Annotated in this window: 37 protein-coding genes, 1 tRNA gene and 1 pseudogene; 18 read left to right on the forward strand and 21 right to left on the reverse strand. The window is 56.5% G+C overall.

Annotated elements, in window-relative coordinates; genetic code table 11:
* A pseudogene (locus VEV40_RS09775) lies at positions 1–938 on the reverse strand (hypothetical protein); the annotation flags it as partial.
* Between the two features lie 552 nt (positions 939–1,490).
* Between VEV40_RS09775 and VEV40_RS09780 the strand changes: the two are divergent.
* The 5 genes from VEV40_RS09780 to VEV40_RS09800 all read left to right on the forward strand — a co-directional run bounded on the left by VEV40_RS09780 (position 1,491) and on the right by VEV40_RS09800 (position 15,576).
* Positions 1,491–7,805 carry a HAMP domain-containing protein gene (locus VEV40_RS09780; protein ID WP_324831981.1) on the forward strand — a complete coding sequence of 2,105 codons (6,315 nt, stop codon included), beginning with the start codon at positions 1,491–1,493 and terminating at the stop codon, positions 7,803–7,805.
* Between the two features lie 84 nt (positions 7,806–7,889).
* The gene (locus VEV40_RS09785) at positions 7,890–9,419 is read left to right on the forward strand and encodes an ATP-binding protein (RefSeq protein ID WP_324831982.1); all 1,530 of its coding nucleotides are present in this window, start codon (positions 7,890–7,892) and stop codon (positions 9,417–9,419) included.
* A 386-nt stretch (positions 9,420–9,805) separates the two neighbouring features.
* Positions 9,806–12,490, forward strand: coding sequence for a DUF5107 domain-containing protein (locus VEV40_RS09790; RefSeq protein ID WP_324831984.1), 2,685 nt, complete (start codon positions 9,806–9,808; stop codon positions 12,488–12,490).
* 60 nt (positions 12,491–12,550) lie between these two features.
* On the forward strand, positions 12,551–14,257 hold the full coding sequence (locus VEV40_RS09795; RefSeq protein ID WP_324831986.1) for an MFS transporter: 1,707 nt from the start codon (positions 12,551–12,553) through the stop codon (positions 14,255–14,257).
* A 29-nt stretch (positions 14,258–14,286) separates the two neighbouring features.
* Positions 14,287–15,576: a M20 family metallopeptidase gene (locus VEV40_RS09800; RefSeq protein WP_324831987.1), complete on the forward strand. Its 1,290-nt coding sequence runs from the start codon at positions 14,287–14,289 to the stop codon at positions 15,574–15,576.
* 5 nt (positions 15,577–15,581) lie between these two features.
* On the opposite strand, the gene VEV40_RS09805 is transcribed toward VEV40_RS09800, so the two are convergent.
* Positions 15,582–17,780 carry a glycosyl hydrolase family 95 catalytic domain-containing protein gene (locus tag VEV40_RS09805; protein ID WP_324831988.1) on the reverse strand — a complete coding sequence of 733 codons (2,199 nt, stop codon included), beginning with the start codon at positions 17,778–17,780 and terminating at the stop codon, positions 15,582–15,584.
* A gap of 284 nt (positions 17,781–18,064) precedes the next feature.
* A complete protein-coding gene (locus tag VEV40_RS09810; protein WP_324831989.1) occupies positions 18,065–20,608 on the reverse strand; it encodes a GH92 family glycosyl hydrolase in 2,544 nt (847 codons plus the stop codon).
* Between the two features lie 138 nt (positions 20,609–20,746).
* On the opposite strand from VEV40_RS09810, the gene tal reads away from it, so the two are divergent.
* Together tal and VEV40_RS09820 are read left to right on the forward strand one after the other, a co-directional pair.
* On the forward strand, positions 20,747–21,832 hold the full coding sequence (tal, locus tag VEV40_RS09815; RefSeq protein WP_324831991.1) for a transaldolase: 1,086 nt from the start codon (positions 20,747–20,749) through the stop codon (positions 21,830–21,832).
* A gap of 334 nt (positions 21,833–22,166) precedes the next feature.
* Positions 22,167–22,370, forward strand: a complete 204-nt coding sequence (locus VEV40_RS09820; RefSeq protein ID WP_324831993.1) for a hypothetical protein — start codon at positions 22,167–22,169, stop codon at positions 22,368–22,370.
* A 573-nt stretch (positions 22,371–22,943) separates the two neighbouring features.
* Here VEV40_RS09820 and VEV40_RS09825 read toward each other — a convergent pair.
* The 3 genes from VEV40_RS09825 to VEV40_RS09835 form a co-directional block, all read right to left on the reverse strand.
* A complete protein-coding gene (locus VEV40_RS09825; RefSeq protein WP_324831994.1) occupies positions 22,944–23,663 on the reverse strand; it encodes a DUF4386 domain-containing protein in 720 nt (239 codons plus the stop codon).
* Positions 23,664–23,681: 18 nt separating this feature from the next.
* The gene (locus tag VEV40_RS09830) at positions 23,682–24,656 is read right to left on the reverse strand and encodes an NAD(P)-dependent alcohol dehydrogenase (RefSeq protein ID WP_324831995.1); all 975 of its coding nucleotides are present in this window, start codon (positions 24,654–24,656) and stop codon (positions 23,682–23,684) included.
* Positions 24,657–25,075: 419 nt separating this feature from the next.
* Positions 25,076–25,151 (reverse strand) — tRNA-Ala (locus tag VEV40_RS09835).
* 145 nt (positions 25,152–25,296) lie between these two features.
* Here VEV40_RS09835 and VEV40_RS09840 point away from each other — a divergent pair.
* Complete coding sequence (locus VEV40_RS09840) at positions 25,297–25,998, forward strand: hypothetical protein (protein WP_324831996.1); 702 nt, start codon at positions 25,297–25,299, stop codon at positions 25,996–25,998.
* Between the two features lie 260 nt (positions 25,999–26,258).
* Positions 26,259–26,357: a DUF2945 domain-containing protein gene (locus tag VEV40_RS20710; protein ID WP_414637837.1), complete on the forward strand. Its 99-nt coding sequence runs from the start codon at positions 26,259–26,261 to the stop codon at positions 26,355–26,357.
* Here VEV40_RS20710 and VEV40_RS09845 read toward each other — a convergent pair.
* Positions 26,339–26,464, reverse strand: coding sequence for a DUF2945 domain-containing protein (locus tag VEV40_RS09845; RefSeq protein ID WP_324831997.1), 126 nt, complete (start codon positions 26,462–26,464; stop codon positions 26,339–26,341). The two genes, VEV40_RS20710 and VEV40_RS09845, sit on opposite strands and share 19 nt — an antisense overlap.
* Before the next feature lie 89 nt (positions 26,465–26,553).
* Here VEV40_RS09845 and VEV40_RS09850 point away from each other — a divergent pair, with 89 nt between their 5' ends.
* Positions 26,554–26,922: a VOC family protein gene (locus VEV40_RS09850; RefSeq protein ID WP_324831998.1), complete on the forward strand. Its 369-nt coding sequence runs from the start codon at positions 26,554–26,556 to the stop codon at positions 26,920–26,922.
* A gap of 21 nt (positions 26,923–26,943) precedes the next feature.
* Here the strand turns inward: VEV40_RS09850 and VEV40_RS09855 are convergent, their stop codons facing one another.
* Together VEV40_RS09855 and VEV40_RS09860 are read right to left on the reverse strand one after the other, a co-directional pair.
* Positions 26,944–27,348 (reverse strand): DUF1801 domain-containing protein, encoded by a 405-nt coding sequence (locus tag VEV40_RS09855; protein WP_324831999.1) that lies wholly within the window; start codon positions 27,346–27,348, stop codon positions 26,944–26,946.
* Positions 27,349–27,456: 108 nt separating this feature from the next.
* The gene (locus VEV40_RS09860) at positions 27,457–29,931 is read right to left on the reverse strand and encodes an ABC transporter permease (RefSeq protein WP_324832000.1); all 2,475 of its coding nucleotides are present in this window, start codon (positions 29,929–29,931) and stop codon (positions 27,457–27,459) included.
* A 303-nt stretch (positions 29,932–30,234) separates the two neighbouring features.
* Between VEV40_RS09860 and VEV40_RS09865 the strand changes: the two genes are divergently transcribed.
* A complete protein-coding gene (locus VEV40_RS09865; RefSeq protein ID WP_324832001.1) occupies positions 30,235–30,585 on the forward strand; it encodes a hypothetical protein in 351 nt (116 codons plus the stop codon).
* A 528-nt stretch (positions 30,586–31,113) separates the two neighbouring features.
* On the opposite strand, the gene VEV40_RS09870 is transcribed toward VEV40_RS09865, so the two are convergent.
* The 3 genes from VEV40_RS09870 to VEV40_RS09880 all read right to left on the reverse strand — a co-directional run bounded on the left by VEV40_RS09870 (position 31,114) and on the right by VEV40_RS09880 (position 34,152).
* Positions 31,114–32,049: an OmpA family protein gene (locus tag VEV40_RS09870; RefSeq protein WP_324832002.1), complete on the reverse strand. Its 936-nt coding sequence runs from the start codon at positions 32,047–32,049 to the stop codon at positions 31,114–31,116.
* Between the two features lie 306 nt (positions 32,050–32,355).
* A complete protein-coding gene (locus VEV40_RS09875; protein ID WP_324832003.1) occupies positions 32,356–32,889 on the reverse strand; it encodes a DUF2393 family protein in 534 nt (177 codons plus the stop codon).
* Positions 32,890–32,901: 12 nt separating this feature from the next.
* On the reverse strand, positions 32,902–34,152 hold the full coding sequence (locus VEV40_RS09880; protein WP_324832004.1) for an MFS transporter: 1,251 nt from the start codon (positions 34,150–34,152) through the stop codon (positions 32,902–32,904).
* 277 nt (positions 34,153–34,429) lie between these two features.
* Here VEV40_RS09880 and VEV40_RS09885 point away from each other — a divergent pair, with 277 nt between their 5' ends.
* The gene (locus VEV40_RS09885) at positions 34,430–34,570 is read left to right on the forward strand and encodes a hypothetical protein (protein ID WP_324832006.1); all 141 of its coding nucleotides are present in this window, start codon (positions 34,430–34,432) and stop codon (positions 34,568–34,570) included.
* Here the strand turns inward: VEV40_RS09885 and VEV40_RS09890 are convergent.
* Entirely contained in the window at positions 34,567–35,322 is a 756-nt protein-coding gene (locus VEV40_RS09890; protein ID WP_324832007.1) for an ATP-binding protein, read from the reverse strand. The two genes, VEV40_RS09885 and VEV40_RS09890, sit on opposite strands and share 4 nt — an antisense overlap.
* Positions 35,323–35,471: 149 nt before the next feature.
* On the opposite strand from VEV40_RS09890, the gene VEV40_RS09895 reads away from it, so the two are divergent.
* A complete protein-coding gene (locus VEV40_RS09895; protein WP_324832008.1) occupies positions 35,472–36,095 on the forward strand; it encodes a hypothetical protein in 624 nt (207 codons plus the stop codon).
* Positions 36,096–36,161: 66 nt separating this feature from the next.
* Here the strand turns inward: VEV40_RS09895 and VEV40_RS09900 are convergent, their stop codons facing one another.
* From VEV40_RS09900 to VEV40_RS09915, 4 genes are all read right to left on the reverse strand, one after another.
* Entirely contained in the window at positions 36,162–37,253 is a 1,092-nt protein-coding gene (locus VEV40_RS09900) for a hypothetical protein (protein ID WP_324832009.1), read from the reverse strand.
* Positions 37,254–37,381: 128 nt separating this feature from the next.
* Positions 37,382–38,614 carry a PP2C family protein-serine/threonine phosphatase gene (locus VEV40_RS09905; RefSeq protein WP_324832010.1) on the reverse strand — a complete coding sequence of 411 codons (1,233 nt, stop codon included), beginning with the start codon at positions 38,612–38,614 and terminating at the stop codon, positions 37,382–37,384.
* Between the two features lie 7 nt (positions 38,615–38,621).
* Positions 38,622–39,686, reverse strand: coding sequence for an alpha/beta hydrolase fold domain-containing protein (locus VEV40_RS09910; protein ID WP_324832011.1), 1,065 nt, complete (start codon positions 39,684–39,686; stop codon positions 38,622–38,624).
* A gap of 47 nt (positions 39,687–39,733) precedes the next feature.
* Complete coding sequence (locus tag VEV40_RS09915) at positions 39,734–40,240, reverse strand: monooxygenase family protein (protein WP_324832013.1); 507 nt, start codon at positions 40,238–40,240, stop codon at positions 39,734–39,736.
* Between the two features lie 111 nt (positions 40,241–40,351).
* On the opposite strand from VEV40_RS09915, the gene rpmE reads away from it, so the two are divergent.
* Together rpmE and dusB are read left to right on the forward strand one after the other, a co-directional pair.
* The gene (gene rpmE / locus VEV40_RS09920; protein WP_186743763.1) at positions 40,352–40,573 is read left to right on the forward strand and encodes a 50S ribosomal protein L31; all 222 of its coding nucleotides are present in this window, start codon (positions 40,352–40,354) and stop codon (positions 40,571–40,573) included.
* A gap of 73 nt (positions 40,574–40,646) precedes the next feature.
* Entirely contained in the window at positions 40,647–41,753 is a 1,107-nt protein-coding gene (gene dusB / locus VEV40_RS09925) for a tRNA dihydrouridine synthase DusB (RefSeq protein WP_324832015.1), read from the forward strand.
* A gap of 109 nt (positions 41,754–41,862) precedes the next feature.
* Here the strand turns inward: dusB and VEV40_RS09930 are convergent, their stop codons facing one another.
* A complete protein-coding gene (locus VEV40_RS09930; protein WP_324832017.1) occupies positions 41,863–43,473 on the reverse strand; it encodes a hypothetical protein in 1,611 nt (536 codons plus the stop codon).
* A 47-nt stretch (positions 43,474–43,520) separates the two neighbouring features.
* Positions 43,521–44,048 (reverse strand): YfiT family bacillithiol transferase, encoded by a 528-nt coding sequence (locus tag VEV40_RS09935; RefSeq protein WP_324832018.1) that lies wholly within the window; start codon positions 44,046–44,048, stop codon positions 43,521–43,523.
* A gap of 314 nt (positions 44,049–44,362) precedes the next feature.
* Between VEV40_RS09935 and tldD the strand changes: the two genes are divergently transcribed.
* Genes tldD through VEV40_RS09950 form a run of 3 tightly spaced genes read left to right on the forward strand, consistent with a single transcriptional unit; the run spans position 44,363 to position 48,434 of the window.
* Entirely contained in the window at positions 44,363–45,805 is a 1,443-nt protein-coding gene (tldD, locus tag VEV40_RS09940; RefSeq protein ID WP_324832019.1) for a metalloprotease TldD, read from the forward strand.
* 12 nt (positions 45,806–45,817) lie between these two features.
* The gene (locus VEV40_RS09945) at positions 45,818–47,188 is read left to right on the forward strand and encodes a TldD/PmbA family protein (RefSeq protein ID WP_414637838.1); all 1,371 of its coding nucleotides are present in this window, start codon (positions 45,818–45,820) and stop codon (positions 47,186–47,188) included.
* Between the two features lie 7 nt (positions 47,189–47,195).
* Positions 47,196–48,434: an excinuclease ABC subunit C gene (locus tag VEV40_RS09950; RefSeq protein ID WP_324832021.1), complete on the forward strand. Its 1,239-nt coding sequence runs from the start codon at positions 47,196–47,198 to the stop codon at positions 48,432–48,434.
* A 47-nt stretch (positions 48,435–48,481) separates the two neighbouring features.
* On the opposite strand, the gene VEV40_RS09955 is transcribed toward VEV40_RS09950, so the two are convergent.
* Positions 48,482–51,082, reverse strand: coding sequence for a M1 family metallopeptidase (locus VEV40_RS09955; RefSeq protein WP_324832022.1), 2,601 nt, complete (start codon positions 51,080–51,082; stop codon positions 48,482–48,484).
* An 88-nt stretch (positions 51,083–51,170) separates the two neighbouring features.
* On the reverse strand, positions 51,171–52,208 hold a 1,038-nt coding region (locus tag VEV40_RS09960), incomplete at its 5' end, for a CopD family protein (protein ID WP_324832023.1).

Here is a 52,208-nt window from a genome sequence, read left to right on the forward strand (position 1 = left end):
TGCAGACTGCATCCCCAGACCGCTGGATCCTCATAGGTGCGGCCCTGGTTGTCTGCCTGGAACCACGCGGCAATTTTGCCGAGTTGGTCGAGATTCGGTCCGCCGCGTACATTGCCGCCTGAATTGGCAAAGAAGAAGCTGACGCGCTTCTTCTCTTTGGCAATCGCGTCATATTTCCGCCACAACTCCAGGACCCGATCAGTAAAAACACGCCAGTAGGCCGGCGTTCCCGATGCCGGAAGCTTGCTGCAAATAGAGCAGTAGCAGACGGGTAGGCTCCCCAGCGGCGGCCAGCCATTCGTATAGAAACAATCGACGTCGTAGAGAGAATTCACCTCGCGCATAATGGCGGGAACGTACTCGTCCATGTACGTCGTAAACATACAGGTCTTAAACAAACGTGGATCTTCGCCGCTGTGCTGTACCGATCCATCCTGGTGACGCATGGCCCACTCCGGATGAGCTTCGAGCGCATCTCCCCAATTGAGATCGGGACTCATGCGCGCCACCACACGCATGCCGCGTTTCTTTGCCGCCGTCACGCATTCACCGAAAAGATCGCGGCCATTCAGGAATTTTCCGTGCCGATGAAACCTTACCTTGGAGGGATAAAACGCAAGAATTCCGGTGACGCTGACAAAAACAATGTCTGCCTGAGCAGAGTGCCAGTAATCGGCCCACTCATCCACGTTCATCACCGCCGGGTCGTACTCTGTCATGTTGGTCTGACCCACGCGTCGAACCCTTTGCTGCCACGGTAAAGCCGCCTGATCCACTGGAGGCAGGCGGTTCGGCAGCGAGACAACCTCTATTTCTGATAGATATGTGTCCACGGCGGACTGATTGGTCGAAGAAAGACCAGTCAGCGCCGATGTCAAAGGAACGACCGCTGCTCCTGCAGTAAGGCCAGACTTAAGAAAGTTACGCCGGTTGAGCATGATGCTCCCAATGTAATTCCAAACGGCGACCGCTTGCCGGTCGGGTTTACACGATCACGTAAAGGCTGGGAACAAACCTTAGGTCGCAGCCTGGCACTTCAGCGACCTCGCTGAAAAGACCCCGCAAAAACCATAGATTCTGATTTGGATGTTTGCTGGACCTGGTCCGGATTGAACCAAAGGCCACTTCCATGCCACGGAAGTATAATTTCTTCTCGCCTACGAGATTGGTGGATGACCGAATACATCTATTCCGGTTCAAACTTCCCGTTGCCGATCGTTTTGGTCATCGATTGGCTGAAGTCCAGGGGCTATCCCTGAGGAAGCTTTTGCTCAATCCAACCCTCATTGGCACTCTGGCATCCAATACGGTTATTATCGTTTCCGCTCGTTGTCGATAGCGATGTCTGTGAGAGGCCAAAGAACCTCCAACCTAGCAATCCCCATAGCACGAAGTTGCGCCGGCTCTTCGTTTGTACCATTGAACTATATCGCCTTATGGAGAATATCAAGTCTCGCGGCGTTAAGAGGAGTTCCCAGGAGATCCAATCGATGAAAAAGAGCAGGGCCGGAACTGCAATTGCAGGTCCTGTTAAGGATAAAGGCATTTCCGCCTTATCCGAAAATGGGCGTGCCGCAACTACTCCCGCAGAGCTGGATTTGATTCTGACAAGCCTGCAGCGGATGCGAGAAGGCGACTTCTCGGTGCGGCTGCCGGGTTCATGGATTGGGTTAACAGGGAAAATCGCCGATACCTTCAACAATATCGTTGCAGCCAATGAACAGATGGCCCTCGAACTGGCCCGAGTCGGTCAGGCCGTGGGTAAGAAGGGCCGCATACGCGAACGCGCCCGATTTCGCGAACCAAAGGGGGCGTGGGGGGACATGGAGAGCTCGATCAACACTCTGGTTGATGACCTTCTCCGCCCGACCACTGAAGTCACCCGCGCGATTGCGGCGGTAGCGCAGGGCAGCCTCAATGAAAAGGTGCGGCTCGATGTAGACGGCCGGCCCCTGGAAGGCGAGTTCCTGCGGTCGGCGAACATCGTGAATACGATGATTCAGCAGCTGAGTGTCTTCACTTCGGAAGTGACGCGCGTGGCGCGCGAGGTGGGCACGGACGGCAAGCTGGGTGGCCAGGCTGTTGTGCCCGGAGTTGCGGGAACGTGGAAAGACCTTACCGATTCGGTAAACCTGATGGCCAGCAATCTGACCAGCCAGGTGCGCAACATTGCCGAGGTGGCAACTGCTGTCGCGAGCGGTGATCTCTCGCGGAAAATCACGGTTGATGTCCGCGGAGAGATTCTCCAGTTAAAAGAAGCAATCAACACCATGGTGGACCAGTTGCGGTCCTTTGCTTCAGAAGTGACACGCGTGGCGCGTGAGGTGGGCACGGACGGCAAACTGGGCGGTCAGGCCGTGGTCCCGGGCGTGGCCGGCACATGGAAGGACCTTACCGATTCCGTCAATGCCATGGCGGGCAACCTGACTGCGCAGGTGCGCAATATCGCCGGAGTGACAACGGCTGTGGCTCGCGGCGACCTCTCGCGAAAGATCACGGTCGACGTGAAGGGCGAGATTCTGGAACTTAAAGAAACCATCAATACGATGGTGGACCAACTCAACGCCTTCGCGGGCGAAGTAACGCGCGTGGCGCGCGAAGTGGGTACGGAAGGCAAGCTGGGTGGTCAGGCCGACGTACCCGGTGTCGCCGGCACATGGAAGGACCTGACTGACAATGTAAACTTCATGGCCAGCAATCTTACCGGCCAGGTGCGTAATATCGCCGAGGTTGCGACGGCAATTGCGAACGGCGACCTGTCGCGCAAGATCACCGTGGATGTTCGCGGCGAGATTCTTCAGTTGAAAGAAACGCTGAACACAATGGTGGACCAGCTCAACCGTTTCGCCGGCGAAGTGACGCGCGTCGCGCGCGAGGTGGGTACAGAGGGGCGTCTTGGCGGTCAAGCCAACGTTCCCGGAGTGGCCGGCACATGGAAAGACCTGACAGATTCAGTAAATTTCATGGCCGGAAACCTGACCGCACAGGTGCGCAACATTGCCGAGGTGACCACGGCTGTTGCGCGCGGAGATTTGTCCCGCAAGATCGCGGTGGACGTAAAGGGAGAAATCCTTGAACTAAAAAATACGATCAACACGATGGTGGATCAGCTCAATGCATTCGCCAGCGAAGTAACACGCGTAGCCCGCGAAGTCGGCACCGAGGGCAAATTGGCCGGACAGGCGGAGGTACCTGGGGTTGCGGGCACCTGGAAAGATCTGACAGACAACGTCAATTTCATGGCCGGAAATCTTACCGCACAAGTACGCAATATTGCTGAAGTTGCAACGGCGGTGGCGCGCGGAGACCTGTCGCGCAAGATTACGGTAGATGTGAAGGGCGAAATCCTGGAATTAAAAGATACGCTGAACACGATGGTGGACCAGCTGCGCGCATTCGCTTCAGAAGTGACACGCGTGGCGCGCGAAGTGGGCAGCGAAGGCCGCCTGGGTGGGCAGGCCATGGTGCCTGGCGTCGCAGGAACATGGAAAGATCTGACCGACTCGGTGAATTCCATGGCAAGCAACCTGACGGGACAGGTGCGAAATATCGCTGAAGTGGCGACGGCGATTGCGACCGGCGATCTTTCCAAGAAAATTACCGTAGACGTCCGCGGAGAAATTCTACTGTTGAAGGAAACCATCAATACCATGGTGGACCAGCTCAACGCCTTCTCAGTAGAAGTGACGCGCGTGGCGCGCGAGGTGGGCAGCGAGGGTCGCCTGGGTGGACAAGCCAACGTGCCCGGTGTTGCCGGAACGTGGAAAGATCTGACTGACTCAGTGAATTCCATGGCCGGCAATCTGACTGCCCAGGTCCGCAACATTGCTGAAGTGACCACAGCGGTGGCCAGCGGAGACTTGTCGCGCAAGATCACGGTAGACGTAAAGGGCGAAATCCTAGAACTCAAGAACACCATCAACACCATGGTGGACCAGCTGAACGCTTTCGCAGGCGAAGTGACGCGTGTGGCACGCGAGGTAGGCACAGACGGCAAGCTGGGAGGACAAGCTGAAGTGCCGGGGGTGGCAGGCACATGGAAAGACCTTACCGACAACGTCAATTTCATGGCGAGCAACCTGACGGGACAGGTGCGAAATATCGCTGAAGTGGCGACGGCGATTGCGACCGGCGATCTTTCCAAAAAGATCACGGTAGATGTCCGCGGCGAAATTCTGCTGCTGAAAGAAACCATCAACACGATGGTGGACCAGCTCAACGCGTTCTCAGTAGAAGTGACACGCGTGGCCCGCGAAGTCGGCACCGAAGGCCGTCTGGGCGGTCAGGCGAACGTGCCCGGTGTAGCAGGAACGTGGAAAGACCTGACCGACTCAGTGAATGCCATGGCCGGCAATCTTACCGCTCAGGTACGAAATATCGCTGAGGTAACAACGGCAGTTGCGCGTGGAGATCTGTCCCGCAAGATCACAGTGGACGTGAAGGGTGAAATTCTGGAACTCAAGAACACCATCAACACCATGGTGGACCAGCTCAATGCCTTTGCCGCTGAAGTGACGCGCGTCGGGCGTGAAGTAGGAACCGAAGGCAAACTGGGCGGCCAGGCGCAGGTGCCGGGAGTGGCCGGAATCTGGAAAGACCTGACCGACAATGTGAACGTCATGGCCTCGAATCTTACGGAGCAGGTGCGAGGTATTGTGAAGGTGGTTACCGCAGTGGCAAACGGCGTACTCACGCAGAAGCTCACCGTGAACGCGAAGGGCGAAGTGGCAGCCCTGGCGGAAACCATCAACAACATGACGGATACGCTGGCCACTTTCGCGGACCAGGTAACGACTGTGGCCCGCGAAGTCGGAGTAGAAGGGCGTCTTGGCGGCCAGGCAAATGTGCCGGGCGCAGCCGGGACCTGGAAAGACCTCGTCAATAATGTGAACCTGCTTGCGGAAAACCTGACAAACCAGGTGCGCGCCATTGCGGAAGTTGCGACCGCGGTCACAAAGGGCGATCTCACCCGTTCGATTCAGGTGGAAGCAAGAGGTGAAGTCTCGGAGTTGAAGGACAACATCAACACGATGATCAACAACCTGCGGCTCACGACAGAGCGGAACACGGAGCAGGATTGGCTCAAGACCAATCTTGCCCGTTTTACCGGCATGCTGCAGGGCCAGCGCGATCTCGCAACGGTTGGGCGCATGCTTCTTTCCGAACTGGCCCCGCTGGTCAATGCGCAGCAAGGCGTGATCTACCAGATGGATTCAGAAAGGCATGGGGTGTTGACCCTGCTCTCCGCCTATGCAAGCACACCAGACGGCCATCTGGAGCGCATATCACTAGGGGAAGGATTGATCGGCCAATGCGCGAAGGAAAAACGCCGCATGTTGATTGGGGACTTGCCGCAAACTACTGCCCCGGTCCGTTCTGGCCTGTTTGAGTCAGTTCCGCGAAACGTGATTGTGTTGCCAGTGTTGTTTGAAGATCGCGTAAAGGCGGTCATCGAACTGGCAACATTGAGTTCGTTCACCGCCTCTCACCTTGCCTTCCTTGAGCAACTCACAGCCAGCATCGGAATCGTCCTGAACAGCATCGAGGCGACCATGCAGACGGAAGGGCTGCTGAAGCAGTCGCAGCAACTCGCTACCGAGCTTCAGTCGCAGCAGAAAGAACTGCAACAGACAAATGACCAGCTCGGCCAGAAAGCACAGCAGCTTGCCGAACAGAATGTGGAAGTTGAGCGCAAGAACCAGGAAATAGAGCAGGCTCGTAGAGACCTGGAAGAGAAGGCCAAAGAACTGGCGCTTACTTCAAAGTACAAATCAGAATTCCTGGCCAACATGTCTCACGAGCTGCGCACTCCCTTGAACAGCATTCTCGTGCTCGGCCAGCAGCTCGGCGATAACCCTGAGGGCAATCTTACGGCAAAACAAATCGAGTTTGCGCGCACCATCCATGGTGCCGGCACCGATCTGCTCAACCTGATCAGCGACATCCTCGATCTTTCGAAGATCGAATCCGGAACCGTTTCGGTAGAGGCCGAGGAAGTGTTCTTTAGCAGCTTGCTTGAGATGGTCGCACGTCCATTCCGGCATGAAGCGGAGACGAGACGACTCTCATTCGACCTGTACACCGACAAGCATATCGGCCGCAGTTTCGTCACCGACTCGAAGCGCTTGCAGCAGGTGCTCAAGAACCTACTGTCCAATGCCGTTAAATTTACCGAGCACGGGGGCGTGCGTTTGTCGGTTTTTCGCTCTGAGAGTGGATGGAGCAACAATCATCCGATCCTGAGAAGCGCCAACTCAGTCGTTGCGTTTGAAGTAGCCGATACGGGAATCGGAATTCCTCTGGATAAACAGAAGATCATCTTTGAGGCCTTCCAGCAGGCTGACGCAGGCACAAGCCGCAAATATGGCGGCACCGGTCTCGGTCTTGCAATCAGCCGCGAGTTGGCCAGCCTGCTTGGCGGCGAGATTCAGTTGCAAAGCACTCCCAGCAGGGGAAGCACATTTACTTTGTATCTGCCACAGGCTTATGCTGGACCTGTTACCTCAGGCCGCACTGAGGAGGCCGTTGCAGAAAACGCGCGAACAACCTCAGTTCGTCAGCTCGCGAGCGCAACTGCGGTGGAGCATGCCACCCAGGAGATTGAGGACGACCGCGCCGTTCTGGAAGCCGGCGACCCCACTTTGCTGATTGTCGAAGACGACCCGCACTATGCGCGTGTTGTGCGTGACCTGGCCCGCGACAAAGGCTTCAAGGTCCTGGCCGCATCGCGTGGAGCAGAGGCGCTTTCGCTGGCGCGCGAATTCCACCCAAGCGCTGTATCTCTCGATGTATTTCTGCCCGACATGCTGGGTTGGACTGTGCTGAATCATTTGAAGCAGGACCCAGGCATGAGACACATCCCCGTGCAGATGTTGACTATTGATGACGACCGGCACCATGGATTATCCCGCGGGGCTTTCTCGTTCGTAACGAAGCCAACGAGCAAGGAAGGCATTGAAGGGGCTCTGAACAAAATCAAGGAGTTTTCCTCGCCGCATTGCAAACGGCTGCTGGTGGTGGAAGACAATCCGGCCGAACAACTCAGCATCAGGGAGCTGCTTGGTTTTGACGACATTGATGTCTCAATCGTTTCAACCGGCAGGGAGGCATTGAACGCTTTAAATCAGCAGCGATTTGACTGTGTTGTCCTTGATATGCGCCTTCCGGACATGACCGGTTTCGAAGTCCTTGACCAGCTGCGCAATATGCCGAGCATAGGCGACGTGCCCGTAGTCGTCTTTACCGGGAAAGAGTTGAGTTCCGATGAAGACGCGAAACTTCGGACGCTGGCCCGCAGCGTGGTTTTGAAGGATGTTGAGTCGCCAGAGCGATTGCTGGATGAGACAGCATTGTTCCTTCATCGCGTGGTCGCTGATTTGCCGGCAGAAAAGCAGAAAATGCTCGATCACCTGCATCGCTCGGACGATGCCCTTATTGGCAAGAAAGTGCTCATCGTGGATGATGACGTACGAAATATCTTTGCTTTAAGCAGCGTTCTGGAAAGACGCGGCATGAACGTCCTTACTGCGAGCACCGGGCGCGAAGCCATTGGCATGCTTGAATCCACGCCTGATCTGGGCATTGTGTTGATGGACATCATGATGCCGGAAATGGATGGGTATGAGACGATGCGCGTCATACGGCAGAACGCCGATTTCCGCAGGCTCCCCATTATTGCACTTACAGCAAAGGCAATGAAGGGTGACCGCGAAAAATGTCTGGAGGCAGGAGCTTCTGAGTATCTGGCGAAACCTGTCAATACGGATCAATTACTGGCGGCATTACGCATGTGGCTTCACAGGTAGCAGAATACTTTTATGTCAACAAATGGCAGTAATCCCCGCATAGGAGAAAAACGGGGCCGCAAACCGGCCAGTAGCAGCCAGAAGGTGAATATTCTTCTCGTCGACGATCAACCTTCAAAGCTCCTGACTTATGAAGCTATTTTGACCGAGCTTGGCGAGAACTTGATCAAAGCCGCTTCCGGGACAGAAGCTCTCCAGCATCTGCTGAAGAATGATATCGCCGTAGTGCTGACCGACGTCAGCATGCCGGGAATCGACGGCTTTGAGCTGGCGGACATGATGCGTCAGCACCCGCGGTTCCAGAAAACGCCCATTCTGTTTATTTCCGCAATTCACCTTTCCGATCCCGATCGGATTAAAGGATACGAGCGCGGCGCGGTCGATTACATCTCTGTGCCCGTTATTCCCGAAGTCCTTCGCGCGAAGGTCAGCGTATTTGCCGAATTGCACCGCAAGCGGCGCGAGTTGGAACGTCTGAACCGGGAACTGGAGCAGCGCGTTGCGGAACGCACAGAGGAGCTTCGGGAGCGCGCTGATTTGCTTGATCTGGCAACGGACCCCATCCTGGTACGTGATATGGATGGCGCTGTCCGTTTCTGGAATTCAGGTGCGGAGAACTTGTATGGCTGGAAGCGGGAAGAGATTCAGGGCCAGAACCTTCATGAAGTCCTGAAGACGAAGTTTCCTGTGCCTTTCAACCAGATCATGTCGTCGCTCGAGGGAACCCAAAGATGGGAGGGCAATCTTGTACAAGTGACTCGCGGCGGTGAGGAAATCACGGTTGCCTTCCGTAAAGCGCTTAAGACGGACGAAGCCGGCAACCCTTCCGCGATTCTGGAGATAGGACGCGACATGACCGCTACCCTGCGGGCAGAGCAGGGATTGCGGACCGCCGAGAAACTGGCCGCTATGGGCCGGGTCGCGGGCATTATCGCTCATGAGATCAACAATCCGCTGGAGGCAATTCTCAACATCTTTCATTTGCTGAGAGGCCATTCCTCCCTGGACGCGCAAGCACGGGAATATGCGAAGATGGCCGAAAATGAGCTGCTCCGCGTCGCGCACATCGTGAAGCACACGCTGAACTTCTATCGCGAAGCCCAGCAGCCTGTAGCAGTTTCGGTTTCTGATGCGCTCGACAATGTCATCGAGCTGCAAGCGCGGAACATACAACTGCAAGGTGTGACATTGGAGAAGCGTTATGTGGCGGATGCGGTCATTCAGGGATTTCCGGGTGAATTGAGACAGGTATTCATGAACCTGATCGGGAATGCCGTTCAGGCAATGCCCCGCGGAGGAAGGTTGCGGATCAGCGTCCGGGAAGAGCTCAATCCAAAAACACAGAACAAGCGATTATCAATATTCGTGTCCGATACCGGCTCCGGCGTCAAACCGGAACACGCGAAGCAGCTTTTCGAGCCTTTTTTCACCACAAAAGCTACTAAAGGTACAGGACTTGGATTGTGGATCAGCAAAGGTATCGTGCAGAAGTATGACGGTTCAATTCAATTCCGCAGCATGAGTTCGAGCGGGTCAGCCACATGTTTTCGGGTTATGATTCCCGGGCATGTAGTGAGAGAACGGCAGATGGAAGCCGTTGAAGCTGTAGTCTGAGCCAGGCACGGCAATGAAACGTAATAAAGCAAAATAACTATGGCCTGCAAAATCCAACGGCTGCACGATAGCGAAAAATTCTTCCCAATCATAGGTCAGGCGGGAGTTGTGGAGTTGCTCTAAACTCCCTGACATTTCAGATGCAAATATCCCAATAAAGCAATCCTCTTGCCTGTATTTATATGGGATCCAAAACATTTTAATGAGACTATTCCAGTCAGATGCTGAAAACGGTCGTGAATTTCCGGCTTACCGTAGCGGCCTAGCTATGGCGCTTAACCAAATCCATGAGATAAAAAGAGATGCATTTTCTCACAGGGTTCCTCTTATTGCTTCCGCTACTGCAAACCCGGCTTTGCGCCCAGGTTAGGGTCTGGGAGGGCAGTATGTCCCTCGCGGCATCGGACGAAGGCCCTCCTGACGAGAATCCACCATTCGATATTTACGCTACCGATAGATTCAGCTATCCCTACACGATGCGCGAAGATGTGCACAGGACAGAGACAGTCCATTCATGGCGCGCAGTTTTTCTCGAAAACGAGTACCTGCAGTGCACGATCCTGCCTGATCTCGGCGGTCATATTTATACGTGTATTGACAAGATCAACGGCAAGCCAATGTTTTACGCCAATCCGACACTAAAGAAAGCCCTGATCGGGTACCGCGGAGCCTGGTCGGCCTTCGGTGTTGAATTCAATTTTCCCGTGTCCCATAACTGGGTTTCGATTTCCCCCGTCGATTACGCCTATTCAAGTAGCCCTGATGGCAGCGCGTCGGTTACCGTGGGGAATCGTGACCGCGTCTACGGCATGGAGTGGACCGTGCAGCTTGTGCTGCATCCGGGAAGCACAGTTCTGGAAGAGCGCGTCACGCTGACGAATCCCGGCGATCTAAGACACCGGTTCTATTGGTGGAACAACGCGGGCGTGCAGGTGTGGGACGACTCGAAGATCTGGTACCCGATGCAGTTCACCGCGAGTCACGGCTTCACCGATGTAGATACATGGCCGGTCAACTCAAAGGGAATGGACCTCAGCATCATTGCGAACCAGAAGGACGGCCCTGTCTCCCTTTTCAGCCACGGCAGCCGGGAACCGTTCATGGGCATCTACAATCCGCAAACAGATGCCGGCGTTGTCCACTATGCCGAGTACAGCGATTTGCCGGCAAAGAAGATCTGGACATGGGGCGTGGATACGGATGGCCTGGCATGGCGCAAGGCGCTCTCCGACAACAACAGCGCCTATGCGGAAGTGCAGGCGGGCCTGTTTCGCAATCAGGAGACATACGGTTTTCTGGAACCGCAACAGGTCATCCGGTTTTCCGAATACTGGATGCCGGTCAGAAATATCGACGGCATCTCGCGCGCCAATCTGAATGGCGTCGTTTCGATGTCCAGGAAGCTCGATGCGGCTGGACGAACCTCACTCATAGCGGCCTTCAATGCCAACCAGAAATTTCCAAACGCGTCCATCCGGATTTTGGATGGCAACACTGCAGTTTTTCAAGAGACCGCATCGCTCGATCCGGCAATAACATGGTGGCATATTCTTAATAACCTTCCGTCTGATCGCAAATACACATTTCTTCTTGAGAATGACAAACACGAAGTCCTTCTGAAGCACACGGAAGACCTGTACGACTGGACGCCGCGCGACCAGATTCAAACTGGCCCACAAACAGCCTACAAGGCACCCGATACCGCCGCTGGCCTGCTTGAACGCGGCACGAACGAGGAGCTTCAGGGCAACCTGATCGCCGCCTGGCGGACATATGAGCAAGGCCTGGCGGCATCTCCAGCAAACTTTGATCTATTGAAGGCGCAAGGCCGGCTAGATGTGAACTTGTTCCGATTTGAAGAGGCGTCGCAGATGCTCAAGCAAGTGGAAGACCGTGCAACCTGGGACGGAGAGACGCGCTACTATCGCGGCATTGCAGAGGCGGCTCTTGGCCATCGACGCGAGGCCCGCATTGAATTTGAAGCAGCATATCGCAACCCATCCTATCGGGTGCCCGGAGGCATGCTGCTCGCTGAACTTCTTGCTCAGGACCACGATACGGCAGGCGCGCTCGACATTCTTTCCCGTTCCGGTCTTGATGTCTCTCACGAATCACATCCACAGCGCTGCCTCGAAGATGCGGTAGCTCTGGAGCGCGCAAATGGCGAGGCCGATCGCGCCCGGCAACTTGCCGTGGCATCTCTTGCAAAATATCCCACAAGCGCTTTTCTGCGGAACGAGCTTTCGATCATGGGACAATCAGATATTCATCTCGACGAGCATCTTGCCGCCGACCCCAACCGGATTCTTGATTTAGTCGTGCAATATAACCGGCTGGGGCTTTACTCCGATTCACTCGCGCTGCTTTCGCGTTCATATCCTCGCATTCACCCTGACCAGAGTGAGCCTGGGACCGCATCACCCGAAGAAAACCCCTTGCTTGCCTACTATCGAGGCTATTGCCGCGAGAAACTCGGGCAGTCAGCACAGGCCGACTACCAGGCGGCTTCGAGCAGGTCGTTGCGTTATATCTTCCCCAACAGGGCTGAGACCATTCCTGTTTTGCGCTCAACACTCGCCACCAACCCTTCAGACGCATCGGCACATTTCCTTCTGGGCACTCTCTGGTTTTCCAAAGGAATGACGGATCCGGCTATCGAAGAATGGTACAGTGCCGCATCGCTCCGTTCTGACATTCCATCGCTCGATGCAAGTCTGGGACGCGCTCTATTGGAGATCAAAAAGCAGCCTGCCGAAGCGGCAGCCGTGTTCCAGCACGGCTTCCAGGTTGATCCATTGAACCCGGCGCTTTACGTCGAGATGGACAAAGCCATGCAGCAAATGGGACAGTCGGCTACCCAGCGTGTGGCTATGCTTCAGCGTTTCCCCGAGGATGCGGACATGCCCGCTGATCTTATTCGCGCCCTCGTCAGCGCTCTGCGGGAGGACGGAAAAGAGGACCAGGCGGACGCGTTGCTGGCCCGCCACTTTCTTCCCCGCAAAGAAGGTGCAGCACCGCTTGTGCCGCAAGCTAAAGACAATTCCGGCAAAAATCCAGCCAGTAAAAACTAAAAGCTTCCTGTTAATGTCATAAAGAGCAATTTTTCAGAACATTTGGGCCACAGGACACGAATGCGAGACTCCTCAGCGGCACAGCCCGGCACGATGTACACTCGATTTCTTATTTTTATTGCAGGCCTCGGCGGCCTGCTTTACGGCATTGATGTCGGGATTATCGCTGCTGCCCTTCTTTACCTGAGCAAAACCATCGATCTGACGGTCAGCCAGACATCGATCATCGTCGCGGCAGTACTGGGCGGGAGCATGGTCTCTTCTCCTGTCGCCGGCTTTCTTGCGGATTGGTTTGGGCGCAAACGGATGATGATTGTCAGCGGATTGATGTTCGTCGCGAGCGTCGGGTTGATTGTGCTTTCGCAAGGCTTTGCTTCGTTGTTCGTGGGGCGTCTGCTGCAGGGCATGAGCGGGGGCGTGATTGCCGTCGTGGTGCCGCTGTATCTGGCCGAGTGTTTGGGAGCGGACAATCGCGGACGCGGGACCGCTGTCTTTCAATTCATGCTGACTTTCGGCATCGTGGTGGCGGCCACAGTGGGATGGTTCTACACCCGGCAGGCGGAAACGGCGATTGCCCATGCGACGGGAAATCTTACGCTGATCCATGCCGCGCAAAATCGCGCATGGCGCAGCATGTTTCTGGCGGTCGTCTATCCGGGGATCGCCTTTTTCGCCGGCGCATTTTTCCTGGCTGAATCGCCGCGCTGGCTGTTTAGAAAAAAGAGAACGGAAGAAGCGCGCAAGGCCCTGCTGCGTTCCCTTCCCGCGCCGGAAGCAGACCGCGAGTTGAAGGAGATGGAGTCGCTGGCGATTGCGCCGACGAGCCAGACGCAGTCTGCGACAGGCGGCTCGCTGCTGCAACGAAAGTATGTCATTCCGTTTGTGCTCGCATGCGTCATCCTTGCTTTCAATCAGGCCACCGGGATCAACTCCGTGCTTGGATTTCTTGTCATCATCCTCAAGCAGGCCGGTCTGACTGCTACGCACGCCACACAGGGCGATGTTGCGGTGAAGGTTCTGAATTGCGTGATGACCTTTGTCGCCGTCGGTTTGGTGGACAAAAAGGGACGCAGATTTCTACTGAAGATTGGCACCGGCGGCGTAGTTCTGTCGCTCGCAGCAGGCGGAATTTTCTTTCTAAGTTCTGAATTAAACCGCGTTGACGTGAAGAGCAAAATAGAGGCTGCTACAAACGGCAATGCCGTCATCATGCCGGTGAATGAGACAACTTTAGGTCCTGCGACTGGAGGCAGGCCGATGTCGCTTACCGTGCTCTATTCCTATGGCGACGGCAGCCGCATGGAAACTGTGCTGAGCACCGACGATTATCCAGTGCTGACGATCAAGCCTGATGCTTCGGAGACGGAAAAACCGCTCACCATCACCAAAGCGAAATATGGGCCGGTGCCGCGTCCGGTCACGTCATGGCTGATCACGCTCTGCATGGCGGTTTTTATTGCGGCCTATGCGGTTGGGCCGGGGGTGGTGGTGTGGCTGGTGCTTTCTGAGTTGATGCCGACGCGCATCCGCTCGGCAGGCATGGGAATTGCTCTGCTGCTGAACCAAGGCGTATCGACATTGAGCGCAGCCGTTTTTCTGCCGGTTGTGGGCAGCTTCGGGTACTCGGCCATGTTTTTTGCCTGGGCGGGCTGCACAGTGATTTATTTCCTGACCGCGACCTTGTTTGTTCCTGAAACCAAAGGCAAGACCTTGGAAGAGATCGAAGTCTACTTTTCCGGCAAGGGACAACTTGCAGACGCGAGTTGATCGGCGGCTAATTTTCCGCAGGAGTATTCATGAAAGACAGCGCCACAAGCGCAGCGCAAAAACTGATCCGTCCACTCAGAAATGATCTGAAGCGTCTTTTGCAGGACCTGGTAAGAACGAACAGCGCAGCCGTGCTTGCGGGCGGCAACGAGACTCCGGCGCAGCTTGTACTGCGCGATTTTTTCCGCGGGAATGGCCTGCGGAGCGAGTTGTACGACACCGCGTTCATTCTTAGGTCTGATTTTCCGCAGGTCAGAAGGCAGAAGCCCTATGCGGGGCGAAAGAACCTGATTGTCAGAGTGCAAGGCTCGGGTCGAGGACAGAGCTTGCTGCTGAACGGCCACATGGACACCGTCTCAGCGGGTTTGCGGCCGTGGTCGCGTTCTCCCTGGTCGGGCGCTTTTCATCAGGGAAAAGTGCATGGCCTCGGGTCGTTTGACATGAAGGGAGGGCTGGTTGCGAACGCCGCTGTCGTATGTGCTTTGAAGCGCGCAGGCATCCGGCCCGGCGGCGACATTCTCTGCGAGTCAGTTATCGATGAAGAATGGGGCGGCGGCGGCGGAACGATTGCCGCGCGATTGCGCGGTGATACCGCGGATGCCTGCATCATTCCTGAAGGAACGCAATTGGAAATTTATCGGGCCACGCGCGGCGGCTTCGTCGTGGATTTGACGATAGACGCAGGCGACCCTGCTGCATATTTTTCCAAAGCTGAAGTGGTAAGTCCGGCAGTGCAGTTAGGACGATTGCTGGAATGGATCGACAAATGCGCGAAGCAACGGAGCCGTCTGCGGCCGAGCGGAGCCTACGCGAAGTTCCCCGACCCTGCGCCCGTACAGGTGCTTGCCGTGGAGTCCAATACGCTGGATGCGCAGGTTCCGTTGAGTGTTCCTTCGCGTGGCGCCATTCGTGTGTATTTCCAGTTTCTGCCGCAGGAAGATGTGGATACGGTGATTTTAGATCTCAGAAAGAAGCTCAAAGAGTTTTGCGTATCCGACCCGTTTTTCCGGAAATATCCAGTGAGTTGGACGCCCTTAATTGGAGGCCCTCTGTATGGTCATGAGTTGGCGCATGATCATCCATGGTTGAAGTGTATGGAGAATGCGGCATCAAGCACTCTGGGAAAGACAGCCTCTATAACGGCTGCGCCCTATCCTTGCGACGCGGGGTTAATCCATCGGGATTTCGGTATTCCCACGCTGCTCTTTGGCCCATGCGGAGCCGGCGCGCACAATCCGGATGAGTATGTTGATTTCGATTCCGTGATTCGGACGGCCGAAGTTCTACTTGCGGCAGCGCTGGTGTGGGCTAACGGATAAGCAATCTATTTACCGATTCCTATGCTTCTCGATCCCAATGTTTTTGGAGCCGTTGCAGGGATGCCGGACACTACCTCGAAAATTGGCGTACTCGGCGCACTGGTTCTTCTCAATGTGTAAGCGCCACCGGACTGAATCGGAAATTCCAGAACTGAAGCTTGATTGGATGGCAGGACAACAGCAGCAGTCCGGGCATTCACCAATTCCGCCTTTTCGCCGGGCCAGGGATTGCGCACGCGCATCGTTCCGGAAGCACCGGCCTCAATGCCGACGGTGAGCAACTCGCCCTTGTGAATCTGCAGATGAACTTTGCCGCGATGCTGAATAAATACCGTTGCATCCGCGTCCCAATCCTTTGGCCATGCGGGCGCGATGCGAAGCAGGCCGTCGTAATCCTGCGCGAGAGCGTTTTGCAAAGCATCGGCCACGATGCCGGTTTGCTCAACATAGAACTCCGGCCCAACAAACTTCGCCATGCCTGAGGGATACGCCTGGTACTTCTCCGTTAAAGCTAGCAGGCTTGACTTGAATTCGTCCGTCAGGCCAAGGCGCGCGGCCTGCACCGGATCGTAGCTCCAGTCGTTTTGATTTTTGTTGGGGCGTTGCAGATAGGTGCGCACTCCAAGCTGGTGAAGAGGGCCGTCGTCTCCGATGAAGCCATAAGGCCATACCGGCTCCAGGCCAATGTTCTCTGAATTGTGGATCTCTACTGCCGGATCATAGCTGGCGGCGATCACCGTGTCTGGATCATTCGCGCCGTTCGGCACAAGCACGCCGGGAGCCGAGTGGCGAACGAGTGGCCATTCCGGTAATTCCGGGATGGCCTGCTTCAACTGGGCCACGAGCTCGCCGTCGGTCTTGAGCAGGCTGGCTGCCTGTATCACTGCGGGAAAGAGCGCGTGCATGGCCAGGATGTCCGTTGTGGGATCATGTACGTCCCACTGCGTTTCATGCGCATTCGATGGAAATGTATGGAGCTTACCATCCTTGCCGCGCGAGGCATAAGCGAGCAGAAACCGCGCGGATTCACGCATCAGAGGATAGTTCGTTCTGAGAAAATCCAGGTCATCGGTAAACAGATATTGCTGCCAGACCCAATGCGAAACCTCAGCCCCGGTCGAGATGGTTCGGGCATTGTAGTAAGGCGGGGAATCCTGGCCGCAGTTAATTGCGGGCTTGGGGACCCAGGTTTCATTTTCATATCCGCGGCCATTGAAGCGCATAGTTTCAGGGATGCACGCGCCATTACGTCCGCCCATGTGCTGCCTGGTCCAGGCAAGAATGTTGGTCAGATTTTCCCGATAAAGATTGAAGTATGGCTGGTTCAGATCAAAGGTGCCTGCGCCGAGATTGGCACTGACCTGCATACGAAGGTTCCAGTGCCAGTATGCAGATGGCCCCCACTGGTGCGTATCCTGAAAGGCTGAAAACAGATCGCCGATGCCTGCCTGTCCTCCCGGGAGACGGTCGCGGCCTTCAGCAGCCGCGGTGAAGAGGTCAATCGTGCGCAGATTTTCAAAGTATTCAGCCGCGTGATCGGGCGAAGAGAGCTTCATCAATCCCACGCGCGACCAGTATTGGTTCCACCAAGCGCGATGCTCATCCGGTGAGAGCTTTTCCGCAGCGTCCAGTAATTTTGAGGCTGTGGCCGGGGCATCGCCGCCATGCCATGCCGGTGAACCAACGAGGATGCGGAATGTTCCATCAGGATGCGGCCGAAAGGTGATCCTGACCGAATATGGCCCGCTTTTTTCTACGCGAAGATCAGTCGCGTCTGCGGTGATGGCGGCCAGCGAGCCGAAGCTATCGCCGCTGGCGCCGGCTTCCTTATTGTCCAGCCAGGTTTCCGCAAGTATTCCGATCCTGCCTGAATCGAAGACATGAGGATGGCGCGGCTCCCACAACTTAAGCTCGGCGGTCTGCGGAACATTCGGATCTGCTCCGGTGACATCGACGGCCATCACATCGAGCGCAGCATCCACATAGGTGGTTGCTGCCGTGCCGCCGCCCTGCTCCTCGAATTGGCCGTCGTAAAGATTCAAACGCCCCAAGTAGTCAGCAGCTTCGGTGAGTTTTTTCAGGCCGGGAATGACGACTTGTCCGGGCGAGAGCCGCAAAGGAAACGTGTCACCGCGATTCAGTTGCGCAGTGTACCCATCCTGGGTCCAGACAGCCAGGCCAAGGCGTCCGTTGCCCAATGGCATTGCTGTTTGTAGCGCCACATTGGGCCGTAGCAGGACTATATCTGACCGCCCAACAACGCCTCTCCGCTCCACATGAAAACTGCCTTCGTACCAGGCTGTCGTCTGCCTGGCCGTTTGCGCGATTGATGGTAGAGAGACGAGGAAAAGGACAGAAACGAAGCTGCGAGACTTGCATGCCGCTCTATAAGTTACACGTGTTAAAGATAAGATCATCGGTTTCGAGTTTAAATTTTCCAGCTATAACAGCCATACATTACAGGCTTTTACGCGCAACCTCAGTCATCTCACGGCTCGAACGACGGAGGCGCATCCTCTGCTCCAGTTCCCCAGTGCCTATCTGGTGTTGCGCTCAGCTCAAATTCCAATGTTCCGCCGTGCTCCACAAAGTTGTCGGGCAGCCAGGTCTTTGTCGTGATCTTTCCGTTCACTTTCAGGTTTTGCACGTAGGGTGAATTAGTTGCAGCGCCGTGTGCCTTCACCGTGATATCGCCCTCACGACGGTGGATATGTACCATCGTGAACAGCGGGCTTCCCAGTACCAGTTCGGCTCGCCCGGGAATCTCCGGATACATGCCGATCGCGGACCACACGTACCACGACGACATCTCACCCAGATCGTCATTGCCTGGCATGCCCTTTGGCGAGTTGGTCCAGATGGTATTCAGCACCCTGCGCACAGCCTCCTGCGTCTTCCATGGCTGCCCCAGAAAATCGAAAAGCCAGGGAGTCTCAATAGACGGCTCATTGTTCAATTCCGCGTGCAGGCCACCTGACGCCGTCACTGCCAGGCTGCCGTCTGGGTTATAGAAGAATGCATTCAGACGCTGGCTCGCTTTTTCCATCCCGCCCATCATCGTGAACAGTCCCTTCTCGTTGAATGGCACCATCCACACATATTGTGCTGCGCTGCCCTCTACGAACCCACTGCCAGATGCCGGATCAAATTTCGGCCAGGTGCCGTCGGCATTGCGGTTCTGGATATAGCCGCCCTCCGGCGTTGCCTGCGGATTGAAAATATTTTTCCAGTACTGGGCGCGCTCCAGGAACTGCTTGCGCATCGCATTATCGCCCATGCGTCGCGCCAACTCGGACACAGCAAAATCCGCCGCAGCGTCTTCAAGAGTGTCTGCCGCCGGTCCCCAGGCACTTGCGCCTACGGGGATATAGTGCAGCTTCAGCCACTGGTCGAGAGAGGGCCGCTGGCCAACACATTCCACCGCGCATCCCTCTTTGCTGAGGTCGTGTGCGGTTGGCACAGTGGCTGCTTGCAAGAGGGACTTGTACGCTGCCTTCGCACCGAAGTTCTTGCCGCCGAATGCCAGAATGTCCGCAATCGCCGGCGCTGCCGGATCTCCGTTCATGACGTGAGTAATTCCGGAGTTATGCGTCCAGCGATCCCATTCGCCTCCGTTCTGGTTCGCCTGGTTGAGCAGGGACTGGGCGAAGTCTCCAGCTACATCCGGTTCCAGCAGGGTCAGTAACTGTAACTGTGAACGATACACATCCCATCCGGAGAACGTGCTGTATTGCGCCTTCTGCGGAGCAGTTACGGTATGCACCTTTCCGTCCATGCCCATATAACGCCCGTCCACGTCGCTATAAAGGTTCTCGCCCATCAGCGTATGGTAAAGGGCCGTATAGAAGACCACCTGCTCGTCATGCATGCCGCCTTCGATTTCCACGCGGCTCAGCGCATCGTTCCAGGCGGCATGCGCCTTCTGGCGCACTGCCTCAAATGTTGTTCCCGCCGGAATTTCTGCGCGCAAATTCGCTTCGGCATTGTCTTCGCTCACATATGAAATCCCGACACGCACACCTATGCTTGGCGATTTCGAAGTATCGAGCACCACCCATCCGCCTGATCCTTTTCCCGGCGGGACAAATCCTTTCGCGCCATACGTCGTTCCGCCCCGCGCTTCCTTCGTCCCGGGCCGTATCGCCGAATCCTGCCACGTTCCCGTGCTCAAGAATGGCACATCGAAATGCGCCACAAAGTACAGCGTGTAATAGCTCCGTCGATTGACGGTGCCGATATATCCACAGAAATTCCCGCTGGTCACAGATCCGGAGACGGTCTGAGTTGACGGGTCGATCTTTACATACGCATCTGTGCTACCGGTCTCGGAATACGCGGTCCGCACGAACATCACCGCAGGCTTGCCTGCGGGATAATCAAACCGCCCATACCCGGTGCGCAACGTTGCGGTCAACTCCGTTGTAACGCCATTCTCAAGCTTGACCTTGTAATACCCGGCTTGTGCGGTCTCATTGTCGTGTATGAAGGCGCTGCCGTAAATTTCCGCGCTTGCATCATCCGCCGGCGAAGAGGTTACTTCGCCCACATACGGCATAAACGGAATATCTCCGCTGGCGCCGGCACAGCCGGTACCCATCAGGTGTGTCAAGGAAAATCCGCTAATGCGGTTTGCCGAATACTCGTAACCACCCGGAGCTGCCGGACGTCCGCGGTCATCACGCATCGATCCCGGTACACCCTGCACCTGCTGCCGTGGATGGGTCCGCGGTTCTTCCGGGCTCCACGCCAGCATGCCCAGAGGCAATGTTGCGCCCGGATAATCGTTACCTCCATTGGTCGTCCCGATCAGTGGATTCACCAGTGCAGCCGGATCGTCCCCGCCATTGTCATTCGCTTGTGCCCACGCTATGGCTGTACCCACCCATAACAAAACCACCAACCCGGCAGACACCCTAATCCACCAACTGCTCCATTCCGGCTTGTGCATCATCGCTCCCAACAGGATCTGCGCGGAAAATTCGCCGCAGGCTCTGGTCGCATTGTAGTGAATCGGCTCGAGCGACGAGACCATCAGCTAAGAATTCCGCTCCGCTAAGCCAATGAATGCGCCACTGATCGCATCGACAATGATTTATCGGCGATATCAAACTTAAATCAGCCGCTGTGGCAATGCTTATCGCCATCAAAGCTGGAAGTGGGGGAAGAATCCATGAAAGCGACGCAGCAACTTCACGATCTCGGGCAAAGTTTATGGCTCGACAATATTACTCGTGATCTGCTCGACAACGGGACTTTGAAGCAGTACATCGACGATCTTTCGGTTACGGGCTTAACCTCAAACCCAACTATCTTTGAGCACGCTATATCGAAAAGCGGCGCCTATGATGCGGATATTCGCCGACTGATGCAGACTGGCATCTCAGGCGAGGAACTGTTCTTTGAACTGGCATTGCAGGATTTGACGCGAGCTGCAGACCTGTTCGCGTCAGTTCATGAGCGTACGGCAGGAATCGACGGTTACGTTTCCCTTGAATTGTCGCCACTGCTCGCTTACGACACCAGGAAATCAGTATCGGCGGCAAAGTTTCTCCATGACAAAGGAAATCGTCCGAACCTGTTCATCAAGATTCCGGGCACGAGTAACGGCGTGCCGGCGATCGAGGAATCGATTGCAAACGGTATTGCAATTAATGTCACGCTGCTTTTCTCCCGCGAGCAATACCTTGCATCCGCAGAAGCATATATGCGGGGGTTGGAGCGGCGCGTGTCCGCTGGTTTTAATCCCGATGTTCGCTCAGTTGCTTCGGTCTTCCTTAGCCGTTGGGATGGCGCAACAATGGACAAGGTTTCCGTGACATTGCGCGATAAATTGGGCATTGCGATTGGACAACAGGTCTACAAGGCCTACAGGGATATGCTGGAATCGGATCGCTGGCAGCGTCTGGCGAATTTTGGCGCTCGTCCGCAGCGCCTGCTCTTTGCCAGTACCGGCACCAAGGATCCGAAGGCATCAGATGTCCTTTATATCAATGCACTCGCTGCACCGAACACGATTAATACCATGCCGGAGAAGACTTTACTTGCGTTCAGTGAGCATGGGAACGTGACAGGAGTACTACCGCGAAATGGGGGAGACTGCGAACCCGTCCTCACCAATTTCAGAAGCGCAGGTATCGACCTCGACAAGTTGGCTGCGGACCTGCAATCACAAGGCGCCAAGGCATTTGATGAATCATGGAGCAAGTTGCTCGAGGCCATAGAGACTAAGGGCAAAGTGCTGCAGGGAGTCGCCTAGCTTCTGAGAATCTTGGGATATGTAAGTCTTTGAATCTTTGGTGGACCTGGTCGGGATCGAACCGACGACCTCTTCCATGCCATGGAAGTGGGAAATTCGTAAGTTATTGACGGACAAGCGGTTAAAAATTGGATGAACCGGCAAAATCGGCGGAATTGGCGTATTTTGACACAAACTTGACACAAAAATCTCAAAACAAACTGGGCCATGGGCTGAACGTGGCGGGTCAGCCCCAAAATCCCTATCTAGATAGATAGATAGATAGATAGATAGATAGATAGGTAAATAACGAAAGATCGCTCAGCACCCTCGACTTCCCTGCCGCGACCTCTGTGTGCAACGGCAGCATTCTCCCCATAAATACGAGACCTCGCAGCCGGTGTGGGATTTCACGCCGCAGTCCTCGTCCGGCAGTAATTCCACGTTCAACCCGACCTGGACGTGGTATGTGCCCCAGGAGGCTTATCCGAGCGGTGGCACCGGGAACGGAGAGATTGCCTTTAATGCAATAGCCACGCTGGTTTGTCCGGGAGTGTAATGGTAACCTTGGCCCTGTCTGCCACGTCCCCTATCCTTTCTCGACTTGGTCGGTCGATCCGCCCCTGCTAACGTCACTCTCGCCCACATCAACAACGATCGGCGGCAAGTTTACCATTTATGGTCAAAACCTATCCGCCGGTCCGATATTCAAACGCATGCTTGCAGTCATCAACGCAGCCTCAACACAGCACGAGATCACAACGAGCCGGCTGGCCAGATCGCGTCTCGTGAACTGGAGATTGTCAGGATATAAGGAGCACTGCAGAGGGCTGAGGAATTGAGTGATGATGTGGCCGCGGTTATCGAAGGAGTTCTCTGAAGTCGCTCGCTTGCAGGCGGTGAAATGCTGCCACCTGTTCGGGAAAATCCGCCACAGGGGCGATCCGACTCGCTGACTTGCATATTCGCTCAGTCCCCGAGCGCTTCCACGTCACCGCCTGGCCCTGTTTCGTCACCGGCCAGATCCTCGCAGCTATCGACGGGGTCTCGGTCTCACGCGGATTTGGTCGTTGGCTCGGTCGTCGCTCTCGCGATTCTCGCCACACAAGCGGCGGGAAGAGCGTGCGAGATTTTATTTGCCTGGCTGGATGGCCTTCGCCGTCTCCGGTACTCTGAGTCCTCGAATCAGAATCCAGATGCTGATCGCCACCTCAAAGTAAACCACCGGCATTTCGTACCACTTCACTGAGACGTTCGCTTCGAAGTTGCGGTCGATGAGGTAGGCGAACCCGCAGACCCCTTCGAAGACCGCCGCCATGATGCCTAAGACAGCCAGCGTTCGCGGAATATAACGCGACTTGAAAAACAGATAACTGTAGAGGACGGACCCGATCGCGTAAAACGTCAACCCGATGTAATAAGCGTCCCATCCCGAAGCGAGTTGCAACCCCGCCAAGGCCTGCAGACGTTCCGGCTCGAACACGTGCAGGAAATCCCTGCCGCCCATGATCCGCAGCGCGCCGAAATGGTCGATCAGCAAGATGAACCACATCACGGCATATACCAGTCTGTTGAATACCGCGAAGAGTGCCAAGCCCGTGCTGACTGGCCTGAAGACAACATAGAGAGCGGTCAGAACCACGATCGCTCCCAAACCGTATACGACGGCGGCGGCGATGTAGTCATGGACGAGTGGTTCATGCCCAATGAAATTGCGGGCCGTCTCCGCTTCATGCTCCCAAACAAGAAATGGCGCGTAGAAACGCGAATAAGCGATCCCGATAACGACGTATATCAGCAGGGTTGTGATGGCGAAAACGCGGGCAGCGAGGCGTTGCGACCGGTCGATCATGCGTTCCTTTCCTCGACCTCAAGGGCACACGTTGATGACGAGTTTTCCCCGGGCCCGCAATGTTCCCTGATAGTGCACCGCTTCGGGGACTTCATTGAGCGTATATCTCTTGTCGATGACCGGTTTCAGCGTACCGCTGGCTAGGAGTTGGCCGATGAAGGCCAGGTCTTCACGGTTGATTTTGGCGACGAAGGTGCTGAATTCCTGCCTCGAAAACTTGGCGCGCACGAGCGTTACAATCAAACCGCCAAACATCACGAGCAGCGATTTCGGCCCATCGAGAACTCCCGCGCCGACGCAGATACCCCGCGGAGTCATGACACGCTGCCTCGCAGCGAACGAATGATTCCCGGCGAGATCGAAAATCAAATCGTAACGCGCCGTCCCTTTCGCATAGTCTTCTACGGCATAATCGATCACTCGCTCGGCCCCGAGCGATCGAACCAGCTCCGCGTTCCGCGCGCTGCACACGGCCGTCACGTGCGCGCCGAAAACCTTGCCAAGCTGCACGGCAAAGGTGCCCACGCCGCCCGACGCGCCGATAATTAAGACGCTCTGCCCGGCCCCGATCCTTCCTTTATCGCGAAGGCCCTGCAAAGCAGTAAGCGCGGCGATCGGTGTGGCGGCCGCATCCTCGAAGCTAACACTGTCTGGCTTGGCGGCCAGTTTCGACTCTGGCGCAACCGCGCATTCCGCAAACGCCCCGCGCGCAGATCCGAACACAGCATCGCCAGCCTTGAACTGCGTCACACCGCGTCCCACAGCTTCCACCACTCCTGCGGCGTCTACTCCCGGGACCTTCGGTTTCCTCGGGCCAAACAGCAGCCGCGTGAGAGCCGGGCCGCCCTTCATCACACCGACGTCGAGGGGATTCATCGCTGCGGCGCGGACCTTGATCAACACTTCCCGATCGCCCGGAACAGGCTTGTCCACGTTTTCGAAGGTCAGAACTTTCTCAGGAGGACCATTCTTGCGATACACAATGGCATTCATGCGACCGCCTTGATTTCCGATAGTGTTAATACACTCTTAGGCAGAAGGATCGCGCAAGTTCCCGCGTCACGTGCTCACTGGCTTCCTCAGCCCCCAGGGCTGCATCCGCTTCCCCGGTCCGATCGTTGCGCATGGTAGTTGAATTGAGCGATGATCTGGCTGTGGCTACGGAGGGGGCGTTCTGAATGGGCACAGCGTGTCACCTCGGTGCGTAAAATCTCGGCCACAAATCACGAGATAATCTTTCGAAGACATAGGCTGCACGGAAACCGACTAGGACAGGAACATTCCGGCGAGTAAGGTTGTTCTCAGCGTCTTCCTGTGGATGCGAAACGTGCACTGCGAAATGAGAGCAGCACATTTTTGACACAAATTGACACAAAGCGGGAAAGAAGGGGGTCTGCAAGTATTTGATTTGATGGTGGACCTGGTCGGGATCGAACCGACGACCTCTTCCATGCCATGGAAGCGCGCTCCCAGCTGCGCCACAGGCCCACGTGAGGAAGGTATTCTCTTTATTTTCTGCGACGGATGACTTTTCGTCAAACCTCGTCCATAGAAAAATTGCTGGGAGTGAAAAATGATTTTTATTCGAGAGTTGCCAACCCTTTTTGACTGAATCCGCATCGGGGCCTTTAATATGTCTGTTGTGAACCTGGTTTCCGCGCGGCGTGTGCTTTGTGCTACCGGCTTGCTCTCTCTCTCGGCGTTACTATGTTTTTCCCAGGGTGGAGTTGCGGGTTCCACTCCGCAGGACCAACCGGCTCAGACGGCGCCAAAGCCCTCTGACTTGCTCCAGCCCGCACTCAACCAGGTCAGCCAAGCCATCGTATCCCTGAACATATCCCGCTGGAAGGCTCCGAGCGAAGTGCGTGCCGCCACACAGCAGAATGCCGACTCCATCCAGCGCGATTTAAACGGCACATTGCCGGGGCTATTAGCGACGGCTGATGCTGGTTCCGGAACCGTTTCGGCGGTGTTCCCGGTTTACCGCAACATAGACGCGCTTTATGATGTGCTGCTGCGCGTCTCACAGACGGCAATGCTTGCTGCGCCTGAAAATGAGGCCAGCAGCGTCACCAACGCCCTCGGTAAGCTTGAATCCGCTCGCACGGACCTGGGAAATGCGATCCTGGCGACCTCTAAGAACAATGAGGCGGAAACGGCAAAGCTGCAGGCGATCATTCAACAGGTGGCAGCGGCAAAGGCCGCAGAGCCTCCTAAAACGACGATTGTGGATGACGGCCCAGTCAAGTCGACTGCAAGCACGAAAAAGAAGAAGAAGCCTATCTCGAGTTCCTCCGGCTCACAGCCTTCAGGGTCTACCCAGCCGCAGCCGTAACACGGGGATCAGATTCGCTGTGTTTGCCGCTATTCTACCACCCCCTATTTTTTGGTAAAATATTCATTCCTATAGTAGTTACGAGCATCTAGAATTTCCCTTACCTTCCAGAGCGGTTCCGTAAAAAGCAAAACGCCCGTTTGGTGGACGGGCGTTTGTCTTGATTTCATAGTAGCAAACGTGTCAAGAGTGCTTAACTGACGTCAGGAAAATGAGGGTTTGCGCGGAGGAAATGACGCCTTTGGTGGGTTTCCCTACAGATGTTCAAGAGCGCTGCCCTTAATGTGCATCACGCCTCGAAAAGCGATCCGCAATATGAGATCAAAAGCGACAAGACCGATCACATCGCCGCCCATTGACCCTTGTAAGTAAAGTCTTTGGTATGGATGGCGATAATAGTCCCCGAGACTCGGCCAGCCTCGGAGTTCCAGCTTACATGGTCGCCGACTTTAAACGTCTTAGCCATCTTATGGATCTCCTCTCGTAATCGAACAGGCCATCTCCCCTTTGCATGGATTCACGATAGTGCATCTCGGGCTGCTATACACTTGGTCAATGATTCGCCAGATCGCGCCTCAGTTCTTCACCAGGGACATTCCCGGCACGGTTGCCTATTACAAAGACAAGCTTGGCTTCGAGTGCCTGGGGACATGGCAAGACCCGCCGGTTTATGCCATTGTGGCGCGCGATCAACGCGCAATTCACTTGCGCTGCGCTGAGCCGCCTACAGCGAATCCGGACAAATATGAGGACGAACTGCTCGACGCATACCTCAATATTGAAGATGCGGATGCGCTTTATGCCGAGTACGCAGCAAACGGCGTGGAATTCACCCGGGAACTTGACAATATGCCCTGGGGCTCGCGAGAGTTTGTGGTGAAGGATTGCGACGGCCGTCTGCTTGCCTTCGGCTCGAACTTATAGTTGGTTGCTGTCGTCCGACCACTAGTTGGTCCGCTTGCTGGTAGCTCGCCGAGACTTTGGCGTGGTCTTAAGATTGAGCGCCACTGCGGCGCGGATGAGATCCTTCAAGGCCGCCACATCGATCTTGTCGCCTTCGTGGATGTCGATGGCGCGCCTGACATTCCCGTCGAGGCTGGAGTTGAAGAGGCGTGAAGGGTCCTGCAACGAAGCACCCTTGGCGAATGTCAGCTTGACGACGTTCTTGTATGTCTCTCCCGTGCAGACAATGCCTGAATGGGAGAAGACGGGAGTTCCCATCCACTTCCACTCTTCGACGATCTCAGGGTCCGCCTCGTGGATGATGGTGCGCACTTTGGCGAGCGTCTTTCCGCGCCAGTCGCCAAGTTCCTTGATCTTCTCGTCGATGAATACAGAGGCTGATTCCATATACGATCCAATTCTCGCACTTAGATGCATGTGATTGTGGCGAACCATGCGAGCGCCGTTGCTGTGGAATCTCGTCCGGCCTGAGCCTCACCGACTTTGGGCGCGTTTTCATTCCGCCCTGAGCGCTTCGACTGGATCTACGGCTGTGGTGCGGCGCGAAGGAATGTAGCTGGCAAGCACGGCGGCGGCGGCGAGTCCGAGGCACACGGAAATGTAGGTGACGGGATCAACCGGGCTGACGTGGAAGAGCAGCGATGACAGAAACCGCGTAGCGGCAATCGCAACGACGAGACCGCAGGCCGCGCCCACACCTGCCAGAATCAATCCCTGGCGCACGAACATGCCTGTGATGTTCTGCCGCTGCGCTCCGAGGGCGATGCGGATGCCGATCTCGCGCGTGCGCTGCGAAACGGAATAGGCAATTACGCCGTAGAGTCCAATCGCGCCGAGCAGCAGCGCCATGCCTCCAGCTATGGCGAGCATGACCAATGTGAAGGAAGTGCGTGCCATGGATTTGTTGTAGTAGTAGTCGAGCGCGCGGACATCTTCGAGTGGCAGGTTGGAATCGACCGACCACACGGCCTGACGCACTTCCTTCATGAGGCTTGCGGAACCGGCACGCGGAGTGCGAACAGCAAAGACTACAGTGCGGCTCACATGGAACATGTCGCTTTCGAAGTGGGCGACAAGGATGGGCCAGTAGGCAATGGCTGGGGCGTCCTTGTTCATACCGTCGTCGTGAATGTCACCTACTACGCCGACGATCTGACGCCAGTCGTCTTTGGAACTTACGCGAATCTGCTTGCCCAGCGCGTTCTGTGGGCTGCCCCAATACTCGCGGGCGAAATTTTCTGACACAATGGCGACGGGAAGCTTCTGGTAGGTCTCGGCCCAGCTGTAATCGCGACCGGCTATCAGCGGAATGCCCAGTGTGTGAAAGAAGCCCGGCGAGACAAACTTGAAGCGGCGCAACGGCGGCATCTCGCCTTCTGCATAGTTGCGGTCCTGCGCGAAGACGGGATCCATCCACCGCCCTCCATCCATGGGGACGGAGTTGGCCAGCGCTACAGCGGACACGCCCTGAATTGCGGCAATCTTGTCCATAATTGCCTGCTGCATGCGGACCACTTTTTCGTCGTCCTTTACTACAGCTTCGGGAATGGTGAGACGCAGGGTCTGGACCTGAGCGGGCTGCGCGAATCCGGGATCGACGTGCGTTAAGGCGCGGAAGGTGCGGACCATAAGGCCGGAACAAATGAGCAGGACGAAGGCGAGGCCAACCTGAACCACGACAAGCGTGTTGCGTGTGCGATGACGCTCGCGGCCCTGGCTCTGCGAGCGGCCACCTTCGCGCAGGCCAGTGCCCATGCTGGCGCCGGAGTATCTCATAATGGGAATGAGGCCGGACAAGAGACTGGCCAGCAAGGACGCCAGAACGGCGAAAGCCAGCACAGGAAGATTGATTCCGATGTCTTCAACACGGGGCAGGCCAGATGGAGCAATGGCCACGAGGAGTCGCAGAGCGCCGTAGGCCAACGCAAGGCCGAGGACACCACCGAGTACTCCCAGCGCAATGCTTTCAAACAAAAATTCCCTGACAATGCGGCTACGGCTTGCGCCGAGCGCAGCGCGAATGGCAAGCTCCTGCTGGCGGCCTTCAGCCCGGACGAGCAGCAGGTTTGCGACATTGGCACAGGCGATGAGCAGCACGAGACCGATGCTGCCCATGAGTATCCACAGAAGCTTGCCTACATCGCCAACTACGTCCTGCATGAGGGGGCGCACGTTCGGCCCGAGGCGCGCTTTCTTGAACAAGTCGACACTGAAGCCCGGCGGCGAGGGGAAGCTGTTCCAGACGGTTGGGATCATGCGGGCGATATCTGAATTGGCTGCAGCGAGCGTCTCGCCGGACTTGAGCCTTGCGATGCCGTCATAGCTGAACTGGCCGAGCATGGTCTTGTTGCGGTCAAACTGAATGGGCAGAATCAACGCCACCGGTTCCCAATCAAGGAACTGGAAGTTCTTCGGCATGACGCCGATGATCTGGCGCGGCTTGCCGTCTGCAGTAATGGTGCGGCCAATGATGGAGCGGTCGGAGCCGAACTTTGTTTGCCAGTAGCCATAAGTCAGGATCACACTGTCCGGCCCCCCGGTAGTGGCTTCGGCGTGATTGAAGACACGTCCGAGCATGGGTGAAATGCCCAGGACGGGCAAAAGGCCGTCGGTCACATCCAGAGCGCGCACCTGTTCGGGTTCGCCCGATCCGGTCACGCTGACAGAATCGCCCTGGTAGAGGCCGATGTCGCGAAATGTGCGGTTCTGCTCGCGGTAAATAAAGTAGTTCGACGGGGCCATATTCACCCCATCGCCGAGGTTCAGTCCGGGAGCGACATGCCAGAGGCCGACCAGCTCATTCGGATGCGGGTAAGGCAAGGGCTTGAGCAGCACGCCTTCGACAACGCTGAAGACCGCGGTGTTCGCGCCGATCCCCACGGCCAGCGTGATGAGCGCAATGCAGGTGAACATAGGCGCGCGCCACAAGCGGCGCATGGTCTGCTTAAGCTGGCTTTTCAGGGATTCCACTGGCGTTGCCTCCGGGAGGGCTACGCAGTGTGGTACGCAGGTTACATGCGGGGGGTTCCCTTTATGGCTTTGGAGTCACCAGACCCTCAAGCACGCTTTGAGCGGTCGCCAGTCTTCAGCCGAGTCGTCTGTCCACCCCTACAACCTACTCGTAAACTTCATTCTTATGGCATTTACGAGGCACCGAGTTTCATATTTGGGCCACCCGCCGGCGGCTACTTTCCAAACGGTCTCTGTTTGTGGTGAACTAGTGTGCAATTTAAAACATGGTCGCTAAAGGGCAACCGAAAGAGGAGGATGTCTATGATGTTGCGATCGAGGTATCGGGTAGCTTTACTGGTTTGCGTCGCCGCCATCATGGCTTTTGGAATGACACAAACAATGTCTGCACAGGATGACGTCTTTCACATCGTGAAGGGCACGGTCAAGCATATCGACAAGGACACAAAGACGATGGTAGTGAAAACCGGGGATGGTACAGAACACACGATTAAGTGGACAGACAAGACCACAGTCGAAGGTGGCAAGGATATTGGCGACGGCATCAAGGAAGGTAGCAAGGTCTCTGTGAAGTACACCGAAAAAGCCGGCGAGAAGACAGCCGTAGGGGTAAAGGACACCGGCAAAGCTACTGCCAAAGCAGTCAGTAATTAGAATTTAGATTTTGGCCGGATCCATATCTGTCATGGTTCTCCTTTAAGAAGGATCGAGGGCGCCCCAGGTCTCGCAGCGACGTGGGATTCGGCCGTTGTACGCTCTCGGCGTACAGCCGTACACTCCGATTCGATCTCAACCGTGCCATGTGTCCATGAGATAGTCGTCTTCAAGGATTTCCCGAACTAGTCGCGGGCTTCCGCAGTGCCGAGCCAGGATGGTCTTCTATGCAACTAAGAGTGATGAAGTGAAGGTCGCTGCCTGTGTTGATATCGCACAAGATCTTTGTGGCATGACGTCTATCCCAATGTCAGGTCAGGGCCCAGCTATGTGCATCCTGCAAACCCACATCTCTGCGAGATGTGGGGCACCTTCAGTGTGTCCATTTCCGAGGCGCTCCTCAGAATGACAAATCGGTTGTTGAGGCATTCCCTTTCCAAATAAAGCAAAAAAAGGGCCCCTCGGGGGAGGGGCCAATCTGCCTTGGTTCTCTCGTTGTGTGAGAGCTTGGTTGCGACCTTCTTATCGTTATTGTTGTGGAGCCGCTGGCCGCGACGCAGCACCCTGAGGGGAGGGCTGCGCGGAAGACTGCTGCGTCGCGCCAATCGGTGAACCCGCATTGGAAGATGTCGAGTTCAAGGCCGCTAAACTGTTCTGCATCATGGAGACGTGGACGACGGTGCCTGTTGACGATGTGCCGTCCGCGCCTTCAATTTTGGCGTTGCCCATCGCAACCTGACGGATGCGATAGACGGGAACCTGGTGTTCGGTGACGAGGTAACGGACAACGGCGTCAGCCATGTGCTGCGAGTTTTGAATGCCCGCCTGCCCACGCGTCCGTGAATATCCTTCTACCTCGAGAATGTAGCCTTTCTGACCCTGAAGCTGAGTTGCGATCTGATCGAGCGCATCTTTTGCCTTGGCGTTCAGAGCTGTCTGGCCGGGGCGGAAGCGAATTTCAGTGTCGCTGACTTTCTGGTACTGGTCAAGTCCGGCGACAGTGGTGTTCAGCTTGCCGGTGGTGTCGCTGGCCTGCTGGGCCATCGACTGAGCCTGGGTTGCAGTGGTGTTGGCGCTCTGTGCGGTCTGGTTGGCTTGATCGGCGGTGTTCTGCGCCTGATGAATACCGGCCTGTGCTCGCGAATCCACATCCTTAATATCGTTGGCGTTCTTGGCGCTTAACTGGTCGAGCTCATTGAGACGGTCTTTGACCGGACTTAGCTGCCGATTTACCCACTTTTTGCGGGCAAACGGGTTCATGTGGCCCCAGAAACCCTCATTTGACTTCGTCGGAAGAGGCTGTCCGGTGGCATAGGTGCTGTTGTCGTTGGGGTTGATGCCGTTGGCGGAGGTCCCTGTCTGTACCTGCGCATTGTTGGGGGAGGGGGGAGCCTGATTTGATGAGCTGGATTGCGCGAACGCCGGGATTCCCATACTTATGGCTAAAGCCAAAGCTGCAACCATTCGAAGATCCGGATTTTTCATTGCCACTTTTCTCATATCGTCTGTATTCCTTCGTGACTGCTCGTTAGAACACACTCCGGATGCTGCGCAGCGTCCTGTTATGCCGAGATAATGTGCAGTTGTCATGCCAAACCAGGGGATGCATCAAGCTAAAAGCTTAGCTTATTTATTTATCAATAACTTGCATGGTTATTCAGGGACGAAATGAGCGGTACTCGCCTGGCAAATAGCGCGTTTTCCGCAGGTATCGGAGAAGTGTTTTCGCTTTGAGAGAGAAAAATTTGCTTAGTAGGAGTGGGGTAAAAACTACTTGCCAATGACCTGGATGACGCGGACTTCGGGATACTGGCCGTTCCAGTCTGCGGCAACGTGATCAAGCACGAGGCGGAAATCGCGTTGATCGCCGGGCTTGATGGGATCCGCTGAAACCGGCTCGGTATCGACGTAAGGCTGGCGCATACGGATGAGCGCGAACGGCATCGTTTCCTTCTGCACGAGTTGGTTGCCGTAGTCGCGGAAGGCAACCTGCACTGTGATTCCGGTGATGGTCTGTCCACCATTGTTGGCGATGTGGCCGTCGATGTAGGTGACTTTGCCTCCGGCGAAATTGCTGGATTCACTCATTTGCAAGCCAGTGACGGGCAGACTCGCGGCATACGGGTCGGCGGGAGCTAGAACTGCGCCGCCAGGATTGGCGGGAGGCGTCTTTTTGCCAAAGACGAAGAGTAGCACTATGCCGAGAACGACGACCGTGCCCGCGATGATCCAGGGAAGATAAGATGTCTTCTCTTTTCCGGTCTGTCCGGCAAGGAAGTCGGGCGCGTTCTGGTTAGAGGTCATCTCAAGTGGATTCTACATCGCGGGCTTGGGTGACGGCCTTTTGTAGGCTGGCTCCAGATTGGGCAGGAAACCGGTGAGCAGGCCAATGGCCGGCAGATAGGCGCAGAGCTTGTAGACGAAGATGATGCTGGTGGCGTCGGCGAGCTTGCCGAGGACGGCCGCCCCAATGCCGCCCATGCCGAAAGCGAAACCGAAGAAAACCCCGGAGATCATGCCGATGCGTCCGGGAACAAGCTCCTGCGCATAGACGAGGATTGCCGAAAATGCCGAGGAGATGACAAAGCCGATTATGATGCTTAGGATTCCGGTCCAGTAGAGATTGGCATGCGGCAGCAGAAGGGTGAAGGGCAGCACTCCGAGAATGGAAACCCAGATGACGTATTTTCTGCCGTAGCGGTCGCCAATGGGACCGCCGATGAGAGTTCCCGCAGCCACGGCGGCGAGAAAGATGAAGAGAAATACCTGCGAAGTCCGCACCGAGACGTGAAAGCGGCTGATGAGATAGAAGGTGTAATAGCTCGTCAGGCTGGCCAGATAGAAGTACTTGGAGAAAATAAGCGCCACGAGGACGGAAAGCGCGCCGAATATCTTTTTCCGCGATAGCTCAAGATGAAGCGTCGAGGCGCGAATGCTCCTTTTTACGGCTGCGGTCCCCTGATGGTGTTTGATCCAGATGCCAACCCGGGCGAGGACGATGATGCCGAGAACGGTGGGAATGGCAAACCAGGCGATGCCTGACTGGCCGCGCGGCAGAACGATGAAGGCGGCGAGCAGCGGGCCGATGGCCGATCCCGTGTTTCCGCCGACCTGGAAAAATGACTGGGCAAAGCCGTGGCGGCCGCCGGAAACCATGCGGGCCACGCGAGAAGATTCGGGATGGAATACCGCTGAGCCGACCCCGACGAGCGACGCGGCCAGCAGGAGCCAATGGAATGTCGGCGCGACCGCCAGGAGGACCAGGCCGCACAGCGTGGAGCCCATTCCGATGGACAGAGAAAAGGGGCGCGGCTTGCGGTCAGTGTAGTGGCCGGCAAGAGGCTGGAGCAGCGAGGCGGTGATCTGGTAGGTCAGGGTGAGGAAGCCGATCTGGCCGAAATTCAGATGAAATGAGCTTTTGAGAATCGGATAAATGGAGGGCAGCAGCGCCTGCACCATGTCATTGAGCATGTGGCAGAAGCTGATGGCGGCCAAAACCCGGAAGAATCCGCCCGATGATGGAGCTTCCGAAAGTGTGTCCACGGGGGACGCAAGCGATGAGTTCATTTGTCCTTTGGCTATTGTGTCAGGGGAACTACTGGGTTTGATTCCATAGTACCGGGATTCGGTGCAGAGGTTCACTGTGGCCTATCGTGCCCAGTTACCGGAACGGTATCGTTAACCGAAATGACACTCAGATGACGAAGATTTAACCGAAAACGAATCTTTTAGGCGCAAAATGGGTCTAACGTGATGAAAGACAGTAAATCCGCGCAGGTTATTGAAACGTAAAGGTAGTGAGCGACACTATCAGGCAGTACGAACTTGAAGATTTGAGGCTGGAATGGAACAGACGCCCAACAAAATCCCCGCTCAGACAGCTCCAGGGACGGAAACGAAGCCGCGCAGGAAGGCCGCCGATTGGGTTTATCAGGCAGCAACTGTTGCTGCTGCGCTGCTTCTGCTGTTGACCGTCACGGTTTAAGCGAACCTCGCGCGGCGCACGCCGCGGCGAAAATCATTTCCGCTCATTTCAATTACCACGCACATTTCAGCCAATCGGGAACGCATGCGCTCGCCAATGCGATCTCCAAGGGTCTCATCACGCATGGCCCGGCTTGCCGGGCCGGCAGCGCCGCCGGGGGGCTGGTCGGTGTAATTCGTTGTGATAATCGTTGTGCGCTTGTCGTTGTAGCGGGTGTTCAGGATGTGAGCCACAGTGTCCCAGACCCAATCGGTGGGCTTGGCCGCGCCGAGTTCATCGATGACCAGCACTTCCGCATCGAAGACGGGGCGCAGAATTTCCAGCTCAGTGGTTGCCACCTGCGGGTTGTAGGAGTTCTGGATTTCCTTGAGCAGCTCGCGGTAGTCGCAAAAAAGACCGTGCACACCCTTTTCGAGAATCAGTGCCTGCAGGATGCCCACGGCGAGATGCGTCTTGCCCACGCCGATGGAGCCGGTCATGAGCAGGCCGCGTCCGTCGGTATCGAGCGGGTAGCGGTCAACAAATTTTTCGGCCATGATGCGCGCGGCACGCAGTGAGTCGTGGGTCTCCGGCACGATGTCGAAGCTGTCCAGAATGCAGTGCTCGTAGCGGCGAGGAATTCCTGCCCTCACTAACAATCGGGTAACACGCTGCTCGTGTTGGCAATCGCAGGCTTCAGCGGCCTGAGTGCCGTCAGCGCGGCGCATGACGCGCATCCCCATGCCGTCACATTTTGGGCAGACTTGAGTCATGGCTTCTGCTTAGTATCGCAGGGGCGGATGTGCATATCCAGACGCGCGTTTTCACCTTAGAGAAAAGGCTGAAAAATTGACAAAGCAGCTGTCTCTTACCATCTTCGGATTGATATCCTTTTGCATACGCTCCTAAGCAGGAGGTGGCGATGGCTACGACTCCCTGGATGAAGGCCCGTCAAAAGCAGGCAGCGCGCGTGGAAGCAGGCCACGCAGGTTACGCAAAGTACGAGGCCGGGAAACTACCTGCATTCCCACACTTCGACAAACTCAGCGCACTATACAAGCAACTGGAAGCCCTCACAGGAGCATCATCGTACGACACAGTTGCGGTTGCCGCTATCGGTGGAATGGCAGACCTGGTTGTCGCACTGAAAGTGCCTGGCGGCGAGCATGTCACGGAAAAGGCCAAAGGCCTGGCCAGACAAGCCGGTGCGACCTCTGTCAAGGTCCTGACCATCGGCGATGACTGGGAAGAGAATCTGCACTCAGAAATGCGAATCGTGCGCTACCTGGTGGAAGGACGCGGGACCTCAAAAGACAATCTTAAGGATGCGGGTATCGTGATTTTCTGTGATAAGGGCGTCTGTCCAGACTGCTGGGGATGGCTCAATAAGCACGGCATTTATGGGTACCCTCCGCGCAAAACCAAGGCTACGGGATGGGGACACCCACTCACGCGCGCAAACTATTACCGTTCAGGGAACGACCTGCTCTATGTAAAAGAAGCAAAGTATGGCCAGAGGGTCCTGACTGTATCAAAGCAGTCCTGAAGGTGTCTCTCCGCCGCCTTTGTGTGATAAGCGGCATTTTCCTCGCCGCAAGCCGGATCAGTGATTTTATCGGCTGTTCTCCAGCGCCAGTACCGAGAATCCGGTGGCGGCATCACTCATGAAGCGGCCGATGCCAGAAGCCGGATCACGCTGGAGATTGAGTGAATATGCCGGCCACATGCCTTCAGTTTTGTTTTGATTGGCGAGGAGCCAGTCTACGCCCCGCTTTAGTTGCGGAGTGTTCTTTCCGAGGCCGCTTTCTTCGAGCGCTAGGACGGTGAGGCCGGTGGCAACTCCATCGCTGCGTGTGTCGAACGGTGAGTTGTCGTGGCGCTTCCATGTACCGAGAGTGGTGAGGCTCCAGCCGCCGTCAGGCTGCTGCTTGCTGTAGATTTCTGCTTTCAGCACGATGCGTTCGGCGTCGGTCATGAGACCGGGCAGCTTGGTGGATGCCCACAACAGCACGATACGGTTGATGAGTGGTTGGCTGGGAGCTTCACGCTTGAGATAGCCGCGGAGCAATGCGAGATTGGACTGGATTTTCGGATCGTCGCGATAATGATCAGGTGCGATGCCTGTTGCGATTGCAGCCATAGCCGCGCCGTAATACTCGGACTCGTCGGCTTCCCATGGAGAGAAGTGGAAGTTCTGCCATAGCCATGCTCCGGCTTTGGGGCCAGTCTGCTCCTGTAAAGCCCACATGACGGAGAAGGCTTTGCGGGTGACGTCCTGCAGATGCCCCTGCTGGGCGTCGTAGCGAGAGAGGATTAGCGCGTTGTTGACACTTTCGGTATTGCGCGCTTCGCGGGTCTTGCCGGGTCCGTGTTTCGCGTCGTTGTAGAAGGGCTCGGCCTGTGTGCCGAGGTTGACGCGCTTGATGATGCTGTCGAGCATCACCCCCTCAGGCTCGGAGGGTTTCTGCTCGCCGAGATATTGCCGGAGAGCTGGCCGCGCGAGCGCATACGGAACGTTGGTATGGCAGGAAACGCAGACCGTTTCGTGGTCCTTTTGGGCACGCGGCCAAGCCTGCCACCAGACTTCGCGGCTGTCGAGGTATTTGGCGGCTGCGATCTTGTCCCATCTTGCATTCGTGTTTGCCGCAGTCTTCGCGTCTGGAGTGGTCGCATCAGAGGTTATCCCGCCCGCACACAGCAACATTGCGAGGGTTTGGATTCCGATCGTACTCGCTCGACGGCGCATCAAGTTTCTACTGTTGGAATGGGAGATTAACACAATTTTCTTCGATTATTTCCTTTATCAAAGCAGGAACTCAGCCGCTCGCGGTTCTATCGGCAGCGAGCAGCGATAAGGGTGATGTCGTCCTGCTGCTCGCCGGGATCGAATTGCCGGACTTCCTTGACTATTGCACTGATCAGGTCCTGTGAAGATAGATCGCGGAAGCGCCGCAGCGTTTCGGCCAAATGCTGCTCTCCAAATTCTTCTCCCGACTCATTGGATGATTCGGTTGCGCCGTCGGTGTAGAGCAGGAGCGTATCCCCGGGAAAAAGCTGCCGCTCTTCAAACGAGCAGCAGTCCCATTCGGCAAATAGGCCGAGCACGGTTGAGGTCGGGCCGAGATGTTCGAGAGTGTTATCGCGTCGCAGCAGAAGGGCCGGCAGGTGGCCGCAGTTGGCATAGCGCAGACGGCGCGTCTGGTCGTTGTATTCGGCGAAGAAGAGCGTCGCGTAGTCGCCGCTGGCGGTGTTTTCGTAGAACAGCTTGTTTACGGATTGCAGGAAGCGCTGCGGCTCGTCTGAAGCCGTTGCCCACTGGCTGCGCAGATTGGCTTGCAGGTTCGCCATCAGCAGCGCGGCGGCCATGCCCTTACCTGCGATGTCGGCAAGGACCAACCCGAGGCGGTCCGCGCCCAGATTCAGCCAGTCGTAATAATCGCCGCCAACCTGCCGTGCCTGGATGCATGCACCGGCGTAGTCCAGTGATTGCGCTGACGGCATGTTTTGAGGAAAGAGTCTCGCCTGCACCTGACGCGCGATTTCCAGCTCACGCGCGGCGCGGCGTTCGGCTTCAAGGCGTTCTTCAGTGAGCCGCCTCTGCTCTTCCACGTCGCGCGTTGCCTGATCGAAGCCGATCAGCCAGAAGCGGTTGCCGTCCACGTCGTCGAATTGTGTAAAAACGCTTCCCCACGGCGCCGTTTCCGGCGGATGAAGAAAATGCACGCCTCGCGCGCTCCATTCCTGGTATTTTGCTTCGATATTTTCCGTAAGAAAGACGGTGTTTCGGCCCTTGCCAATAAGCGGATAGTCCTGCGACTCAAGCTTCGGAACGATCAGGCAAAGACGCGCCGTTCCGTCCGGCGGAGCGACGATGACCCAGCGCTCGCCGTTCTGGTTCTTGTGATCGAGGGCAATGTTGAAGCCAAGATTTTCAACAAAGAAGTGAATACTCCGGTCATGATCGCGCACAAAGACCAGCACTTGCTGAAGCAACAGGAAAGGGTCCTGCCGGTCCAGGCGAATCGACGGTCTGACTTCCCAGACGGGAGCTGCGGGTCTGCTCATCGCAGGATCACTTCCCTATATGCGTATCGAAGAAGTGTGCCATGATTTCGTCGGCCTCACGCGATTCGGGCAGGTCAACGTCATTCCAAAAGGCATGTGGCAGAGCCTCAAAGACGACGAGGCGGGCGTCCACTCCGGCGCGCAAAAAAGCGCGGTGCAGAATTGTTGTTCCACTCAGGAGCAGGTCGCGTCCGCTGGTCACGAATAGCGTCGGCGGCATGCCGCGCAGGTCGGCGTAGACAGGCGATAGCACGGGATCTTTCGGGTTGGTTGTGCCTACATATTCCGGATCGTGCACGCCTTCAAGGACCGGCGGCGAGAGGTAGCCGGATAGACCGCGCAGGGAGTACATGGACTGCGAGTCGCCCGACAGACTGAAATCCCCCAAGCCGGAGAAGATGCCGAGAGCTCCGGGCATGGGCAGGCCAAGCTGCTTCAGCTTCACGGCTGTCTCAGCGGTCAGGATGGCGCCCGCCGAGGTGCCGTACAGGGCGATATTGTGCGGCTTGTAGGTCTTGAGCAGTTCTTTATAAACGGCGACTGTATCTTCGACCGATGCGGGAAACGGGTGCTCGGGCGCGAGACGGTAGAGGACAGCGATGACCTTGGTCTGGGTGAGGTTGGCGATGGGGATGGTCTCGGTGAGCGAGCCCGAATCGGAGTTGAATCCGCCACCGTGGAAATTAACCAGGACGCGGTCTTCCTTACCGGGACCAATGATAGGCGGGGTGATGATGCGGACGGGCACGCCGCCTATGGCTCCCGACGTGACGGTTGCCGGATAGGCTTCACGGTAGGCCTCGCCTGCCTTCGCCTGCCAGGCGTCGGTTTTGGCGCGCCGGTCGGCGAGCGATTCGGCTGCGGGCGCATCCGATGCAGGTTGCGACAGGCTTTTCTGTGCTTCAGGACTGATTGTCTTGGGAACCGGGACAACACGGGAGACGTGGGCTGTTCCCTGCGCGTCGATGTAACTGGCGTTCTTCTGCGGCGCATCGGCGGCTGTGGTTTGCGCCATGGCGGTCACAGCGAGGGCCGGAACAATCAGAGCGCAGACAAAGCAGAAATTTTTCATGCACGCCAATACATCACAGAGGCATTGGAATGTCGAGTGGTTCGATGTTACGGCCTGTACAATTCTCCCTCGCCGATAACTGGCTCGACAGAGGGCATTTTTGAGACTCGATGAGCGGCCCCGAACATGGGCCCGCGCGCTGGTTTGATGGGAGCGAAACCGGCAAAGCCGATGGGCTTAGCCACATCGTCATAGATTGCTTCCATTCCGCCCTGCATCAGGTAGGTCTCATGCCAGAAGCCGGTGCCTCCGGAGTTTTTGAGGAAGTTCTTCCACCATTGGCGGTGCGGATCGGAGCGGGTCCAGGTCAGGAGTGACTCCATGTCGCGCCAGTATTGCCGCATGCCGGCATGGACTGGGAAAAGCGAGAAGATGAGATTTTCGTGCCGCAGCAGGCCATCAGGATACGCAGCTACAGAGTCGGAAATCCTGGGCCCGAAGCCCATCAGCGTTTTCAGGCCGGTAAGGCGGTTGACCCTCATTCCGAGATAAATGACGACGAGATTGGGGTACTGCGACAGGTCTACTGTTAGACGTTCAACAGGTGTGGGCATGGCGGAGTGGGAACCTCGCATCCTTTGGATGCCGAGCCCGTCACAGCTGATTGTCAAACCTGCCAAATCACCGTAAAATAAGAAGATTGCAGGGAAAGGTTTTATAGAGTCATGCCAAAGCAGGGTATTCATCCAAACTATAACGAAATCCGCGTTGTTTGTGCGTGCGGCAACAATTTTGCGACCCGTTCGACGCATAAAGGCGACATCCATGTCGAAATCTGCTCAGCCTGCCACCCGTTCTTTACTGGCAAGCAGAAGCTGGTGGACACGGCAGGACGAGTCGAGCGCTTCCGCCGCAAGTACGCCAAGGCGGAGACGGCTGCGAAGTAACGGAGCCTTCAATAGGTAAAGCAAAAGCCTCCGCCTAACGGAGGCTTTGCTGTGTTGGCAACAATTTAGTCCGATGAAGAAGCAATGGGACAATCCGGTGGAACATGCCATGCCCGAGGGCGTGCGCGTGCCTGCGTCGGTGCGGATTGGCAATGTGACGGTCGCCCCGGCGACGGTGCTCGCGCCCATGGCTGGAGTCACGGACACGGTCTTTCGCCGCTTTATTCGCAATGCCAGCGTGTTTTCGTCGGCAGCAGAGGCAGGCTCGTCTGTGGATGCGGAGATCAGCAATCAGCAGTCGGGCTGCGGGCTGATCATGACCGAGTTCACCTCGGCGGACGGCCTCTCACGTATGAGGGAATCAAAGCGCAAGCGCTACCTGACGTTCTACGAAGACGAGCATCCGATTTCGGCGCAGATTTTCGGCTCGAATCCAGCGACGCTGGCCGATGCGGCGCGCATTGTTGAGCAGACCGGCTTTGACATGGTTGATCTGAACCTTGGCTGCCCGGCCAAGCGCGTGGTTGCCTGCAACGGCGGCAGCGGACTGCTGCGCGACCTGCCGCTGATCGCAAAGATTTTTGAGACGGTCCGCGCGGCGGTGATGATTCCCTTCACCGTCAAGATTCGGCTCGGATGGAATGACAACCACATCATCTGCGTCGAGCTTGCCCGCATTGCCCAGGAGAGCGGCCTGCAGGCGGTTGCTGTTCATGCGCGCACGCGCGAGCAAGGCTACTCGGGGCAGGCGCGCTGGCACCACATTGCCGAAGTAAAAGACGCGGTCAGCATTCCCGTCATCGGCAACGGCGATGTTCGCACGCCGCAAGACGCCTGCGCGCTGATCGAAAAGACCAACTGCGATGCTGTGATGATTGGCCGCGCTGCGCCCGCGAACCCGTGGATATTTCGCCAGATCGCGCAATATACGGCAACAGGCCGCTACGACGAGCCAACCGATCTTGACCGCTATCGGATGATTCGCACCTATTTTCAGATGCTGCTTGATGAAGGCAATCCGGAAGCGCAGGGCAAGATGAAGCAGTTTGCCTCCTGGTTCACACATGGAGTTCCGGGCGGGGCGGGGCTGCGGAAATCTATCTATGAGTCGAAGACGGGCGAGGCTGTTCTGGATGCAGTGGAGCTGTTTTTTGAACCGCAGTTGGCGGTTGCTTCGTAGTTCGATCCCACATCTTTCCCGTTGTTGGTACTACTGCCTGAGCTAAAAACAGATCCTTCCCCTTCCTTCCACTCAGGATCAGGATGACAGCATAAATTTTTTGAATTTGTCATTCTGAAAGCAGCGAAGAATCTGCTTGTTTATGGCTCCATTCCACTAGGAATGCCCTTTCACTTCTCTTGCGAAAAATAACCCGTCGCCGCTGACGCCAATGCTCGTCTAACGCTAAAAGCGTCCAGTCTACTTCCGGTTTCAAATAACGAAGCACGGTTTCGTTTGCGGGATGAATCCGCAAGGCGGGGGCGACCAGCATGAGCAGCGGCGGCTCGCCTGAGAGCTCAACACCGTTGAAATATCCATGCTTCTGCAATTCACCGGCAGCGTGGACCTGGCGCACGCGAAGCCAGTAGTCCAGCCCCTGCAGCGGCAGATGCAGGTCTTCATTTGCCTTTAGCTCTATCACCATCAGACGCCCGGAGCGCGTGACGCTCAACAGATCTATCATGCCGCGGTCTCCTCCGGCAAAAGCCGGAACCTGCACATAGACGAATTCTTCGTGAATGGCCGGTTCGAGTTCCGCCAGGCCTTGCCGCAATTCCGATTCGAGCCAGCGTTCGGGCTGCAGGCGGTACAAAGGATTGCGCACACTGCCGCCAGCGAAACGTCCGTCGTAAACACGCTGGATCAGATCGCGGAACAAGTCTACTGTTTCGGGATTCAGCGGCGTTTCGTTTGCGCCTGCGCCAAAGGTGATCGTGTCCTGCCGCGCAAACGATCCGGCGGCGACTCCATGACGGATGCGCGCGAATTCGAGACCGTGCAGACGGAAGCTGATCTCGGATGAACTGAGCGGACGAATTTCGGTATGCGGCTTCATGCCATCAGGCAACAGCGCGAGCAAACGATCTACTGCTGCCTGCGAGCGCTCCAGCGTTCGTTCGCGGTTGAAGTTGTGAACCAGGCGGATATCAAGATTTCCCTCATCACCGATTTCGGCGAAATCGAGCGTTTCGCAGCGCTCGTCGAGTTCATATAACTCCCACTTGGCGAGTGCCGGATTGAGCCATGCCATACGTCCGCGCGTGACGGCAGCCGCGCCCGCGGGGACAATCACTTTCAGCCCTTCAAAGACGCGCCTGCCGCCGCTGTGTTCGCGGCCATAGGCGAGCCAGAGAATGCCGAGCGTCAATGTTCCATCAATAGTTGCCTGCGTTTCTTCGGCGTTTACAGCAATTACGGCCCATGCCTTCGGCCCGCGAGCGAGCATGCCACGCGCATAGGCGGGGCCGAAACTGTGTTCCAGATCGATGGCGTTGCCAAGACTGTCGATATTGAAGTCCGGAAAGCTGCGTGCGAGCACCCGTTCCAGCAGTCGCAGATATTTCTTGCGCGTGGATTCCCGTGTTGTCGGAGTGCGCGTATCGCGGTCAGGAATGAGTTGCAGCGTTTGCGGTTTGCTCTGGCCGAATCGCCGCGTTTCGATGCGAAGCACATTCTTGCGCGCGTCGAGATTCGTCACCGTGCGCACCACGTTGCGTTCCTCTGACCAGAAGTGCAGGACGCAACGCCCATGTTCAGCGGAAAGCGCATAGCGGGTGGTCTGCATTTCAAAGAGCACGCGGCCATCTTCGAGCACGGCTGCGCGGGGGTGTTCAGCCAGAAACGCTTCGAGTGCGCGAGCGAGTTCCGCCGCGGATGTTTCAGTTTTTAACAGGGGCATTAAGAAAAGAATGCTTGCCCGTCCATCGACGGACAAGCATTTTCACGTTACCAGGCCATGCGTTTCCGCAATTCGGTAACATGCGCGACGTGATGGCGGCTGTGCCATGCGTAAAGCTGCACGACTTCGGCCAGCTTCTGGCGGCCATTCTCAGAATGAACATAGCCGCGCTGCCACTGCTCTTCACTCAATGACTCGAAGAGTGCGACCCAACGACGATGCAGCGCCTCGAGAAGATGCAGTGAAACCACGATGGGCAGCGTACGGGCGTCGGGAAGATTGGCCCAGAGATTTTCGTCATAGGCATTTACTGTGGGCCAGTCTTCAGTGAGGGCGCGCCGCGAGCGTACATAAGCATTGATGTGGCTGTCAGCAATATGATGCACGACCTGGCGGACGGTCCAGCCGCCATCGCGATATGGAGTATCGACCTGCTGGTCGCTCAGCCCGTTGACCGCGGAGCGTAGGTTCTCAGGCAGCGCCGCAATTACGGCTATCGATGCCCGCCGCTGTTCATGGGTCTGGCCTAAAGAGCCGGGAAATTTGCCAAGCGGGTAGCGCAGATCTTCGCTCATCTGTGTGCTCATAAGCGAAAAATACCACAGAAAGAGTGCGGCGGGCTTGCCGTTTTATCGTGCCCGGTGGTGGTGCCGATGATGGCGGTGATAGTGATGCGGTTGCGCGAACGCCGAGGCGGAGAACAGCAGTACGAGAGACAGAACGATTAGCTTTTTCATGGCGCGATAGTAGCAAAGAAAAGCAGAGATTCCTCTGTTGAAATCGCATTTAGGAACCAGCAAGGTTAGCCTTGCGCCAGAAAGCATCGGTTCCAGGTCCACATGGAATCGAAGCTATGCTTTGTTCCATCTAATTGATAAGGTTGAAATACATGACGACATCCGCAGCCAGCCATAAACGCTACTTTTTTGAAAAATTTGGTCTTTCCGAGCGACTGCTGGAGCGCTGCCTGGGCGAGGCCCTTTCCGCTGGCGGCGACTACGCTGACCTTTACTTTGAGTCCGTCTCGGCGACCTCAATCGGTATCGATGAATCGCTGGTCAAATCGGCCAGCCACGGAGTAAGCGCCGGATGCGGCGTTCGTGTCGTTTCCGGCGAGCGCACCGGTTATGCCTATACTGACAATCTCTCATCTGAACGCTTGCTTCATGCCGCGCGGACAGCGGCGCTGATTGCCAGCGGCCCGGCGAAGCAGCCTGTGGCAGGATTTGCCGAAACGCAGTCGCCGAATCTTTATCCGATACCAGCTGCTGAACTCGATTCTGACTTGAGCACGAAGCTCGATCTCGTAGTGCGTGCCGACCGCGCGGCACGTGCCTACGATGCGCGCATCAAGCAGGTAAGAGCAAGCTACTCCGATGAGTTGAAACGCATTCTCATTGCGGCTTCTGATGGCACGTTCGCTAGCGACACGCAGCCCCTGGCGCGACTGAATGTCTTTGTCCTCGCCAATGACGGTCAGCAGACGACGCGCGGCACTGCGGGAGGCGGTGGACGCGTCGAGATCGGCTACTTTCTCACTGAGAAGACGCCGGAACACTTCGCCAACGAGGCTGCGCGCACGGCCATTCTGCAACTCGGCGCTGTAGCCGCGCCCGCTGGTGAAATGGAGGTCGTCCTAGGCCCCGGTTGGCCCGGCGTGCTTCTGCACGAAGCTGTAGGTCACGGTCTTGAAGCCGATTTTAATCGCAAGAAAACGTCGGCGTTTGCGGGGCTGATTGGACGGCAGGTTGCCAGCTCGAAAGTCACCGTCGTTGACAACGGAACGATGCCTTCGCGTCGCGGATCGCTGAATGTAGATGATGAAGGTTCACCCACGCAGGAGACGGTGCTCATCGAAAACGGCATTCTCAAGGGCTACTTGAGCGACAAGCTTTCGGCGCGGTTGATGAACATGCCGCACACAGGCAATGGACGCCGCGAGAGCTATCAGCAGATTCCCATGCCGCGCATGACCAATACTTATATGCTTTCAGGTGACGATGCGCCGGAAGATATTCTGCGCAGCGTAAAGCGCGGCCTTTATGCTGTGAATTTCGGCGGCGGTTCGGTTGACATCACCAGCGGCAAGTTCGTCTTCAGCGCGTCTGAAGCCTATCTGATCGAGGACGGAAAGATTACTGCGCCTGTGCGCGACGCTACGCTTATCGGTAATGGGCCTGAAGCCCTGAAGTATGTGTCGATGGTTGGGCACGATTTACAACTCGACGAGGGGATTGGCACCTGCGGCAAAGACGGGCAGAGCGTCCCCGTCGGTGTTGGCATGCCTACGGTAAAGCTGGATCGTATGACTGTTGGCGGGACTGGGCATTAGAGATCAATGCGAATGACAGAAGCAATTGAAACTACGAACGACCTCCAACAACTCGCAGCAGACATTGTTATCAAAGCCTGCAAGGGGGGAGCGACTAATACCGAAGTCGTCATCCGTGAAGGCGATGAATTTTCAACCACTGTCAGGCTGGGTGAAGTTGAGACGCTGAAGGAATCCGGCTCACGCGGCATAGGACTGCGTGTCTTTGTGGGTCAGCGAGTGGCCAGTACGTCATCGAGTGACTTTACGCCGGAGGGTATTGAACACCTCATCTCGGGAGCACTCGCACTCGCCCGAGTTACTTCGGAAGATCCGTTTGCGGGACTTGCCGACGCTGGCGAATTCGGGAAGCTGGACACCGACCTCGATCTCTATCATGAAGACGTCTATTCGCTGCCAACAACGGAACGCATTGACTTCGCGCGTCGCTGTGAGGCTGCGGCGATGTCCGCTGACACGCGCATCCAGAACAGCGATGGCGGCAGTTTCGACGCGGCCACTGGCCGAAAGGTGCTGGCCAATTCGCGCGGATTCGTTGGCGAGTATCGGTCGTCCTATTGCTCTGTTTCCACCAGCCCTATCGCGATGAGCAAGAACGGCGAAATGCAGCGCGACTACTGGTATTCGGCTGCACGCACGCTGGCAAAGATCGATTCGCCGGAATCCGTCGGGATTGAAGCTGCGCGCCGGACTTTACGCAGGCTTGACGCGCGCCGCGTGCCGACGCAGCGCGTTCCTGTCGTCTTCGCGCCGGAGATCGCGCGTACGCTGGTCGGGGCGATCTTTGATGCAGCCAACGGCGACAGTATCTATCGCGGCGCATCATTCTTCACAGGCAAGCTTGGCGAGCAAGTAGCGGCCGACTCCATTAATGTGATTGACGACGGAACGATCGTCGGTGGTTATGGATCATCTCCTTTTGACGGCGAGGGGCTGCCTACACGCTGCAGCGTCATCGTCGAAAATGGCGTTCTTAAAACATATTTGCTGAACACTTACACCGCGCGCAAGCTCAACATGCGGAGCACCGGCAATGCAGTCCGTGGGCTGGCGGGCAATCCCGGCATTGGCAGCGGTAATCTTTATCTCGAAGCTGGCAAGTTATCGCTGGAAGAAATTCTGCACGATGTTAAAAGCGGCTTCTATATCACTGAACTTCTGGGCCAGGGAGTGAATATGGTCACTGGCGATTACTCGCGCGGCGCTTCGGGCATCTGGATTGAGAATGGCGAGTTGACATTTCCGGTGCAGGAAGTCACGGTTGCCAGCAATCTCAAAGAGATGTTCCGCAACATCACCGCCATTGGCAATGACCTTGTCTTCCGCGGCTCCGTGGCTTCTCCTACGCTGCGCATCGACGGCATGACCATCGCCGGCGAATAATGAACCTGTGCTCGCTCAGTCGATAGCATTTGATCCGGCGGACCCAAAGAACGCACTTGCGCAGATACCCGCGCAAGCCGGCGTCTTCGCGCTCTTCGCTGCAGATGAGCGCGCTGAACCATATCTAAGCCGGACTCCGAACCTGAAGCGACGGCTCACGCGCTTTCTCGACGCTCGTCCCTCGCAGACAAAGCGTCTGCGCCTCACAGAGAAAATTGCGCGCATTGAGTACACGCTGACAGGTTCTGATTTCGAGTCGGCCCTCTGCCTCTACGCGGCGTCCATGCAGGCATTTGGCGACGCTACGCGTAAGCGCATGCATCTGCGTTCGCCGTATTTTTTGCGCATGACGAGCGAGAACGCTTATCCACGGATATATGTAACCAACAAAGTCACAAAATCGGCGTTCGATGACCTCTTCGGGCCATTTCCTTCTCGGGCATCGGCGGAAAAGTTCAGCGACGAGATGCTGAATCTCTTTGAGCTGCGCCGCTGCCACGAAGATCTGAACCCTGATCCAGCATTTCCCGGCTGCATCTATTCCGAGATGAAGATGTGCCTCGCTCCCTGTTTCAAGGGTTGCACCGATGCGCGCTATGCGGAAGAAACCGCCAGCGTTCACGCCTTTCTTGAAACGCGCGGCGCCAGCCTGGTTGAAAAAATCAGCGCTGAACGCGATGCTGCGTCTTCGGGTCTTGAGTTTGAAAAGGCGGCACAAGCCCACACGAAGTTACAGAAGGTCCAAGCGGTCGTTTCCGTCACGCCGTCTGCGGTTTATCAACTGTCGAGTCTGATCGCGTTCATTTTGCAGCCATCAGCGGAACCGGAAACTGTTAACTGTTTCCTGCTCACCCGTGGAGTCATTCTGGGGCCGACTCGTTATTCGGTTCAGGGCATGCGGCTGCACAACGAGCAGTCGGGATCGACCTCGCTCTACGTTCACCCTACAACGTTTGAAGCCGTTCCACTTTCAGTTGAGGGGGCGGGCCCCGCTGTGCAAACAGTCTCGCGCAATGTGCTGGAGGAGCGCTTGCAACAGTCATTAGCTGATCTGGCTTCACCGCCCGCGAAATCGAGAGTCAGCACACAGACGATATCCGATCATCTCTGCCTCTTCAGCCGTTGGTTTTACCGCTCACAGACGCAACGCGCTGGTGAAGTGTTTTTTGCGGATAGCGTGGACGATCTGCCCCTGAGACAAATACTGCGCGGAATCTCGCGGGTTTACAGCAATAATCGTCCATAAAAATGGCCGGAGATTATCTCCGGCCATGTCGAGCGTAAACCGACGGCTTATTTCTGAGCGGCCATCCATTCCTGCAGTTTTGGTCCCTGAGCAGAGCGCAGCTCAATGCAGTCGTTGATCTGGTTTTTCGCCCGAGTCAACGCGCGGTCTGACGCCGCCACTTTATGTGTGCTGAAGAAGCTCTCCACCTGGTCGCGCGCGTCGGCACTGCAGAAGCTGCCCGTAGCACCGACGAGGTATCCGCCCATCGCAGTGGTGAGTTGGGCCTGCACCTTGTCCCAGTTCTGCTGGATATACTGCCATGCCTCATCGCGCGTTTCGCGGCCCTGCAACATGATGAGCAGCTCAATCGCAGCATCCTGATTCCTCACCTTGCCAGAAACAGTGTAGTCGAGCGAGCGGCGTTCCAGCGACTGGTTTTCGAAAACCGCAAGCAGGCGCAGCGCCGTTTCCTGTAGCTGCGGATTTGCCGAGGTCTCGAAGGTCTTCTGTAACTGGTCGAAGAATGCAGGATCTCCGTTGACCGCCGCAATTCCTGTGGCGGTTTGTGCGAATGTGCCTTCTACCGAGGAAGGATCAGCCAGATACTTTTCCGCAACCTGTTTGGCTTCTGCGATCACATCGGGGTCTTTCCCCACTGTGCCGAGGTAGCCGAAGAGTGTTGAGCGCAGTTCTTTTTTGTCAGGAGTATCACTATCAGACGCCGAACCCAGCTTTTCATATGCGGGCTTGAAGTTCTTGCGCACCCAGGCAGCAAGCGCGTCGTGCTCGGCGTCTGTGCTGGCGATGCGCATGTCGATGGCTTCGACAGCGCTGAGTGCGGTGTTGATCACAGGCGCACTGGTGTCGTCCTTTACTGCGGCCGCGAGAGTCATATAATCGCCAACCGGCATTTTGTCGGCGCGCACCTGCGCCCAGGCGTCGCCCAGAAGACTGATGCGCTCTTCAGGCGAGAGGTCAGTTTCAACATTGTCGACGATCTTCGAGTAAATATCTTTAGGGTAAGTGCTCCGGTAATAGCCTTTACCTTCGGCGTTCGCAAAGAAGAACGCGGCCTGCGGCGTCTTGAGTGTCTGCTGCGCTGATGAGAGCACGTCGCAATCTTCCTTGCCGCCGTTTGTCTTCATGCAGACAGGAAGTGTCCACGTCTGCTCCTTGTCAGCTTTCGCGCTCGGACTCAGGAAGAAACGTTGCTGGCTGACAGCAACGCTGCCACCTTGGGGAGCGCTGAAGGTCAGAATCGGCACGCCCGGCTGCGAGACAAAGCTGTCCATGATTTTGTCGACCGGCTTGTGGCTTTCCGCAGTCTGCGCGTTCCAGAAATCTTCGGCAGTAGCATTGCCGTACATGTGCGCGGCGAGATAGTTGTGCACGCCCCGGCGGAAGGTCTCTTCGCCGAGATAATTCTCAACCATGGAGAGGACCGCGCCGGCCTTGCCATAGCTGATGCCATCAAACATCTGGTTGATTTCGTCCGGGGTGTCCGCCTTGGCGCGAATAGTGCGCGTGACACGCTGGGCATCATAGTTCAAGGTGCCGTTGAGTTGCTCAGCAACGTCCTGGGGGATGTTCCACTCCGGATGCCATGCGGTAACAGGCTTGTCCTCCATCCAGGTGGCAAAGCCTTCGTTAAGCCAGATGTTGTCCCACCACTGCATGGTGACCATGTCACCGAACCACTGGTGGGCCATCTCGTGCGCTACGACTTCGGCCACGTTCTTCTTCGCGCCGACGGACGCCGTCTTCTCATCAATGAGCAGGTCGGTTTCCCGATATGTGATCGCGCCGAAGTTTTCCATCGCGCCAGCTTCAAAGTCGGGGATGGCAATCATATCGAGCTTGGGCATCGGATACTTGATACCGAAGTAGGTGTCGTAATAGTGCAGCACGAACTCCGCCGCTTTGACTGCGTACTTACCCAGTTCTACCTTGTCGGGAGTGGCGCAAGCGCGAATCGGCACGCCATCGCTTTCACCTGAGGTGCACTGGAAATCGCCTACAAGAAACGCAACCAGGTAGGTGGACATCTTTGGCGTGGTGGCGAACTTGATCGTGTGCTTGTCGTCCCCTGGGCCAGGCTTATCAGAAACAATGTTCGTGTTCGATATGGCCGTGTCGCCTTTATCCACAACCAGCGTTACATCATAAGTTGCCTTGAAGGCAGGCTCATCAAACGACGGGAAGGCGCGGCGCGCGTCAGTCGACTCAAACTGGGTGACTGCATAGTTCCGCTTTGATGTCTTCGAGAGATAGAAGCCGCGCAGTTCATTGTTCAGAATGCCGGTGTACTCGATCTCCAGCGTCAGTTTGCCGGCGGGCAGTTGCTGATGAAAGTTGAACGTTGCCTGCTGCTTGTCCGTGTCTTCGGTAACGGCAGCATCTACCATCTTGCCATTTAGGTTTGCTTTTACGCTCTGGAATTTGATTTCGATGGCGTTCAGCGTGATGGCATCGACGGGCTTCTGAATCTGGACATCGATTTTCTCGCTGCCGGTAAAGGCTGCGTTCTTCAGGTCGGGAGTAAGCACCAGGCTATAGTGCTGCGGGCGGACCGTGTCCGGCAGGCGCTGCGCGCTTACAGATAGCGCAGCAAAACAAGCTGCGGCAAAACACACGAATCCGAAAATACGACGACTACATTGCGACATTGGCTTCCTCGATAAGAAAAAAGGTGCGCTTTAAAGCGCTGCTTTAACCATATAGCAACGACGCATACGGTTGTCTAATCAGGAAGCGTCAGGATTCGCGGTAGTCGAGAAGCACGATGCCCACCAGCACCAGGCAAACAGGCCAAACGTATGAGGCGATTCTGGAGTCGCGTTTCTGGGGCAGGCGCAATTCGAGCCAGCGGCTCCAACCTGCGGTTGCGCCGAGCAGTGCGATTGGCGTGTGGCTCATCTCGGCGAGCATTTCCTGCTTGATGTTTCCCAGCGCATGAGAATGTGTCAACAGCAGCGCGCCGCCTGCGGCGCACAAAAGCGGGAAGACATACGATGCGGCGCGAGATTTGACGCGCCCTGTCTCAACCGCCCACTCGAAAAGGGCGAAGGCGGTAATCAGCAGCGCGTAGAGGCGATGCTGCAGTACGTCAGGCGCGGAAAAGCTGGCCCAGAAGGGACGCGGGCCAAGCGGCCAGTTTTCGGGATCAGCGCGCAAAAAGATGAAAACTGCTAGCCCAATGAATAAGAGCGGCCAATGGTGGGCCCATTTTAGCCGTCGCGAGCGAGCCAGCAGGGCAAACAATCCGGCGGCCAACACAATCAGTCCCGCCCAGTGGTGGTTATACTCGCTCCATGCGCGGTCATTCGCGTCGTTTACGCTTCCAGCGCTGAACAATGAGTTCTGCACGGCAACCTGAATCGATGTGGGAGGAACGAGCGCCTGCAGCGGAGGGCTTGACAGGCGTGGCTCGACCCAGCGCAGGCGCTCCACAATTTCATGCGTGGTCAATCGGTCCCGCGACAGATCGACGGCGGGCGGCTGCGATGTAAGCGATGCTGCGGCAAGGATTGCGGTAAAACCGAGGCCGATTTCCGCTTCACCGAAGCGCCGCAGCCGCACCAGCAGCGGTAGGGGCGCGCGCTCAAGCTGGCGGACAAGAATGAAATTCCCCGCGCCCATTCCCAGAATCAGCAGCAGCAGGTAAATCTTGGCCAGCATCATAAAGCCGTACGTTGTTCCGTACACGCCCTGCCACGAGCCGATATAAAAGAAGGCCATGCCGACGCCGCCAAGCACCAGCAGAGAAACGGATGCAATAGCCATTGCCGAGAA

This window comes from Alloacidobacterium sp., from assembly GCF_035631355.1.
In the GTDB taxonomy this organism is placed as follows: domain Bacteria; phylum Acidobacteriota; class Terriglobia; order Terriglobales; family Acidobacteriaceae; genus Alloacidobacterium.

Coding starts and splice junctions, on each gene's coding strand:
- VEV40_RS09780 (WP_324831981.1), top strand. CDS start 1,491: ATGAAAAAGAGCAGGGCCGGAACTGCAATTGCAGGTCCTGTTAAGGAT.
- VEV40_RS09790 (WP_324831984.1), top strand. CDS start 9,806: ATGTCCCTCGCGGCATCGGACGAAGGCCCTCCTGACGAGAATCCACCA.
- VEV40_RS09795 (WP_324831986.1), top strand. CDS start 12,551: ATGCGAGACTCCTCAGCGGCACAGCCCGGCACGATGTACACTCGATTT.
- VEV40_RS09800 (WP_324831987.1), top strand. CDS start 14,287: ATGAAAGACAGCGCCACAAGCGCAGCGCAAAAACTGATCCGTCCACTC.
- VEV40_RS09805 (WP_324831988.1), bottom strand. CDS start 17,780: ATGCCATTGGGCAACGGACGCCTTGGCCTGGCTGTCTGGACCCAGGAT.
- VEV40_RS09810 (WP_324831989.1), bottom strand. CDS start 20,608: ATGGTCTCGTCGCTCGAGCCGATTCACTACAATGCGACCAGAGCCTGC.
- tal (WP_324831991.1), top strand. CDS start 20,747: ATGAAAGCGACGCAGCAACTTCACGATCTCGGGCAAAGTTTATGGCTC.
- VEV40_RS09825 (WP_324831994.1), bottom strand. CDS start 23,663: ATGATCGACCGGTCGCAACGCCTCGCTGCCCGCGTTTTCGCCATCACA.
- VEV40_RS09830 (WP_324831995.1), bottom strand. CDS start 24,656: ATGAATGCCATTGTGTATCGCAAGAATGGTCCTCCTGAGAAAGTTCTG.
- VEV40_RS09840 (WP_324831996.1), top strand. CDS start 25,297: ATGTCTGTTGTGAACCTGGTTTCCGCGCGGCGTGTGCTTTGTGCTACC.
- VEV40_RS20710 (WP_414637837.1), top strand. CDS start 26,259: ATGTTCAAGAGCGCTGCCCTTAATGTGCATCACGCCTCGAAAAGCGAT.
- VEV40_RS09845 (WP_324831997.1), bottom strand. CDS start 26,464: ATGGCTAAGACGTTTAAAGTCGGCGACCATGTAAGCTGGAACTCCGAG.
- VEV40_RS09850 (WP_324831998.1), top strand. CDS start 26,554: ATGATTCGCCAGATCGCGCCTCAGTTCTTCACCAGGGACATTCCCGGC.
- VEV40_RS09855 (WP_324831999.1), bottom strand. CDS start 27,348: ATGGAATCAGCCTCTGTATTCATCGACGAGAAGATCAAGGAACTTGGC.
- VEV40_RS09865 (WP_324832001.1), top strand. CDS start 30,235: ATGATGTTGCGATCGAGGTATCGGGTAGCTTTACTGGTTTGCGTCGCC.
- VEV40_RS09870 (WP_324832002.1), bottom strand. CDS start 32,049: ATGGTTGCAGCTTTGGCTTTAGCCATAAGTATGGGAATCCCGGCGTTC.
- VEV40_RS09875 (WP_324832003.1), bottom strand. CDS start 32,889: ATGACCTCTAACCAGAACGCGCCCGACTTCCTTGCCGGACAGACCGGA.
- VEV40_RS09880 (WP_324832004.1), bottom strand. CDS start 34,152: ATGAACTCATCGCTTGCGTCCCCCGTGGACACACTTTCGGAAGCTCCA.
- VEV40_RS09885 (WP_324832006.1), top strand. CDS start 34,430: ATGGAACAGACGCCCAACAAAATCCCCGCTCAGACAGCTCCAGGGACG.
- VEV40_RS09890 (WP_324832007.1), bottom strand. CDS start 35,322: ATGACTCAAGTCTGCCCAAAATGTGACGGCATGGGGATGCGCGTCATG.
- VEV40_RS09895 (WP_324832008.1), top strand. CDS start 35,472: ATGGCTACGACTCCCTGGATGAAGGCCCGTCAAAAGCAGGCAGCGCGC.
- VEV40_RS09900 (WP_324832009.1), bottom strand. CDS start 37,253: ATGTTGCTGTGTGCGGGCGGGATAACCTCTGATGCGACCACTCCAGAC.
- VEV40_RS09905 (WP_324832010.1), bottom strand. CDS start 38,614: ATGAGCAGACCCGCAGCTCCCGTCTGGGAAGTCAGACCGTCGATTCGC.
- VEV40_RS09910 (WP_324832011.1), bottom strand. CDS start 39,686: ATGAAAAATTTCTGCTTTGTCTGCGCTCTGATTGTTCCGGCCCTCGCT.
- VEV40_RS09915 (WP_324832013.1), bottom strand. CDS start 40,240: ATGCCCACACCTGTTGAACGTCTAACAGTAGACCTGTCGCAGTACCCC.
- rpmE (WP_186743763.1), top strand. CDS start 40,352: ATGCCAAAGCAGGGTATTCATCCAAACTATAACGAAATCCGCGTTGTT.
- dusB (WP_324832015.1), top strand. CDS start 40,647: ATGAAGAAGCAATGGGACAATCCGGTGGAACATGCCATGCCCGAGGGC.
- VEV40_RS09930 (WP_324832017.1), bottom strand. CDS start 43,473: ATGCCCCTGTTAAAAACTGAAACATCCGCGGCGGAACTCGCTCGCGCA.
- VEV40_RS09935 (WP_324832018.1), bottom strand. CDS start 44,048: ATGAGCGAAGATCTGCGCTACCCGCTTGGCAAATTTCCCGGCTCTTTA.
- tldD (WP_324832019.1), top strand. CDS start 44,363: ATGACGACATCCGCAGCCAGCCATAAACGCTACTTTTTTGAAAAATTT.
- VEV40_RS09945 (WP_414637838.1), top strand. CDS start 45,818: ATGACAGAAGCAATTGAAACTACGAACGACCTCCAACAACTCGCAGCA.
- VEV40_RS09955 (WP_324832022.1), bottom strand. CDS start 51,082: ATGTCGCAATGTAGTCGTCGTATTTTCGGATTCGTGTGTTTTGCCGCA.